The organism is Acidovorax soli (genome assembly GCF_014207955.1).
GTDB lineage: Bacteria > Pseudomonadota > Gammaproteobacteria > Burkholderiales > Burkholderiaceae_C > Acidovorax > Acidovorax soli_A.
Genome location: NZ_JACHLK010000010.1, coordinates 1 through 54,915, shown reverse-complemented (window position 1 = coordinate 54,915; position 54,915 = coordinate 1). Strand labels below are relative to the sequence as shown.

Here is a 54,915-nt window from a genome sequence, read left to right as displayed (position 1 = left end):
CGGGGCTGGCCATGCAGCGCCCGGTGGCGTTGACGATGGAGCCTTCGGCGCAATAGAACGGCCCGCCCGCGACCACGCCCGCGCCCTTGGCGAAGGTGGCCGAGTAGGCCACGTGCAGCTGCACGGCCATGAAGCCGCCGGCCGACAGGCCCGACACGGTGGTCTGCGTGGTGTCGATCTTGAGCGCGGGGAGGTTGACGGCAGCAGACGCGCCGCCTGCAGCGCACAGTGCCAAAGCAGCTCCTGCTGCGGCCGCCCGGATGAAATTGAAAGCCATGTTGTCTTGTCTCCAAATAATTTTGAAAAAGTCTGACCCAGCCCCCGTGTAGACCCGGGGGTTCATGCATCAATTCACTGGAAAAAAAGGGGCGGCCGCCCCCGCGAGGATGGATCCTGAAAAGCAGGGCTGCTGCCCCACCCGTCAGGCCACGCAAATCTAAGGCTCCGCTGAACAGGTCTCTCGCGTGTCGAGCATCCCTGCCTTGGGCGATCTGCTGAGTTGCAAATCCTCGCCATAGCACGGGCTATGGCTGCGGTTTGCGCCTTGCAGCTCATCCCAAATCAGGGCGCTCGCCATCGCTCAGACCTGTCCAGCGCAGCCTTATCGCTTGTTGCGAATCGGCACTTGCATCTCTTCAGGCTTGATCTCGCGCACCAGCTCGGGCACGCCCCAGGCGAAGGCCGGGTCCACCTTGATCTTGAAGTGGTACATGCTCTGCATGGCCTGGTGGTCTTCCTTGCGGAAGGTCATCTTGCCCTTGGGCGTCTCGAAGCTCATGCCCTCCATGGTCTTGATGAGCTTGTTGGTGTTGGTGTCGCCGTTCGTGGCCTTGAGGGCCGTGACCAGGGCCATGGCCGAGCTGAAGCCGCCCGCGGTGAAGAAGTCCGGCGGGGTCTTGAACTCCTTGTAGTGCGCGGCCACCATGGCCTCGTTCACCGGGTTCTTGGGGATGCCGAAGTAGTAGTAGGTCGCGCCTTCCATGCCCGGGAAGTTCTTGTAGCTGGCCATGGCGGGCAGGATGTTACCGCCCGTGGCGATCTCGATGCCGTAGCGCTTCAAGTCCAGGTCGGCGATCTTGAAGGGGTTGCCGGCGCCGGCCCAGATGATGAAGATGACTTTGCGGCCGGGCACGTCCTTGAGCTTGTCGATCAGGCGCTGGGCACCAGCGGTGAAGTCGGTGGTGGTGGTGGGCAGGTACTCCTCGTGCACCAGCTTGGCATTCTTGAGCGCGTCCTTGAAGGCCTTCACGCCATCGCGGCCGAAGGCATAGTCCTGCGCCAGCGTGGCCACGGTCACGCCGGCCTTATCGATGGCCACGGCGTTGGAGATGGCGTCCTGGCTGCTGTTGCGGCCGGTGCGGAAGATGTACTTGTTCCACTTGTCGCCGGTGATGGCATCGGCCACGGCGGGCTCCACCAGCAGGATCTTCTTGTACTCCTCGGCCACGGGCAGCAGGGCCAGGGCCACGCCCGAGGAGGTGGGGCCGACGGCGATGTCGGCCTTGTCGTCCGAGTAGGCTGAGGCCAGCAGGCTCTTGCCCAGGTCAGGCTTGCCCTGGTCGTCCTTTTCGATGACGACGAGCTTCTTGCCGCCCACGGTCATGCTGCCGCCGGTGGCGTAGTTCAGTCCCATGAGCAGGCCGGTCTGGGTCTGCTTGCCGTAGGCCTCCAGCGGGCCGGTCTTGCTGTAGATGTGGGCGATGCGGATCTCGCCGGACTGGGCGAACGCGGGGGCGGAAAGCGTGGCCGCGGCGGTAACGGCGGCGGTGGCGAGGGCGACCAGGGTGCGACGGTGCATGGCGATGTCTCCTTGTAGTGATGCCTGAACATTGCACAGTTCGTGCCAAGGCACAAGCTGTTGATTCGTATGGGTTTGTGAACAGCACTCAAATGGGTGTGTTCAAGTTTTATACATTCAATTTGTCTAAATTTCAGACATTTGCCTGAAATTTATTCAGGGTTTTCCAGACGTCCATACAGCGTGGCGCGCGAGATGCCCAGTTGCCGCGCCGTGGCCAGCTTGTTGCCGCCATGGGCCTTCATGGCAGCGGCGATGGCGCGGCGTTCGAGCTCGGCCACCTGCTCGGCCAGGGGGCGCAGGTAGCGCGACTCGTCCTCGGCCTCGGCCACCACCACGGCGCTCGTGTCCTGCACCGGCGCGGCGGGTTCGACACCGGCCTCGCGCAGGATGCGTTCGAGCTGCGCGGCATCAATGGACTGGCCCTCGCTGCGCATCACGGCCTGCTCGATCACGTTGCGCAGCTCGCGGATATTGCCGCGCCAGGGCTGGCCCGCCAGCAGGGCCATGGCATCGGACAGCACCTCGGGCGGCGGCGTGCCATTGCGCAGCGCCAGGTCATCGCCCAGCGACTCGACCAGCGCCGGGATGTCGCTGCGCCGCGCGCGCAGCGGCGGCACGCGCACAGGCAGCACATGCAGGCGGTAGAACAGATCTTCGCGAAACCGCCCTTCGCGCACCTGGGCCGCCAGGTCGCGCGAAGTCGCCGCGAGGATGCGCACATTGAACGGCACCAGCTTGTTCGAGCCCAGCGGCTCGATCTCGCCCTCCTGCAGTGCGCGCAGCAGTTTGGCCTGCAGGCTCTGCGGCATGTCGCCGATCTCGTCGAGGAACAGCGTGCCCCCATCGGCCAGCTTGAACTTGCCGTCACGCCCCTTGGCCGATGCGCCGGTGTAGGCGCCGGGCGCCACGCCGAAGAACTCGGCCTCCAGCAGCGTGTCGGGCACGGCCGCGATGTTCACGCTCACAAAGGGGCCGCCGGCGCGGCTCGACGCGGCGTGGATGGCATGGGCCAGCAGCTCCTTGCCCGTGCCCGTCTCGCCCAGCAGCAGCACCGGGCTGGTCGACTGCGCAGCGCGGCGCGCCTGGCGCTTGACCTCGGCCGCGGCCGGGCTCGATCCGATGAAGCTGGCGAAGGTGTACTTGGAGCGCCGCTCGCCATCGCCTGCAGCTGCCGCCACCAGGCTGCGCCGGCGCTGGCTGGCCAGTTCGCGCCGCGCATCGTCCAGGTCGCGCTGCAGCAGCGCGAACTTGCTGATCAGCGGCTGCAAGGTGGTCTCGGGGTGGTCGAAGAGCACGATGCCGATGGCCCCGATGACGCTGCCCCCATCGTCGCGCAAGGGGATACGGCTGACCACGAAGGTACCGGCCTTGTTGGTGAGCAGGTCGATCAGCACCGGGTTGCCGGTCTCCAGCACGCGGCGCATGCCGGTGTTGGGGATCACCTCTTCGACCATGCGGCCCAGGAACTGGTCCAGCGAGCTGAAACCAAGGTCCGGCAGGAAACGCTGGTAGCCCTCGTTCACCCAGACGATGCGCCCGCTCAGGTCCACCAGGAACATGCCCTGGCTGACGCTGGAGAACAGGTAGAACATGGACCGCGCCGCCAGTTCGAGGATGCCCTGGGCATCCAGCGGCAGAGCGGGGGCGTCGTCGGTGAGCGGGGGCATGGGGCGATGGTAGCAAGCCCGCTGCCCGCCGCAGATCAATCCGCCGTGGACTCCGCGGCCTGCACCCCGCTCACCGCACGCAGGCCACGCGCCATGCGCAGCACCACCACGGGCTGGGCCGCTTCGGCCGCCCCCGTGCCCAGCGGCTGGTCCACCAGGATGCAGGGCTTGCCCGTGCGGCGGCAGTGGTCCTGCACGCGCCAGTATTCGTCGTGGCTGATGCAGCCGGTCTGGCAGATCACGAGGTCGGCCGCGGCCAGGCTGGAGTCCAGCGCCGGCGATGCCGGGGCAGCGGGCTCGGACACGGCCTGCGCCGGCGCCACGGTGGCCGCCGCCACGGCCTGCAGGCGCCAGCGCAGGCACTCGCGCGAGAGGCTGGCGATGCGCTCGACCAGGGTGGCGATATGGCGTGCCATGTCGCGCCGGCGCTTGAGGCCCGGCTGCGCGGCCTGCAGTTGCTGCAGTTCGTCCTGCGCCATGGCCAGGCGCGTGTCGCGCAGCACCACGGCGCCACGCAGGCGCACCACCTCGGCCCTCAGCTGCTCCAATTCACCCGCCTGCCGGGCCAGCGCCTCGCTGCAACGTGTCTGCGCTTCGCCCAGTTGGCGGCACAGCACCAGGAACTCCTCGGACAGGGTATGCATGCACCATCCTCGATAATAAGAACGATTCGCATTCTATGGTATGATTCCCCCGTCTGAGCAAGCCGCCTGGTGGGGGGCATCCCAGGGAGGCGAGTCCCTGGTGCCTGGCTTGCGAAGTTTGCTGGGCGGGCAAGGTCGGGGCGTACCCAGGACCATCCAAGTACGCCAGGGCCTGCCCGCCACCCCTGCAAACCCTGAACGACAGCCGCACCGCGCGCGGCAGCACCCATCATGCGCGGGCCGGCGCCACCGCGTGCAAGGCCATGCAGTTGCCTTCGAGGTCCTCGACTTCCGCGACGAATCCAAAACGGCCGACCTCGGTCACCGGGTACAGCACCACGCCCCCGGCAGCCACCGCCCGCGACAGCGCGGCATGGATGTCCGGCACGCGGAAGTAGATGCGGGCGCCCGCACGGCCAGGGACATAGCTCTCCCCCTGGGCCAGCGCACCGCTCGCGCCACAGCCCTCCTCGTCAAAGGGAAAGAACGCCATCTCGTTGCCGTCGACATGGGCCTGCTCGAACCCACAGCCCAGGACCGCCCGGTAAAAGCCCATGGCCCGCGCCAGGTCATGCACCGGGATCTCGAAGTAGGACACGGGATTCGACGCGCAGTTCATCAGCCAGCTCCCTCGGTGATCGGCAAACAGCAGCAGCCCGGCGGCGCTGCGGCCAAGCCCCCTCCCTCCGAGCATAGCGCCCCAGGGTTGCAGGCTTCCCGACGGGGTTCAGGGATTTCCGCGGTTGATGAAGGGATCAGCGCTGCGGCGGCGCGGCAAGGGCAGCAGCCGGCTCGGCGCATCGTGGAACGCCACCGGCTTGCGCGCCACGATGAAGAGCCGGATGTCCTTGCCCCGGGTGCCATGCCGCTCCACGGAAACAATGTCCAGCCCCTGGCCGGCCATGGCCGCATGCAGCTCGGGGCCTTCGAAGCTCAGCACGGCGGGCGCCTTGCCGATGGCGCGCATCAGCGGCAGCGCGAGCCAGGGAATGAGCGGGTTCATCTCGGCGATGCACGGCGTCTTGGAGATCAGAAGCCCCCCGGGGCGCAGCGCCTGCACCGCCCGCTGCAGCGTATGGTCGAGGTCGCCCACCAGGTGCAGCACATTGAAGGCCAGCACCACGTCGTAGGCCTGCTCGCCAAACCCTGGCGCCTCGGCATCGGCCACCGCAAAGCGCAGCTGCGGCACCGGCTGGGCCGCCAGCTTGCCCTGGGCGATGGCGACCATGCCGGCCGAGACATCGGTCGCATGCAGGCTGCGGGTGAAGGGCGCCAGGCGCAGCGCCGTGGTCCCCGTGCCGCAGCCGATCTCCAGCACGTCCTGCTCGGGCGACAGCAGCGCCTGCACACGCTGCAGCGTGGCCTCGTAGCCCGCCATGTCGGCAATCGGGTCGGCGGCGTACTTGGGTGCAATGCGGTCCCAGAACAAGGCCTTGCGGGCCATGGCTGCGCGGGCCTGTGTGGATGGCGCGCTGTCGGCCGGTGCGGCGGCGACGGCGGTGGTGGTGGTGGTCGGCATGGGGCGAAGCAAGGTCGGTGCGATGGAAAACTGCAGGGGATGCTATCCATGCAAAGCCCTTCCAGGAACTGCCAGAATTTGCAGTGAACATATACATTGATGCATGGATAAACTCGACTGGAACCAACTCCGGGCGTTTCTGGAAACCGCCGAAACCGGCTCGCTCTCGGCCGCCGCCCGCAAGCTGGGCCTGACCCAGCCCACGCTGAGCCGCCAGGTCGCCGCCATCGAGCAGCGCATGGGCGTGACCCTGTTCGAGCGCGTGGGCAAGGCCATGGCACTCACCGCCACCGGGCTGGACCTGCTGGAGCATGCGCGCGCCATGGGCGCCGCCGCCGAAGCCCTGGGCCTGGCGGCCACGGGCCGCTCGCAGGCGGTGGGCGGGGTGGTCTCGGTCTCGGCCAGCGACGCAGTGGCCAGCTTTCTGCTGCCCCCGCTGGTGCGGCGCCTGCGCGAGCAGGAGCCAGGCATCGTGGTCGATGTGATCCCGTCCAATGCTTTCAGCGACCTGCTGCGACGCGAAGCCGACATTGCCGTGCGCCACGCCAAACCCGAGCAGCCCGAACTGATCGCCCGGCTGGTCCGCGAAGCCTCGGCCCACTTCTATGCCTCCGAAGACTGGGTGCAGGCCCACGGCCACCCGCGCCGGGCCGAGGAAGCGGCGCGCCTGCCCTTCGTGGGTTCGGACCGCGCCGGCCGGTACCTGGCCTACCTGCAGCACCACGGCCTGCCCGTGACCGAGGCGAACTTCACGGCCTACGCCGACCACACGGTGGCCCATTGGGCCCTGGTGCGCCAAGGCCTGGGCATAGGCGCCATGATGGAAGAGATCGCCCAGGACACGCCGGGCGTGGTCCGCGTGCTGGACGAGGTGCCGCCCGTGCGCTTTCCGATCTGGCTGGTCAGCCACCGCGAGCTGCGCACGGCGCGGCGCATCCGCGTGGTGTTCGAGGCGTTGGCGCAAGGCCTGCAAGCGGGCTGAGCGACCCGCACTCGCCAAGAAAAAAGGGCGGTACGGCAGAAACCTGCCATACCGCCCCAACTACCCAAAACAGTGTCGGGCCTCAGCCCGCAGCCGTGAGCCCTTCGGCCGCGGCCTTGCGCGCGGCCCAGCGGCGCGCCAGGCGCGGCAGGATCAGCACGGCCAGCACGATGACGATCAGGGTCACCGAGCCGGGACGCTCCAGGAAGATGGTCCACTTGCCTTCGCCGATGGCCACCGCGTTGCGCATCTGCGCTTCGGCCAGCGGGCCCAGGATCATGCCCACGACCACCGGAGCCGAGGGGATGTCGAAGCGGCGCATGACCACGCCCAGCAGGCCGATGGCATACAGCAGCACCAGGTCGAAGGCGCTCTGGCGCATGCCGTACACGCCCAGCGTGGCGAACACCAGGATGCCCGCGTACAGGTAGGACTTGGGGATCTTGAGCAACTTGACCCACAGGCCCACCAGCGGCAGGTTCAGGATCAGCAGCATCACGTTGCCGATGTACATCGAGGCGATCAGCGCCCAGACCAGTGCGCCGTTGCTGCTGAACAGCTGCGGGCCGGGCTGGATGCCGTAGTTCTGGAACGCGCCCAGCAAAATGGCCGTGGTGTTCGACGTGGGAATGCCCAGCGTGAGCAGCGGGATCAGCGTGGCCGTGATGGCCGCGTTGTTGGCCGCCTCGGGGCCGGCCACGCCTTCGATGGCGCCGGTGGTGCCGAACTCTTCCTTGTGCTTGCTCAGCTTCTTCTCGGCCGCGTAGCTCAGGAAGGTCGGGATCTCGCTGCCGCCCGCGGGCACGGTGCCGAAGGGGAAGCCGATGGCCGTGGCGCGCAGCCAGGCAGGCCAGGAACGGCGCCATTCCTGGCGGGTCATGTGCGTGCTGGTCAGCTTGTTCTGCGACTCTTCGGTCTTGCCCTCGTACATCACGTTGTACAAGGCCTCGCCCACGGCGAACAGGCCCACGGCGATCAGAACCACCTCGATGCCGTCCATCAGCTCGGGCACACCGAAGGTGTAGCGTGCCTGCGCGGTGAGCTGGTCGATGCCGATCAGCCCCAGGGCCAGGCCCAGGAACAGCGCCAGCATGCCGCGCAGCGTGCTCTTGCCCAGCACCGCGCTCACCGTGGTGAAGGCCAGCACCATGAGCATGAAGTATTCGGGCGGGCCCAGGCGCACGGCGTACTCGGCCACGATGGGCGCGAAGAAGGTCACCAGCACGGTGGCGATGGTGCCCGCCACGAAGGAGCCGATGGCCGCCGTGGCCAGCGCCGCACCGGCGCGGCCGTTCTTGGCCATCTTGTTGCCTTCCATGGCAGTCACCATGGAGCCGGCTTCACCGGGCGTGTTGAGCAGGATGGAGGTGGTCGAGCCCCCGTACATGGCGCCGTAGTAGATGCCCGCGAAGAAGATCATCGACGCGGTGGCTTCCACCTTGACGGTGATGGGCAGCAGCATGGCCACAGCCACGGCCGGGCCGATGCCGGGCAGCACGCCCACGGCGGTGCCGATGACACAGCCCACGAAGGCCCACATCAGGTTGATGGGGGTGGCTGCAGTGATGAAGCCCTGCAGCAGGAGGTTCCAGGTATCCATGGTATCGCGCTGGCTTTACAGCCACCCCGTGTTCGTGAGGCCGGGCAGGTTGATCGCCAGCAATTGGGTAAACATCCAGAACACCGGCGCGGCCACGGCCACACCGATGAAGAGGTCCTTGAGCCAGGCCATGGGGCGCAGGTCAAGCTTGCCTTCGGAGCTCTTGAAGCCGCGCACCGCGAGCACGAAGCACAGCGCGCAGCTCAGGATGAAGCCGATCGTGGTGATCAGCATGGCATTGAGCAGCAGACCGGCCGAGACCCAGATGAAGCCCTTCCAGTGGGCGACCTCATCGCCCGAGCCCTCTTCCAGGTCGCGAAAGCCGCCCGTGCGCGCCTGGAGGATGGCCAGCACCCCGCAGACGATGAGCACGATGGCCACCACCCAGGGGAAGAAATTGGGGCCCACGCCGCCATAGCCCGCCTCGGAGCTGATGGAGGTGGCGCCCCAGGCCAGCAGGCAGCCCAGCAGCAGCGTGCCCGCACCCACCGCCGTCTGCAAGGCCGTGGAGCGAGAGGAATGTTGTTGTGTCATGTTTTTATCCCGCGTGGAGCGCGGCGCGCAGGGCCGTGGCAGGCACTGCGCGCCGCAGGAGGGTGCGACGGTGAAGGCGGGCCAGGCCATGCGGCCCGGCCGGGGCCGGTCAGATCATCCCGGACTTGACCATCGTGGCGCGCAGGCTGGCGAACTCGGCGTCGACGAAGTTGGAGAACTCGTCGCCCGCCAGCCAGGCCGGCGTCCAGCCGTTCTTCTCCATGGCGTCCTGCCAGGACTTGTGCTTGAACGTCTTGGACAGCGCGTCGATCAGGTCCTTGCGCTGCTCGGCGGTGATGCCGGCCGCGCCGTACACACCGCGCCAGTTGCCGATCTCGACGTTGATGCCCTGCTCCTTGAGCGTGGGCACGTTCACGCCCTTCAGGCGCGTGGCCGAGGTCACGCCCACGGCGCGCATCTTGCCGGCGGCGATGTACTCGGCGAACTCGCTGTAGCCGCTGCCGCCCACGGTGACGTTGCCGCCCAGAATGGCGGCGGTGGCCTCACCGCCCCCACGGAAGGCCACGTAGTTGATCTTGGCCGGGTCCACACCCACTTCGCGGGCGATCATGGCCGCGGCGATGTGCTCGGTGGAGCCGCGCGAACCGCCGCCCCACTTCACACTGCCCGGGTCCTTCTTGAGCTGGTCGACCACGTCCTTCATGGTCTTGAAGGGCGAGTTGGCGGGCAGCACGAACACGTTGTACTCGCTGCTCAGGCGCACCAGCGGCGTCACCTTGTCCAGGCCCACCGGCGGCTTGCCGGTGATGATGCCGCCCAGCATCACGGCGCCCATGGTCATCAGCGAATTGGGGTCGCCCTTGCTGGCGTTGGCGAATTGCGCCAAGCCGATGGCACCGGCGGCACCGCCCTTGTTGTCATAGGTCACCGAGCTGGCCACGCCTGCATCCTGCATGGCCTTGCCCAGGGCACGGCCCGTGGTGTCCCAGCCACCACCAGGGTTGGCGGGGATCATCATCTTGATGGCTGCAGCGGCCTGGGCGGTCAGCGGCAAGGCACCGGCTGCCGCCATGGCGGCCAGGGACTTGAGGAAGGTATCGCGACGCATCGTTGTCTCCTTGAATGATTGGCGAACCTGTCGATGATGCGCGCCGTGCCTGTCAAACGGCTGTCCTTGAACCTAGGGAAAACCCCCTGTGCCGCTTCGCGTCTTCCCCCAAGGGGGACGCCGCCCCTGCGGCGGGGCGGCCACAGGAACCCTCCGCGCAAATCCCTGCGCCCACTGGCGGCACGGACTCGGGCGGTCCGCCGCGTTGCTTCTCTTGCCAATAGCCCAGCTATTGGCGGCGAGAAGACGCCTTGCGCCCCATCCCGATCCGCACCACCAGTGGCCGCGAGGTTTGCCCGAAGGGTTCCTGCACGGGAGCACCCAAAAGCCCGCTCGGAGTGATATGGTCCCGCGCATGAAATTGCTGCTTGTCGAAGACGATCCCACCATGCAGGCGACCCTGCACCGGGCGCTGAGCCGCCGGGGCATGGAGGTGACGCCCGTGGGCGATGGCCGCGCCGCGCTGGCGCAGTGGGCGGCCCAGCCGCCCGACGCGGTGGTGCTGGACCTCACGCTGCCCGGCCTCGATGGCCTGCAGGTGCTGCAGCAGGCGCGCACGCGCGGGCTGCGCACGCCGGTCATCATCCTCACCGCGCGCGGCACGGTGGGCGACCGCATCATGGGCCTCAACTCCGGGGCCGACGACTACCTGCCCAAGCCCTTCGACCTGGACGAGCTCGAGGCCCGCCTGCGCGCCCTGGTGCGCCGCAGCGCCGACCCGGTGGCCAGCACCGCCCTGCCCCCCAGCGTGCAGCAGATCGGCGCCATCCGCTACGACACCAATAGCGGCGCCATCTACCTGAACGGCGAAGTGATGGAGTTCACCCCGCGCGAGCTGGCGCTGATGCACGCGCTGCTGGCCCAGCCAGGCCATGCCGTGACCAAGGAGCGGCTGTACGAGCTGGTCTTCCCCGGCCAGCTCGACGTGCAGTACGAGGCCATCGAAGTGGTGGTCTACCGGCTGCGCAAGAAGCTCGCGGGCACGGGCCTCACGCTCATGACGCTGCGCGGCCTGGGCTACCTGCTCAGGACGGATGCATGACCCGAAAGCCCCCGGCCGCACCCCACACGCCGCGGCCCCACTCGCTGCGCCGCCGGCTGCTGCTGGGCATTCTGCTGCCGGTGGTGGTGTTCATCACCTACAACACCATCAGCGCCTACCAGCAGACCCTGGCCTCGCTGAACACGGCCTACGACCGCACGCTGCTGGCCTCGGCCAAGAGCATCAGCGAGCAGCTGGACGTGACGGGCTACGAGGAGGCCGCGCACCTGCGCGCCATCGTGCCCTACTCGGCGCTCGAGGCCTTCGAGGCGGACAACAAGAGCCGCATGTACTACCGCGTCTCCAACCTGCAGGGCGAGCTGATCTCGGGCTTTGACGAGCTGCCGCTGTGGAAGGGCACCATCCCCGCGCGCCCGCCCTACGCCGCGCTGGTGGACTTCTATGACGACACCTTCCGCGGCCTGCCGGTGCGCGTGGCCGTGCTGCTGCAACCCGTGGCCAGCTCCACCGGGCGCGCCATGGCCGTGATCCAGGTGGCCGAGACGCTGGAGGTGCGCGAGACCCTGGCGCTGCAGAACCTGCGCAACACCCTGCTGCGCCAGGCCCTGTTGATCGCCGTGATCGGCATCACGGTGGTGCTCGTGGTGCAGCGCGCCACCCAGCCCGTGCGCCAGCTCAGCCAGGAGCTGCAGGCCCGCCAGGAGGGTGACCTGAGCCCCATCACCGCGCCCGCTGCGCCGCGCGAGCTGCAGCCCCTGATCGAGGGCACCAACGAATTCCTGCAGCGCCTGCGCCACCTGCTGCGCCACCAGAAACGCTTCGTGCGCGATGCCTCGCACCAGCTGCGCACGCCGCTGGCGGTGCTCAAGACCCAGGTGCAGTCGGCCCTGCGTGGCGACATGCCGGCCGAGCAGGCATTGCACGAAATCCGCGACACCGTGGACCGCGCCACGCAGCTGGCCAACCAGATGCTGGCCCTGGCCAAGGTGGAGCAGCTGCGCCAGCAGAGCGCCCCGCCCGTGACGCGCTTCGACGAGATCCTGCGCGGCGTGGCGCTGGAGATCTCGCCGCTGATCGCCCAGCGCGACCTGGACTTCGGCATCCACACCGATGCCGCGCCCATCGTCGCGCATGAGTGGATGCTGCGCGAACTCACGCGCAACCTGCTGCATAACGCCGTGCGCCACGCGCCGCCCGGCAGCGAGCTGTCGGTGGAGCTGCGCGCCGATGGCCGCCACGCCGCGCTCACGGTCAGCGACCATGGGCCCGGCATCGACGACGAGCTGGCGCTGCGCCTGTTCCAGCCGTTTTCGGCCGGCGACGTGCGCACCGGCAGCGGCCTGGGCCTGGCCATCTGCCAGGAGATCGTGCAGGCGCTGGGCGGCAGCATTGCATTGACCAACCGCACCCAGGCCGGCCGCGTGCTCGGGCTCGACGCCGTGGTGCGGCTGCCACTGGCCACCTCGGCCGACGCCACCACCGGCGCTGCGGGCATGCCGGAAGGGGCACAATCGGGCGCATGACCCCCACCGAGACGATGCGCCTGGACAAGTGGCTCTGGTGCGCCCGCTTTTACAAGACCCGTGGCCTGGCCACCGAAGAGATCGGCAAGGGCCGCGTCACCGTCAACGGCCAGGCCGCAAAGCCCGCGCGCGATGTGCGCCCCGGCGACACCGTGGCCCTGCGCCAGGGCCCCGTGGCCCGCACCGTGACCGTGCGCGCCCTGAGCGGCATGCGCGGCCCCGCCCCCGTGGCCCAGTTGCTGTACGAAGAGACCGCCGAGAGCATTGCCGCCCGCGAGGCCGCGGCCGAACAACGCCGCCTGGCGCCCGAGCCGGCTGCCACGCTGCAGGAAGGCCGTCCCACCAAGCGCGACCGGCGCAACATCGAGCGTGTGAGCGCTCCGGATTGGGACAGCCGCTGGAGCGCATCGATCGACGAGTGATGCCCTACGCGGCCATCGCCTGGGCCGGCGCCAGCGCCCCCAGGTAGCTGCGCACCGCCGGGTCGCGCGCCAGGGTATCGAAGTCCGGCGCGTGGCTCACCACGCCCTTGTTCACGAAGAGGAAGCGCTCGCAGCTCTGGCGCAGGATGTCCACGTGGTAGGGCTCGTTCGGGTGCAGGCACAGAAAGACCAGCTTGCCCTTGCCGCGCAGCGTGGCGAAGAAGTCGAGCATGAAGCCGATGTAGCCGTCCTGCGTGTTGAACTGCGGCTCGTCGAACAGGTGCACCAGCGGTGCGTCGCTGGCCGCATGCTGCAGCAGAAAATTGGGCTTGCCGCGCTGGAACGAGCGCACCTGGTAGGACTGGTGGTAGTGGATGGCCAGGCGGTCGCGCTCGCGCGTGCGCACCTGGTGGATGTCCTGGCCGTTCACCAGCACCCGCCCCGCGCTGGGCAGGTTGCTGCCCGTGATCAGCTCGAACAGCGTGGTCTTGCCCGAGCCGTTGGGGCCCATCACGCCCACGACCTGCGGGCCATCGACCACGAAGTCGGCCGCCAGCGAGAAGGTGCGTTCCTTGTTCAGCAGGCCGCGCGTGTAGTGCTTGGCCAGGCGGTCCACGTGCAAAAGCGGCGCATTGGCCATGGTCATACCCCCAGGAGCTGCATGCGCAGCGTGGTGTTGTCCAGCAACTCGCTCGCCGGGCCTTCGTGCACGATGGTGCCGGCGTTCATCACATAGGCCCGGTCGGCCACCTGCAGCGCGCTCTGCACGTTCTGCTCCACCACCAGCACGGCGATGCCCTCGCGCTTGAGGCGTGCAATGGTCTTCATCACGTCCTGCACCACCTTGGGCGCCAGGCCCTGGCTGGGTTCGTCGAACAGCACCAGCCCGGGCGAGCCCAGCAGCGCGCGCGAGATGGCCACCATCTGCATCTCCCCGCCCGAGAGGTTTTCGCACTCGCGGTGCATCAGGTATTCCATGGCGCTGAAGATCTCGAAGCACTCCTTCTCGCTCCAGGCGCGAAAGCGCGTCTTCTTGCGCGCGATGGCCAGGTTGCGCGCCACGGTGAGCGTGGGGAAGATGCGCCGGTCGTCCGGCACCCAGCCGATGCCGCTCTGGGCGATCTCGTGCGTGGCCGCGCGCGTCACGTCGCGCCCGTCGAAAGCCACGCTGCCGCTCCTGGCCGGCGTGAGGCCCAGGATGGTGCGCAGCGTGGTGGTCTTGCCCGCCCCATTGGGGCCCAGCAGCGCGACGACCTCACCCGCGCCCACCTCCAGCGATACGTTGAACAGCGCCTGGGTCTCGGCGTAGAAGGTGTTCACCCCCTGCAGCGAGAGCATGGCGGGCGATGGGGCGGGTTTGGGCACCGCGCTCATGCTGCCAGCGCCCCGAGGTTGGAGCGCTGCACCCATTCGTTGTGGCGCAGCTCGGCCGGGGTGCCACGCGCGATGACCTGGCCCCAGTGGATGACCGACAGCGTGTCGGCCAGGCGAAACAGGAATTGCATGTCGTGCTCGATGATGACGATGGTGAGGTCCCGCTTGAGCCCGGCCACCAGGTCGGCCAGGCGCGCCGTGCCCTCGGCGCCCAGGCCGGCGGTGGGCTCGTCCAGAAAGAGCATGCGCGGCTCGGCCGCCAGCGCCACGCCGATCTCCAGCGCGCGGCGCTCGCCGTACGACAGGCTTTTGGCCGGCGTGCGCTCCTTGCCCTGGAGGCCCACGCGCGCCAGCACGGCCGCAGCCTGGTCCTGCGCGGCGCTGTCGCCCCCCAGGTCGCGCCAGCCATTGAAGCCCTGGCGCCGCACGCGCGGCGTGGCCACGAGCACGTTGTCCAGCGCCGAGTCGTCGTTGAACAGGTTCATGATCTGGAACGAGCGCGAGATGCCCTTCTTCGCAATCTCGCGCGGGGCCAGGCCCGTGATGTCCTCGCCCGCAAAGGTCACCCGGCCCCGGTCGGGCTTGAAGCGCCCGGTCAGCACATTGAAGCAGGTGGTCTTGCCCGCCCCGTTGGGGCCCATGATGCCGGCCAACTGGCCCTCCTGCACGCCGAGCGTGATGTCTTCGAGCACCACCTGCTCACCGAACCGCTTGGACAGCCCTTTCGCTTCGAACAACATGCTCATGCCTCCTTTTTCTGGATGGAGAGGGCCGGCGCAGCGGGCCGGGCAGCGGCTGCGGCCCGGGCCCGGCGCATGCGCCAGTCCTGCCACATGCCGGCCACGCCCTCGGGCTTGTAGAGCACCAGCACCATGAACACCAGGCCATACCAGAGCAGCCAGGTCTCGGTGTAGGCGCCCAGCAGGTCGCGCGCCAGGATGAAGACGGCTGCGCCGATCAGCGGCCCCCAGAAGCTCACCAGCCCGCCGCCGATCAGCACCATCATCACCACGAAGCCCGAGTTGTGCAGGCTCATCACATTGGGGTAGGCCGACTGCTGGGCCATGGCGAACAGGGCGCCCGCCAGGCCCGCCACCCCGGCCGACAGCGTGAACGCCAGCCATTTGTAGAGCCACACGTGGTAGCCCACGAAGGCGGCGCGCGTCTCGTTCTGGCGGATGGCGTTGAGCACCCGGCCAAAGGGCGAATGCACCAGCCGCCACAGCAGCGCCACGGTGACGGCGAACACCGCCAGGCAGAAATAGAACAGCGCCTCGTTGCTCTTGAGCGGCAGCGACGCAAAGCCCAACTCCACCGGCAGCCGCTTGATGTTGAGCAGCCCGTCCTCCCCGCCCGTCACCGTGTGCCACTTGTTGGCGATGAACCAGAACACCTGCCCGAAGGCGATGGTCAGCAACGCGTAGTAGATGCCGCGCCGGTGCGAGATGAACAGCCCCACCAGCGCACCCAGCACCGCCGCCACCAGCACCGCGCCCGCCAGGTCGAACCACAGGTTGGCCCACAGCTTGTGCTGCAGCAGCCCGAAGGCATAGGCGCCGATGCCGAAGTAGGCCCCGTGCCCGAACGACGGCAAGCCCGCCGTGCCCAGCAGCAGGTTGTACCCGAGCGCGAACAGCATCCAGATCATGATTTCCAGCGCCAGGTACTGGTACAGGCCTGCGCCCGCAATCCACAGCGGTGTGGAGAACAGCACCGCAACGGTGATGAGCAGTGGAGCAGGTAGCGGGCTGGCTCGACCCGGATTGAATTGCATGGCGGGAAAACCCTTGTTCAGAGAACCTGTTCCAAGCCTTTTTGCAGCCGCGTTGGCGTGCAATCGGGATGAGTGGATGCTTCGGATGCGCCGCATGGGCTCATGCCCATGCAAGCAGCCGGGGCGTCCAATCGCCCGATTTCACTCCAACCCTCCGGGCAAGTGCCTTTTCGGGCGGTCTGCGGCGTTGCGGCGCTTGTTGATAGCCGAGCTATCAACTGCGCACCGCGCCTTGCATCCCATCCCGAAAAGGGACTTGCGCGGCTGCAAAAAGACTTGGAACAGGTTCTAAATGTCTTGCGAAAACAGAATGTACGTTCTAATATTCGATCACACAAGAATTTTTGTTCTAGTAGTTTCCCGATACCCACCCGCCAGCACACGACGACCCATGGACAGCGCCACCACCTACGACGAGCTCAAGGACGCCATCACGCGCGCCTACCCCGACATGTCCAAGCAGCTGCAGCGCATTGCCCGCTTCGCCCTGGAAAAGCCGCAGGAGCTGGCGCTGGGCACCGTGGCCGCACTGGCCGAGGCCACCGAGGTCCAACCCTCGGCCATGATCCGCTTTGCCAATGCGCTCGGCTACAAGGGCTTTTCCGACATGCAGCAGGTGTTCCGCGGGCACCTGGTGGAGCGCTCGGCCACCTACCGCGAGCGCATCGACCAGTTGCGCCGCGAGCAGGCCACCGGCCAGCGCGCGCCCGCCGGCGTGCTGCACCAGTTGACCAGCGAGTCCATGAACGAGCTCGGCCATCTGGAAGAAGCCGTGCGCGAGGCGGACCTGCGCGCCGCCGTGAAGCTCATCGCCGCTGCGGGCCGCGTGCATGTGCTGGCCCAGCGCCGCGCCTTCCCCATCGCCTGCTACCTGAGCTATGCGCTCGGCCAGTTGGAGCTCAAGACCCACCTGCTCGACGGCGCTGGCGGCATGCTCGATGAGAACCTGCGCTCGGTGGACAGCAGCGACGTGCTGCTGGTGGCCAGCTTTCGCAGCTACTCGCCCGACGTGGTGCACGCCGCCCAGACCTGCAGCCGCCGCGGCGTGCCCGTCATCGCCATCACCGATGGCCCGCTCTCGCCGCTGGTGGAGCCGTCCCGGGTCTGCTTCGAGCTGGCCGACGACTCCTCCAAACCGTTCCGCTCCCTGGTGGCGCCGATGTGCCTGGCACAGGCACTGGTCATGAGCACCGGCCACCACCTGGCCGAAAAACCCGCGCCGCAGCCGCGCACCCCACGAAAGGCCCGACCATGAACCCTGCGCCCTCCCGCCGCTTCGACGTGATCTGCATGGGCCGCGCCGCCGTCGACCTGTACGGCGAGCAGATCGGCGGCCGGCTCGAAGACATGCAGAGCTTCAGCAAGTACCTGGGCGGCTCGCCCGCCAACACTGCCGTGGGCGTGGCGCGCCTGGGCCTCAGGCCCGCCATGCTGACCCGCGTGGGCGACGAGCACCATGGTCGCTTCGTGCGCGAGGCCCTGGCCGCCGAAGGCGTGGACACCAGCCATGTGGCCACCGACGCGCGGCGCCTCACGGGCCTGGTGTTCCTGGGCATCCAGGACCGCGAGACCTTTCCGCTGGTGTTCTACCGCGACCACTGCGCCGACATGGCGCTCTCGGCCGAGGACATCGACGGCGATTTCATCGGCTCGGCCACGGCGCTGCTGCTCTCGGGCACGCACCTGTCGCAGCCCCGGACCTTCGAGGCCTGCCGCGCCGCCATTGGGCTGGCGCGCGAGCGCGGCACCCGCATCGTGCTGGACATCGACTACCGCCCCGTGCTCTGGGGGCTGACCAGCCCGGGCATGGGTGAGCAGCGCTTCGTGGCGGACGACAAGGTCACGGCCCACCTGCAGGGCGTGATCGCCGACTGCGATCTGGTCGTGGGCACCGAGGAAGAGATCCACATCGCAGGCGGCAGCACCGACACTCTGCAGGCACTGCGCCGCCTGCGCGCGCTGACCCCGGCGCTGCTCGTGGTCAAGCGCGGCCCCATGGGCTGCGTGGCTTTCGACCGTGCCATCCCCGACAGCCTGGATGAGGGCCTGCAGGGCCCCGGCTTCCCGGTCGAGGTGTTCAACGTGCTGGGCGCAGGCGATGCCTTCATGGCGGGCTTTCTGCGCGGCTGGCTCAAGGACGAGCCCCTGTCCCAGTGCTGCGCCTGGGCCAATGCCTGCGGCGCCATCGTGGTCTCGCGCCACGGCTGCTCGCCGGCCATGGCCAGTTGGGTGGAGCTGCAGCACTTTCTGCACAACGGTTCGCCCACGCGGCGCCTGCGCGAAGACCCGGTGCTCGAACACCTGCACCGCAGCACCACACGCACGCGCCGCTGGGGCGAGCTGGTGGTGCTGGCCTTCGACCACCGCTCGCAGCTCGAAGAGATCGCCGCACGCCATGGGCAGGGTGAAGCCGCCATCCGCAGCTTCAAGCAGCTGGTGGCACAGGGCGCTCGCCACGGCGCGGGCACGCATGTGGGCGCCGGGGTGCTGCTGGACAGCCGCTTCGGCGAAGACGTGCTGCCCTCGCTCACCGGCAAGGGCTGGTGGGTGGGGCGGCCGGTGGAGCTGCCCGGCTCGCGCCCGCTGGCCTTCGAGGCCGGCGAGCACCTGGCCATCGAGATGCGCAGCTGGCCCGCCGAGCATGTGGCCAAGTGCCTGCTCTACTGGCACCCCGACGACAGCCAGGCCCTGCGCGATGCGCAGGCCGAGCGCCTGCTGCAGTTGCAGGCGGCCAGCCATGCCACGCAACACGAGTTCCTGATCGAGGTGATACCGCCGCGCGAGATGCTGCGCGACGCCACCACGCTCGCCCGCACCCTGCAGCAGATGTACGACGCCGGACTCGCCCCTGACTGGTGGAAGCTGCCCGCCGCACAGAGCGACGCCGAGTGGCAGGACATCGCCCGCACCATCGCGCGCAACGATGCGCACTGCCGCGGCGTGCTGATGCTGGGCCTGGAGGCGAGCGAAGAAACCCTGGCCCGCAGCTTCCGCATTGCCGCCGCCCACCCCGTGTGCCGGGGCTTCGCGGTGGGCCGCACGATCTTCGCCGAGGCCGCGGACCGCTGGTTCGCGGGCCAGATCAGCGATGCCGAAGTGATCACCGACATCGCCCATCGCTACGCACGCCTGGTCGTCCTGTGGGACGAAGCCCGTGCGGGCATGTCCGAGGCCGTGAGCGCCATTTTCTGAAGGAGACACCCCCATGAGCACACCGAACATCGGCTTCATCGGCATCGGCATGATGGGCCACGGCATGGCCAAGAACCTGCTGGCCAAGGGCTACGCCCTGACCCTCAAGGCCAACCGCAACCGCGCCAACCTGGCCGACCTGCTGGACGCCGGCGCCAAGGAGGCAAAGAGCAATGCCGCCTGCGCGCAGGCCAGCGACATCGTCTTCATCTGCGTCACCGGCTCGCCCCAGGTGGAAGACATCGTCTACGGCAAGGACGGCCTGCTGGAGGCAGCGCGCCCCGGCCTGCGGGTGGTGGACACCTCCACGGCCGAGCCCGAGTCGAGCGCGCGCATCCGCGCCGACCTGGCGGCACGCGGCGTGAAACTCATCGACGCGCCCCTGGCCCGCACCCCCAAGGAGGCCGAGGAAGGCCGACTGAACACCATGGTGGGCGCCGATGCCGAGGACTTCGCCACGCTGGAGCCCGTGCTGCGGGCCTTTTGCGAGAACGTCTTCCACGTGGGCCCGCCCGGCCACGGCCATGTGCTCAAGCTCGTGAACAACATGATGGCCATGAGCTTTGCCGCCTGCATCGCCGAGGCCTTCGCCGTGGCCGCCAAGTCCGGGCTGGACCTGAACAAGCTCTACAACGTGGTCTCAGCCGGCGGCGTGAACTGCGGCATCTTCCAGATGATGGCCAAGGAGACGCTGCAAAGCGGCGACGTCACGGGCTTCAAGTTCGGCATTTCCAACGCCCGCAAGGACCTGCGCTACTACACCCACCTGGCCGAGATGCTGCCCGTGGCGAGCTTCATGGGCGAGGCCGCGCACCAGAGCTTCGTGCAGGCCGTGAACCTGGGCTTTGGCGACAAGCTGATCGCTTCGCTCTTCGAGGCCCAGGAAAAGGCCAACGCCGTGGCCATCGTTCCCCGCTGATTCCCCCCCCATAGACCACAACAGGCACCCGCCCGACAAGGAGACAACCATGAGCGATTTCAAGGACAGCATTTCATCGCGCCGCGCGCTGCTCAAGCAGTCGGCCCTGGCCCTCGCGGGCGCCGGCCTGTACGGCGCGGCCCCGTTCTACGGCCCGTGGAAGCACCACCACGCCTGGGCCCAGACGGCGCAGAAGAAGCCGCTCATCATCGGCCTGACCATGGACGCCTCGGGTCTGTACGCGGCCTCGGGCGGCGAGGAGCGGCTGGGCGCGATGATGGCCATCAAGGAGTTCAACGACAAGGGCGGCGTGCTGGGCCGGCGCATCGAGGCCATCCACATGGACACCGAGACCACGCCCGCCACGGGCTCGCGCATCGCCGAGCGCATGATCACGCGCAACGACGCGGCCTTCCTCATCGGTGCGGTGCATTCGGGCGTGTCCAACGCCATCTCGCAGGTGGCGCAGAAGTACGGCACGGTGTTCCTCAACACCAACTCCAGCTCGCCCACCGAGGCCGGCAAGGACTGCCACCGCACCAAGTTCGTGTGGGACGGCAACGGCACCAATTTTTCCAACGCCATCGTCAAGAACGCCATCAAGGCCAGCGGGCGCAACTGGGTGCTGCTGACCAACGACTACGTGTGGGGCCACAGCACGGCCAAGGCCACGCGCGCCGCGGTGGAGGCCAATGGCGGGCGCATCGTCGAGGAGCTGATGGTGCCGCAGAACACGCGTGATTTCTCGGCCTACCTGCTCAAGCTGCAGCAGCTCAAGCCCCAGGTGGTGGCCACCGCGGTGGGCGGCGACGACATCAAGGCGCTGCGCCAGCAGGTGGTGCAGCTCAAGATGAACAACAGCATGGCCTGGATCAATAACCAGCAGGACTGGCCCGACGTGTACGGCCTGGGGCCGGACGCGATCTTCGGCGTGTTCGGCACCACCTGGTACTACCGGCTGAACCTGCCGGGCGTGCGCGAGTTCGTGGCGGCCTACCAGAAGCAGTTCCCGGGCATGGCGATCCGCGTGCCGGGCAACGTGTACCACAACGCCTACATGGCCACGCGCGAGCTGCTGCGCTGCGTGGAAGAAGCCGGCACCACCAACAACATCGCCATCATCAAGAAGCTCGAAGGCCGCAAGATGGCCGCGGCCGACCGGCTGCAACACTTCGACGCCTGGATGGACCCCGTCACCCACCAGTGCCAGCAGACCATCTACATGGCCAGCTACAACGAGCAGCCCACCGAGAAGGACGACATCTTCAAGATCCTCGCGCAGATCGAGCCCCAGGAAGTGGTGGACAAGGACGCGGCCGGCGCCTGCAAGCTCGAAAGCTACGAGGCCACGCCGAGCTACGAGGCCTGAGCCCGCCGCCATGAGCAGCAGCACCAGCATCAACCGGCGGCGCCTGGTCCGCGGTGCGGCAGCGGCCGTGCTCGGCGCCATGGGGCCCTGGCAGGTCCACCATGCCTGGGCCCAGGCGCGCGGCAAGAAGCCGCTGCGCATCGGCCTGACCACCGACGACACCGGCCAGTACGGCGCCAGCGGGCAGGACGAGCAGCGCGGCATTCTGATGGCGGTGCACGAGGCCAACGAACGCGGCGGCGTGCTGGGCCGCCCCATCGAGACGGTGCACGCCGACACCGGCGGCGACCCGGCCAAGGCCACGGCCGTGGCGCGCCACATGCTGGAGCAGCAGGACTGCGCCTTCCTGGTCGGGGCCGTGCATTCCGGCGCCGCCAGCGCCATCTCCACGGTGGCGCAGCGGCATGGCTGCATCTACTTCAACACCAATTCAAGCTCACCCACCGAGGCCGGCAAGGACTGCCACCGCACCAAGTTCGTCTGGGACGGCAATGGCACGAACTTCTCCACCTCCATCGTGCGCGGCGCCATGACCGGCTTCGGCCGCGAGTGGGCGCTCATCACCAGCGACTATGCCTGGGGCCGCAGCACCGCCCAGGGCATCCGTGCCATCGTCGAGGGCAACGGCGGCACCATCGTGCAGGAGATGGTGGTGCCGCAGAACACGCGCGATTTCTCGGCCCAGCTGCAGCGCATCCAGCAGATCAAGCCCGGCGTGATCGCCACCGCCGTCGGCGGCGACGACGTCAAGGCCCTGCGCGAGCAGGTGCGCGGCGCCAAAATGGACCGCATCTTCGGCTGGATCAACAACCAGCAGGACTGGCCCGATGTCTACGGTGCCGGGCCCGAGGTGCTGTTCGGCATCTTCGGCACCACCTGGTACTGGGGTCTGCGTCTGGCGGGCGTCGCCGAGTTCAATGCCCGCTATGCCAAGGCCAACCCGGGCTACCGCATCCGCAAGCCGGGCAATGTCTTCTACAACGGCTATATGGCCACGCGCGAGCTGCTGCGCGCCATCGAGCGCGTGGGCAGCACGCACAACATCCGCCTCATCAAGGAGCTGGAGGCGCTGCGCATCCCGGCGGCGCAACGCATGCAGCACCATGACGCATGGATGAACCCCGCCACGCACCAGCTGCAGCAGACCATCTACATGGCCGCTTACAACACCCAGCCGCGCGAGCCGGACGATAGCTTCCGCATCCTGGGCCAGCAGCGGCCCGACGAGGTGCAGGACCGCGACAGCCTGCGCACCTGCCAACTCGAGTCGTACGCCGCAACCCCCACCTTCGAACCCTAGGACCCCCATGGACTGGCTTTTTCAACTGCTGCCGCACCTGGTCAACGGCATCTCGCTGGGGCTGCTGTTCGCGCTGATCGCGCTGGGCTTCATGCTCATCGTCGGCGTCATGGAGACCATCAACCTCGCGCACGGCTCGCTGTTCGCCTTGGGCATGTACGTCGCGCTGTTCTTCGTCTCGCCCCAGCTGGGCTGGTTCCCGGGCCTGCAGGCCTGGTACATGGCCCTGCCCATCGAGACACGCTACCTGGTGGCGCTGCTGCTGGCGCCGGTGTTCGTGGGCCTGTTCGGCATGCTGCTGGAGCTGTGCATGCGCCGAACCTACGGGCGCGACCCGCTCTACGGCCTGCTGCTGACCTTTGGCGCGGCCCTGGTGATCGAGGAGACCATCCGCCTGGTGTGGGGCTCCAACGAGAAGCAGCTGGCACTGCCCGCGGCGATCTCGGGCGCCTTCCTGCTCGGCGATTTGATCTATTCAAAGTACCGCTTCTTCGCCAGCGGCTTCGCGGTGCTGATGATCCTGGCGCTCTGGCTGTTTCTGGAGCGCACGCCCTATGGCGCCATCATCAAGGCCGGCGCGCACGACAGCGAGATGGTGCGCGCCCTGGGCATCAACTTGAAGCGCCTGCGCCTGCTGGTGTTCGGCATCGGCGTGGGGCTGGCGGCGATTGCCGGCGTGGTGATGGCGCCCATCTGGGGCATACGCCCGCATGTGGGGGTGGATGCGGTGGTGCCCGCCTTCCTCATCATCGTGCTGGGTGGCGTGGGTTCGCTCTGGGGCGCGGTGATCGCCGGGCTCATGGTGGGCATGGTCGTGGGGCTGACCGGGGCGTATGCTTCGGAATGGTCGCTGATGTCCATGTACCTGTTGTTCATTGCCGTGGTGACCTTCCGCTCCCGCGGCCTGTTCGGAAAGAAGAGTGTGCTGGATGTCTGAACCCCTGAAAGACAAGGTGGCCATCGTCACCGGTGCTGCGGGCACCATGGGCCTGGCGGCCGTGAAGGTGTTGCTAGAAGACGGCTGCCAAGTGGCCCTGGTGGATGTGAACGGGCAGCGCACGGCCGACCTGGCCACCGCGCTGGGCCCGCGCGCCCAGCCCTTCGCCTTCGACATCAGCGACCCCGAGGCCGTGCAGGCCGGCCATGCCGCCATCGTGCGCGCCCTGGGGCCGGTGGACATCCTGCTCAACAATGCCGGCGTGCTCTCCAACAACAAGGCCGAAGCGACGAGCCCTGTCGAGTGGCGCCAGGTGCTGGGTGCCAACCTCGATGGCGCCTTCTACCTGGCGCAGTGCGTGGTGCCGTCCATGAAGGCGCGGCGCTTCGGCCGCCTCATCAACACCTGCTCGCTCGCGGCCAAAACCGGCGGGCTCACGGCGGGCACGGCGTACTCCGTTTCCAAGGGCGCCATGACCTCGCTGACCTTTTCGCTGGCGCGCGAGCTGGCGCCCTTCGGCGTCACGGCCAACGGCATCTCGCCGGCCTATGTGAAGACCCCCATGATTACCGAGCAGCTCAACGAAGAGCAGCGCCAGAAGCTGCTGCGCGACATCCCCGTGGGCCGATTCTGCGAACCCGAGGAATTCGCCCACGTGGTGCGCTTTCTTGCATCGCCGCTGGCTGGCTTCATCACCGGGGAGATCGTCGATCTCAACGGCGGCCTGCTGATGGACTGACGGCATGGCAGGCAACGACAACCCCCCTGGCCACGGCATCACACCGCGCATCGCCTTCGCGCAAGAGCTTTCGGGCCTGTTCGACCTGGCGGGCAAGGTGGCCTATGTGCCCGGTGGCTACGGCGGCATCGGCGAGGCCATCGCCTGGGCGCTGGCACTGGCGGGTGCCAAGGTCGCCGTCTCGGGCCGCGACGCGGCGCGCGCACAGGCGCTGGCGGCCGAGCTGCAGGCCGCAGGCCACGAGGCCCTGGGCCTGGCCATGGACGCGCACTCCGTGCCAAGCATCCGTGACAGCGCGGACGCAGTCGCCGCGCACTTCGGGCAGCTCGACATCCTCGCCAACTGCGTGGGCATGCAGCGCGAAGAGGCGCTGCTGGAGGTGACCGAGGAGGCCTTCGACGAGGTCATGCAGGTCAACCTCAAGTCCGCCATGTTCCTGGCCCAGGCCGTGGCGCGCCACCAGATCGCGGGCGGCCGGGGCGGTGCCCAGGTGCACCTCTCGTCGGTGCGCTCCCAGTTGGGGCTGCGCGGGCGCGGCTATTCGGCCTACTGCGCGAGCAAGGGTGCACTCACCCTGCTCATCCGCCAGCATGCGAGCGAGCTGGCGCCGCACGGCATCACCGTCAACGGCATCGCGCCCACCGTGGTGCGCACCGAGATGGCCCGCCACTGGCTGGAAAACCCCGAGACCCGCGCCCAGGTGCTGGGCCGCATCCCCCTGGGCCGCGTGGCCGACCCCAAGGACGTGGCCGGCGCCGCAGTGTTCTTCACCAGCCCCGCGGCCTCGTTCGTCACCGGGCAGGTGCTGTACATCGACGGGGGGATCACGGCGAGCCAGTAGGCGGCAGCCCCGTCTACAGGTACTTGCTGCGGACCATCTCGATGGTCTGCGAACACAGCGAGGGATCGCTGTCCGACAAGGACGGTAGCTCCACACAGGTGGACAGGGGCATGCGGAAGGGATCACTGCGGCTCTGGTCCTCCACCACCATGCGGCCGTCTTCCGTGCGCACGTGGTAGCGCGTACGGAACGACGGGGCAGGCGGCCGGTCCATCGACGAACCGGCCACCGCACCGAGTACACCCGCAAGCACCTGCACGCCGGCCGAGTAGTTGTTGCCGGGGCGAAACGCGCGGTCGATGTACGCGGCCTGGCCCAGCATGGCGCCCGTGTAAGCTCCGCCGGTGGTGCCGGGCGTGGACTCGTCCACCGTCTGGGCATCGGCAATCCATCCGTACCGACCCGCGTGCAGCAGCTCGACCCGCCACCGTGACGCAATGGCCACGCGCTCGTCCTCCGTCAGCGCGGTCCAGATGGCGGACTTGATGCGGGCGGCCGGCTTCGCGGCTGCGGGCACCGGACCGCGGTAGACCGGATCGAAGGGCTCCGCCGACACAGGCACCGTGGGCGCATAGCTGAGCGCACGCTCGGTCTGCCGCACGGACTGGTTGAGCGACTGGATCTCATGGCCCAGCGCGTCGGCATCGGCGGCCGTGGGGTCGGCTGTGAGGCGGGCCCGCAGCACTGCACGGCGGGCGACGGCATCGTCCAGCTGGATTTCCAGCCCCTCCCACATCTTCAGCGGCGGTGCAGCCCAGGCCACCGGACAGCTGCCCAGCAGCACCGCCCAGCACCAGCCCGCCATACCGAATCGCCGCATTCCGCTCCCCCGCATACCTGCCTCGCTTTGTCCTGCGCCACCCACGGCGCTGTGTTGCCCATCATACAAATCCCGGCGCAGCGCGCCCCTAGAATCCAGCGTTGGCAGGCCGGCCGCCTGGACACGCAGAACCCCAAGGACCCTCGACGCCCATGCCCCACCACGCCCTTTTGCGCAGTGCCATCCCCCTGGCCCTGGCTGCTGCCGCCGCTTTGGCCACCGCACAGCCCTCTGACCTGCTGCTGGAAGCCTACAACCGGCTGCCCGATGCAAAAAAGCGGCTGGCGTGCTTCAAGGAGGCCACCCGGCAACCGGCGGCGGTGCCCAGTTCTGTACCACCGGCGCCCGTGCCGGCCGCACCCGCTGCGCCCGCACCGGCCGCGGTGCCGCCGCCTGTGGCAGCGGTCACCAGCCAATTGCCGCCGCTGGCCCTGGCCGATGCAGTGCGGATGTGCACCCGGCTGATCACCGTCGCCCAGGGTCGCGAGGCCGAGGCGGCCGAGAGCGCCGAAGCGTCGTCACCCCGCGAAATGTCCGTGGCATGGCCCGCCCTGCCCGGCAAGCAACCGGTGTACTGCAATGTGGACCGCGCGGAGCACCGGATCACCTCCATCACCAGCAACGGCAAGGTGGCCAGCGGAGATGTGCTCGACAGCATGCATGCTCGCGCCCTGCAGCGCGAGGAAATCCAGGCGGGCAACTACACCCGCTTTCTCGCGCGCGCCAAGGAGGCCCTCAAGGCGCAGATCCCCGTGCCAGAGGCCGCCCGGTACCGCAAACTTTTCGTGAGCACCGGCCCCTTGCACGTGCTGTGTGGCGAGGTCGATGCAGGCAGCGCCTCGGGCGCGCGCGAGGGATTCCAGCGCTTCTACGTGTCTGCTGATCCGCAGTTCCTCGCCGTCGACAGCCGCAAGACCGCACGGGTGTTCGAGGCCACCTGGGCATCCGTGTGCGCGCACAAGGCAGCGGACATCCCCCACTTTTGACGCACCGCCTCAACCAGATCTCAACTCCATTCCGATGCGCGTGACGCCCTGCGCCGATGTGGCCAGCGTGCGCCCGCCATGCATGCGCGCAATCGCGTCGGTGATGGCCAGGCCCAGGCCGTGGTTGGCCTGGCTGTGGCTGCGCGCGGGGTCGGCGCGGTAGAAACGGTCGAACAGGCGCGCCAGCACCTGGGGGTCGACATCGGGCCCGCGGTTTTCCACCACCAGTTCCACGGCCCCATCGGGCCGTTGGGCCAGGCACACGCGCACCGTGCTGCCGGCCAGCGCGTAGCGCGTGGCATTGCCGATCAGGTTGGACAGGGCACGGTGCAGCAGCGGCACATCGAAGGCGCCGGCCGCATCGCCCACCACCTGCAGCACAAGGCCCGCGTCCTGCAGCGCGGCCTCGTGGTAGTCGGCCACCTGCGCGGCCACGGCCGCCAGGCTGGCCACCGGCATGCGGCGCGCGCGCGCGCCGCGATCGGCCTGGGACAGGAACAGCATGTCGTTCACGATGCCGGTCATGCGCTGCAGCTCCTCCAGGTTGGAAGCCAGCACCTCGGCCACCTCACCTGCGCCCTGGCCGCCGCGCCCCAGTGAGCGCAGCGCCAGTTCGTTGTTGGCCAGCAGCGTGGCCAGCGGCGTGCACAGCTCGTGCGCCACGTCGGCGTTGAAACCCTCCATCTGGGCATAGGCCTTCTCCAGCCGGCCCAGCAGCGCGTTGAACTGCCCGACCAGCGGCTGCAGTTCGGCCGGCTGGCCCGTGCCATCGAGCCGCTGGTGCAGGGTGCGCGCCGAGAGTTCGCGCGTCTGCGCCGCCATCTGGCGCACGGGCGCCAGGCCCAGGTGCACCAGCACAAAACCGCCCAGCGAGACCACCACCGTGCCGGCCAATGCCGCCACGGCCAGCGTGATGGCCAGGCGGCGCAGCAGCGCCTGGTCGGGCTGCACATCCATGCGCAGCCGCACCTGCAGCGGGGCTTCGGCCCCGCGCGCCACCTCGAAGCGCAGCTCGCGCGCGGCAGCCAGCGGCGCCGCCTCGGCCGCCCCCGGGTACACCCGCTGCCCGTCGCCGGTGGTGACCAGCAGGCGGAAGTTCTCGTGCCCGGCCAGGAAGTCGTCCAGCGGGTGGCGGGCCTGCGGGGTGGCAGCGGGGTGCCCTTCGCTGTCCGTGAGCAGGTGGCGCAGGATGCTTTCCTTCTGCTGCAGGGCGTCTTCCTGCCGCGCGGCAAAACCCGCCGCCGTGACCAGGTAGACCACCAGGCAGACGGCGCCCAGCCCGGCCAGGCTCTGCACCGCCAGCCACCACGACAGCCGGCTGCGCAGCGAGCGGTGTGCCAGCGCAGGCGGCGCCATCATGGCACGCGCTCCTCCAGCACATAGCCCATGCCGCGGATGGTGTGCAGCAGCGGCGCGGGAAAGGGCACATCCATCTTGCTGCGCAGCCGGCGCACGGCGACCTCGACGACATTGGTCTCGCTGTCGAAATTCATGTCCCAGACCTGCGAGGCGATCTCGGTGCGCGACAGCACCTCGCCTTGGCGGCGCATGAACAGCGTGAGCAAAAGGAACTCCTGCGCCGTGAGGTCCAGCCGCTGGCCCGCGCGCGTGGCCTTGCGGCGCAGCAGGTCCAGCTCCAGATCGGCCAGCTGCAGCACGGCCTCGGCCTGGCCCGCTTGCGCACCGGCCTGGCTGCGGCGCGTGATGGCCTCGATGCGTGCCACCAGCTCCGAAAACGCGAAGGGCTTGACCAGGTAGTCGTCGGCCCCGGTCTGCAGGCCGCGCACGCGGTCGTCCACGCCCACGCGCGCGGTGAGCATGAGCACGGGGGTCTGGCGCGTCTTGCGCAGGGCCGCCAGCAGGCTCAGGCCATCGATGCCGGGCAGCATCACGTCAAGCACCAGCACGGCGTAGTCGCCCTCGAGCGCCAGGTGCAGGCCGTCGATGCCATCGTGCGCGACATCGACCACGTGGCCCGCCTCGGTGAGTCCTTTGCGCAGGTACTGCGCGAGCTTGGCCTCGTCCTCGATGAGCAGGATTTTCATGCCCGGATTGTCGAAGAACCGGGCCCGCTCGCGGATTACAAATTCGTCATCTGCGCGTGGGGGTTTGGACGGTGGCGGCTTCCTACAGTGAGGCCATCCATCCACCCCAGCAACCCAACGAAAGGACCTTCACCATGACCACCGCACGCAACGCCCTCTTCCTGTCACTGGCCGCCCTGGCCATCGCCGCCCCGGCCCAGGCCTCGGCGGTGTACCACGCAGCCGGCGGCGAGATCGGCTACACCCAGCACCCCGACCACCAGCAGGCCAGCAGCCGCCAGCGCAGCGAGGTGCTCGGCGAGATCGAAGCCGCCCGCAAGGACGGCACCCTGGCCCTGCTCTCGCGCGGCATCGCACTGCCCGAACCCAAGACGGCCCCGGCCAAGACCCGGGCGCAGGTGCAGGACGAATACCTGGGCATGAGCGACGCCGAGAAGCGCCGCCTGCAGGAGATGCATGGCGCAGGCGGCTGAGCCCATAGGCCCGCGCCGTCCCCGGCGCGGTAAGGCGCCGGCAGGGGCATGCTCAGTGCAGCAGCAAGCGCTGCTGCCCGCTGCCCTCGATCTTGAACACCGAGACCGACCTCACCAGGTCGTCGGCCTGTGCGCGCAGGCTGGAGGCGGCCGCCGCCATCTCCTCGACCAGGGCCGCGTTCTGCTGCGTGGCCTGGTCCATCAGCGTGACCGCCTCGCCGACCTGCGACACGCCCGAGCTCTGCTCGGTGCTGGCAGAGCTGATCTCCCCCATGAGGCGGGTCACGCTCTGGATGCTGGCCACCACCTCGTCCATGGTGGTGCCAGCCTTGTCCACCAGCGCCGAGCCATGCTCCACACGGCCCACGCTCTCGGTGATGAGCTGCTTGATCTCCTTGGCCGCCTGGGCGCTGCGCTGGGCCAGCGTGCGCACCTCGCCGGCCACCACCGCAAAGCCGCGCCCCTGGTCGCCCGCGCGCGCCGCCTCCACGGCCGCATTCAGCGCCAGGATATTGGTCTGGAAGGCGATGCCGTCGATCACGCTGATGATGTCGTTGATCTTGCGGCTGGAGTCGTTGATGCCCTTCATGGTCTCCACCACCTGCGCCACCACCTCCCCGCCCTGCTGGGCAATGGTGGAGGCCGAATGCGCCAGCCGGTTGGCATTGACCGCATTGTCGGCGTTCTGGCGCACGGTGGAGCCCAGTTGCTCCATCGACGCCGCCGTCTGCTGCAGCGCACTGGCCTGCTGCTCGGTGCGGGTGGACAGATTGTGGTTGCCCTGGGCGATCTCGGAACTGGCGGTGGACACGCTCACCGAGCCCTCGCGCACACCCGCCACCAGCTCCGAAAGGCTGCGGCGCATGCCCTCCATCGCGCCGACCAGCGAGGCGATCTCGTCCTTGCCATGGGCCACCAGCGGGCGTGCCAGATTGCCATGGGCGAACTCCTGGGTCGCTGCGCCGGCCTCGCGCAGCGGCCCGACGATGGAGCGCGTGGTCAGGTAGCCGAGCACCACCGCGAACGCCACGACCACCACGCTCAGCACGATGAGCTGCATGCGCAGCGATTCGAACTGGCGCATCGACTGCTCGCTGGCCTGCTGGCTGATCCTGTCGCCCTCGGCGAGAAAGGCGTTGATATCCCCCACCAGGCGCACCAGCAGCGGGCGGCATTCGGCATTGATCTTCTTGATGGCAGCGTCCTTCTCACCCACGCTGCCCAAGCGCGTGATCTCCAGCGCAATCGGGCCGTAGGCCGCCTCGGTCGCCTGGATCTGGCCGAGCAGCTTGCGCAGCGGCTCGGCCACCTCGGGCTGGGCTGCCTTCAGGGCCTCGTCGACCTTCTGGATGCCCTTGCCCACCCCCTCATGGGCCGCGGCGATGAGCTTGACCTCGGCTGCCGCATCGGCCGGCGTGCTGGTGATCACCAGGTTGCGGGCGGCCACCGCGCGGGCGTTGGCCGCATCCAGCACGCTGCTGCCCAGGTTCTTGATCACATCCAGGTGGTTGACCTGGTTCTCCAGGTTGCCCTGGGTGATCGACTGGCCCCGTATGCCCATGACCGCGACCAGGATGAGGGCACAGGCCAGGACGGCATAGCCCATGGCCAGACGCGCCCTGATGGACAGGCTCTGCAGGAAATTCATCATCGCGAAGTTCTCCCCACGTTGGGCGCGCATGCGCAAAATCCACCGGCCAAGGCCGGTTTACCGCGTAATTTGCCCATCCCTCCGCGCCAGCCCTGCAGGCCCTTACAGCCCCGCTGCACGCGCTTTTGTGTGGATCTTGCAGCGCGCAGACACGTGGAGGAAATGCTCTCTGACGCTACCTTGCGCCTCCTGCCCCCGGCTGGCAAGTTTTTTCTTGCAACCAGGCATGCCAGCGCCGCCCCACCCGGGGCCACGCCGACCCTAGGCCCTGCGCGATGCGCCAGAGGCCGAAATGCGCGGGTAGGCCACCAACAGCGCGCCACCGAGCATGGCGGTGCCGTTCGCATAGACCCACAGCTCCCCTTCGAACAGCAGCGCGGTGAACACGGTGATCCCGAAGACGATGGCCACGATGGTGAACAAGGCCATTGCCACCTGCCGGCGGTGCGAGGGCGCCATCGCCACCCCGGCCAGCACGAACACGGCGCCCAGCATCGCGCCGGAACCCAGCTCGATGAGCAGCGTGCCCAGCACGCCATGGCCCATCTGCCAGGCACTGATGAACTTGGTCAGGCGCTGCGCCACAAAGGCGGCGGCGAAAGCGGCGGGCAACAGCAGCAGCCAGCGCATGAACTTGCTTTTCAACATTCCCTCGGGTTCCTTGTCTGTACCGCTTTCCTGCCCTGCAGGGTGCGGGTCACTGGGAAATGTACCCATTTGCCAGCAGGAACGGGCTGGCGCCCGGGGTGCGCCCACCGCCTTGGCGTGCCCCATCCCCCGAATCGGTGATGGTCAAAAACCGGCCTGCTGCCGACAATGAGGCGCGTTCAGAAAGGGGGAAACCATGCGTTGGATCGTGGTGGCCATCTGTTTCGTTCCAGCCATCGCCTTTGCGGCGATGGACATGCCACGGGCTTCCGTGGCCCTGGTCGGCGTGTTGAACCTGGCCTACCTGCTTGCATTGAGCAGCGGTGTAGGCTGGCTGGTTCAGCAGGTCGCCCAGACCTCGGGGCGCTTCACCCCGAAAGCCGAAGCCGTCCTGAGCGGCGCGTGTGCCCTGGTCGTGGGGCCGCTGCTCTGGTTTGTGCTGTTCCGGTAGAGAGACGGCCCTCGGCAGTCCTCGAAGCACAAGCTCCAAAACCCAGGATCGCCAAGTTGCACCGGCCCACACAGGGCGGATCCCATGCGCCGGATGCAAATAGTCGGCAAGATCGGCGAGCCGGGCCTTTCGGCGGATGCCTCTGCTGCAGCGCACGCACCGGCCACAAGCGGTAGCGCCCCTCCGCACGGCATCCAGGCCACGGCGCACCCTGCAGCCCGCCTTGGGGCAACCGCGAATCATCCGCCATGCCGATGGATTCCATAGGCTCCGGGCGAGCGCAGGCACCCCATCTGAACGCGCCCAGCGGGCAATTTGCATCCGGATGTACAGCCGCCGCGTATCCCTCCCAAGGAACGCCGCATACCCGGCGTCAACCAGCCCCGCCGGCTGAGAAGGCCTGGAGCACACCAGGACGACCCGGCACCCACGAATCCTCAGGAAAGCACCCCGCCAATGAGAGCGCCCATCGTTGCAGCTGCAGCCACCGTAACCGCCATGTATTTCACCACCTGCATGCCCGCGCTGGCGCAGTACAGCAAGAGCCCTCCGCCCACCACTGCACCAAGCCCCGCTGCGGGCATCATGGTCTACCCCCCTGTGGCGATCCATGGGCAATGGGTGGACACCTACTACCCCAGCCAGGCCAGTGCCTCCGGCACAAGCCAGGGCCCTTCGTGTGTTGTCGTCTACTACCATGGCGGCGGCTTCCACCTGGGCTCCCCGCGGGAGGTTGCACGTTCGGAACAGTTGCTGCTGGCCGCCGCCGTCCAGAACAGCGGCTGTGTCTTCATGATCCCTTCTTATCCCACCAACCCGGAGACCACGGCCCAGTATCCGATTCCGGCCATCATGGGCGACACGGGCCAGGCGGGCTCTGTTTTCGGCTCGTTCAACGCCCTGTACACGCAGTACATCCAGCCTTGGATGCAGTCCAACCCCCAACTCCAGCTCTGGACGGCAGGCACCTCGGCCGGCGCCATCCTGGCCCAGCGGATTGCCGTGAGCGGTCACTGGCCTGTCGCAGGCAGCTTTCTGATCGCCCCGCCCGTAAAGAATGCCCAGTACCACGGAAGCCAGACCGAAGTGGACGATGTGGCCATCCAGGATCCGCTGGGACCCAGCTGCACCGCACGCATGCGCAACGACACGGACTGCACCTACGCCCGGGGCTTGTTCGAAATCGAAGGCGGCCAGGGGTGGACCTCGAAAGGGGAACCCAACGATCTGTCCTACTACGCGGCCAGCACGCCGCCTGGCCTGCAGACCCACGTGCTCATCAACGCCTGCGACGATGTGGCCGATCTGGGCTCCTTCATGCGCGGCTACTTCAACCACCTGGATCCCTCCCGGCGCCATATCTCCATCTGGAAAGGCTTCAGCAAAGCCGAGATCGATGCCATGGGAGACGGCCCGGACACCCCCGATCACGCCTACAAGGGCGCGCAGCACGCCTTCTACGAACGCATACTCCAGGCCTACATGGGCATCGCCCCTGCCAACGGCAACTGGGCCGCATGGAACCAGGCCACGCTACCCGCCCTGGGCGGTCGCTATGCGGACTACTGCGAGGCCGGCGCCGATACAAGGCACTTCCGGGGCAACCTGATCAACTGAGCTGTCCGCCGACCCGCAACCATGGGAAGTGGACCGGCAGTGCCGACAAAGAAAAAAGCCCTGCAAGTCAAAGACTTGCAGGGCTTTATCTTGGCGGAAACGGAGGGATTCGAACCCTCGATGAGGCTCTACACCCCATACTCCCTTAGCAGGGGAGCACCTTCGGCCACTCGGTCACGTTTCCAATCCCGCTATTATGCCCCATTTTTGAGGCACTTCAGCCGAGTTGGGGTCGGATGGTGCTCAGGCCGCAGGCTGGTCCAGTTCGAACGCCTTGTGCAGCGCGCGCACGGCCAGCTCGACATACTTCTCGTCGATCACGACCGAGGTCTTGATTTCCGAGGTGGAGATCATCTGGATGTTGATGCCCTCTTCGCTCAGCACGCGGAACATCTTGCTGGCCACGCCGACGTGGCTGCGCATGCCGATGCCGACGATGGAGACCTTGCAGATCTTGGCATCGCCCACGACTTCCTGGGCACCCAGCTCGGGCACGACCTTTTCCTTGAGCAGGTCCACGGTGCGGGCATAGTCGCCGCGGTTCACGGTGAAGCTGAAGTCGGTCTTGCCGTCCTTGCTCAGGTTCTGGATGATCACGTCGACTTCGATGTTGGCATCGGCCACGGCGCCCAGGATCTGGTAGGCGATGCCTGGCTTGTCGGGCACGCCCAGCACGGAGATCTTGGCCTCGTCGCGGTTGAATGCGATGCCGGATACAACGGCTTGTTCCATTTTTTCGTCTTCCTCAAAAGTGATCAGCGTGCCGGACTTGGCTTCTTCGTTGATGTCGATGTCCCAGGGCGTGAAGCTCGACAGCACGCGCATGGGCACCTTGTACTTGCCTGCGAACTCCACGGAGCGGATCTGCAGGACCTTGCTGCCCAGGCTGGCCATTTCGAGCATTTCCTCGAAGCTGACGGTGTGCAGGCGGCGCGCTTCGGGCACGACGCGCGGGTCGGTGGTGTACACCCCGTCCACGTCGGTGTAGATCAGGCATTCATCGGCCTTCATCGCGGCGGCCACGGCCACGGCGGAGGTGTCCGATCCCCCACGGCCCAGCGTGGTGATGTTGCCTTCGTCGTCGATGCCCTGGAAACCCGTGACGATCACGACCTTGCCATTGGCCAGGTCAGCGCGCACGCGCTGGTCGTCGATGGATTCGATGCGGGCCTTGGTGTAGCTGCTGTCGGTGCGAATCGGCACCTGCCAGCCGGCGTAGCTCACCGAGCCCATGCCTTCGGTCTGCAGCGCAATCGCCAGCAGGGCCGAGGAGGCCTGCTCGCCGGTGGCAGCCAGCATGTCCAGCTCGCGGTTGTAGGCCTCGGTGGCGCGCGGGGGAGCGAGTTCCTTGGCCAGGGCGAGCAGGCGGTTGGTTTCGCCACTCATGGCGCTGGGCACGACCACCATCTGGTGGCCTGCGCGGGCCCACTTGGCCACGCGCTTGGCGACGTTGCGGATGCGCTCCGGGGAGCCCATCGACGTGCCGCCGTATTTGTGAACGATCAATGCCATTGGATTTCTGGGGTGACGAAACACTTGCCACGGCGCCGGTTGGACACTGTTTTGGCGCGCCGCTGTTTTTCGTGCAGATGGGAAAGCAGGGCCTGTTCCGTGCGATTCCTGCCAAACCGGGGCGGTTTCATCAGGGCGACACGGATCAGTCCCCAGGGACCAAAACCTGGGGATTGTACCAATCGAGCCCGGGCCCCGAGCGCACCACGTAGCCGGAACCCACCTTGATGCGGATGCGGTGCCCGCGCGTGGTGCAGGCCGCCACCTGGCCGAGCAGCTCGGCCAGTTGCGCCGCCGTGGGTGTGGTCTGGTGCACGCTGCGCAGCCAGTGGCGCAGCACATTGGCCTGACGGGCACGGGTGAGGGCCTGCAGCGCGGCCAGCTGCGGCGGCACGCCCACCTGGCCCAGGTCGGCCACGGCCACCTCGTCGAGCAGTTCACTGGCCTGCGCCGCGTTGGCCGCAGAACGGACAAAGGTATCGCGGAACGCCGGGAACGCGGCTTCGAGCACCGGCAGAACCTGTGCACGGATGCGGTTGCGCGTGTAGTGCAGATCAGCGTTGGTGGGGTCTTCCACCCAGCGCTCGCCCCGCCCCCGCAGCCAGTCGCGCACGGCCTGGCCCGGCACGCGCAGCAGCGGGCGGTGCCAGGTCAGGCCCGCACGCTGCCATTGCGCGGGCATGGAGGCCAGGCCCGCCACGCCGGCACCGCGCGACAGGGCGAGCAGCAGCGTCTCCACCTGGTCGTCGGCATGCTGGGCCAGCGCGACGGATGCCGTGCCCTGCACAGCCGGCGCCTGCAGCAGGGCCGCATCGAGAGCGGCATAGCGGCCCTGGCGCGCCGCGTCCTCGGGGCTCTGGCCGGGGGCCGGGCGGGCGTCGATGCGCTGCACGGCCAATGGCACCGCCAGGCGCGCGCACAGGTCCGCGCAGTGCGCCTCGAAGCCATCGGCCGCTGCCTGCAGGCCGTGGTGCACATGGACGGCCCGCACCTGCCCCGGCCAGCGCCGCGCACAGGCCAGCAGCAGCGCGGTGGAATCGGCCCCGCCGCTCAAACCCACGGCCAGCGGCAGCGCGGGCGCAAAGGCCGCGATGGCGGCCTCCAGCGATTGCGTCATGCGTGCACCCCTCCCACCCGGCCCGCAACTGGGGGTAGGTGGTGGATGGCGAGGTCGTGCAGGCGGCAGCGCATGGCCGCCGATTATCGCGGGCCGCTCACTGCGGGGCTGACAGCCGCGGCGCCCCGTGCGCGCCGCCGCCATCGGCCGACAGCCGGAAGGTGCCCACCACCTCCGACAGGCGCACCGACTGGTCCTTGAGGCTTTGCGCCGCGGCCGCGCTCTCTTCCACCAGCGCGGCGTTCTGCTGCGTCATCTGGTCCAGGTGCGAGACGGCCTGGCCGACTTCGTTGATGCTGGTGCTCTGCTCGTTGGTCGATGCCGTGATCTCGGCCATGATGTCGGTCACGCGCTGCACCGAGTTCACGATGTCGGTCATGGTGGCGCCGGCGTCGTGCACCAGGCGCGAGCCATTCTCCACCTGGCCGACCGAGGCGCTGATGAGCAGCTTGATCTCCTTGGCCGCCTCGGCGCTGCGCTGCGCCAGGCTGCGCACCTCGCTGGCCACCACGGCGAAGCCACGGCCCTGCTCACCGGCCCGCGCCGCCTCCACCGCGGCGTTCAGGGCCAGGATGTTGGTCTGGAAGGCAATGCCGTCGATGGTGCCGATGATGTCGCTGATCTTGCGCGACGCGGCATTGATCTCGTCCATGGTGCTCACCACATTGCCCACCACCGTGCCACCGTGCTGGGCCACGCTGGAGGCCTGGGCCACGAGCTGGTTGGCCTGGCGCGCGGCATCGGCGTTGTGGCGCACGGTCTCGGTCAGCTGCTGCATGGAGGCCGAGGTCTCCTCCAGGCTCGACGCGGTGAGCTCGGTGCGCCCGCTCAGGTCGTGGTTGCCCGTGGCGATCTCCTCGGCCGCCACGCGCACCGAGTTGCTGGCATCGCGGATCTGCGCCAGCACGCCCGAGAGCTTGCCGGCAAAGCTGTTGAAGCTGGCGGCGATCTGCGCGAGCTCGTCCTCGCCCTGGGCGTCGATGCGGCGCGACAGGTCGCCGTCGCCCGCGCCGATCTCGTGCATGGCATCGCGCACCAGGGTCAACTGGCGCAGCCGCCGCGACAGGATGCCGGCCAGCACCACCAGGGCCACCAGCAGCACCACGATGCCCGCACCCAGCGATACCCCCAGCATGGTGCGGATGGCGGCCAGCCCCTCGCCGCGGTCCAGCGCAATCGCCAGCAGCCAGGGCGTTCCGGTCACGGGCGCCACAGTGAGCAGCATGGCCCGGCCCTGCAGGTCCACGGCATTGAGGTCGGCACGCTTGGCCATGTCGGCCAGCGCCGTGGCCGTGAGCGAGGGGGCCAGGTCGGTCGCGGGCTTGAGCGCCAGCTTCACCTCGGGGTGGGCGATGATGTTGCCATCGCTCCCCACCAGGAAGGCATAGCTTGCGGGCGTGGGCTTGATCGACGCCACATTGGCCACCACCGCCGCCAGCGACACATCGCCCGCCATCACGGCCTTCACGCCCGCGCCCTCGCGCGCGGCCTTGGCAAAGGTGACCACCAGGCCGGCGCCGCCCGCATCGGGGTACGGCGCCGTGAGGATGGTGGTCTGCGCATCGGCCGCCTGCTTGTACCAGGGCCGCCCGGTGGGGTCGTAGTCGGGCGGCAGGTTCTGCTTTTCCGAGAACACCGTGCGCTTGTCGGCATAGCCGAAATAGGTGGTGAGAAAGTTGCCGGCCTTGGCCAGCATGAGCAGCGGCTTGGCGGCGTCGGCATCGTCGAGCGCGGCAGCCGCCGACTCGACCACCGTGGCCTTGCCGCGCGCCCAGTCGCGCAGGGTTTCGATGTGGCTGTGCGCCAGGGCCTGCGACTGCGCGGTGAGCGAGGCGTACGCCTGGGATCGCGCCGTGAGGTAGTTGGCCACCGTGAGGGCCAGCAGGCCCGCCACCAGGCAGGCCACCGAGACCAGCAGGATCTGGCCCTTGAGCGTCTTCAGGAACGACATGCGCAGCCCCCTTCGATCCACCCGCGCCACGGCGGGCGATCCGGCCATGCTACATCCGGTTACGGGATATGCGCTACTGCCCCTCGATCCAGAGCGCAAAAAAAACAACGGCCCTCAAGGGCCGTTGCTGTGTCTGGCAGGGCGCTCAGCGCTCGGATTTGGTGTCGCTGAAGCGGCCGTAGCTCTGCAGGCGCTCGTAGCGGCGCTCCAGCAGGTCCTTGGTTTTGAGGTCTGCCACCTGGCGGAAGGCATCGCCCAGGGCGCGCTTCAAGAAGGCGGCCATCTGCTTGTGGTCGCGGTGGCCACCGCCCACGGGTTCGTTCACGATCTTGTCCACCAGGCCCAGGGCCTTGAGGCGGTGGGCGGTGATGCCCAGGGCGTCGGCCGCTTCCTGGGCCTTCTCGCTGGTCTTCCAGAGGATGGAGGCGCAGCCCTCGGGGCTGATCACGGAGTAGATGGCGTACTGCAGCATCACCACCTGGTCGGCCACGCTGATGGCCAGCGCGCCACCCGAGCCGCCTTCGCCGATGATGGTGGTGATGATGGGCACTTCCAGCTGCGCCATCTCGAAGATGTTGCGGCCGATGGCTTCGGACTGGCCGCGCTCCTCGGCATCGATGCCGGGGTAGGCGCCGGGCGTGTCCACGAAAGTGAACACGGGCAGCTTGAACTTCTCGGCCGTCTTCATCAGGCGCAGGGCCTTGCGGTAGCCCTCAGGCTTGCTCATGCCGAAGTTGCGCATGGCGCGCTCCTTCGTGTCGCGCCCCTTCTGGTGGCCCAGCACCATGCAGGCATGGCCGTTGAAACGCGCCAGGCCGCCCACGATGGACAGGTCGTCCGCGTAGTGGCGGTCGCCGTGCAGCTCGACGAAGTCGGTGAAGATGTCGCGCACGTAGTCGAGCGTGTAGGGGCGCTCGGGGTGGCGGGCGATCTTGGTGATCTGCCAGGGAGACAGCTCGGCGTAGATGTCCTTGGTGAGCTGCTGGCTCTTCTTGCTCAGCTGGTCGATCTCTTCCGAGATGTCGACGGCGCTCTCGGTCTGCACGTAGCGCAGTTCCTCGATTTTGGTTTCGAGTTCGGCAATCGGCTGCTCGAAATCCAGAAAAGTCTTTTTCGCCAACGTAGTTCTCCTTGGGTCGCGCCCGGGGCGCGTGCCATGAATGAGGCACGCACTGTAACCGACGCGTTACGAGTTTTGCTTGACGCCTGTCTGAAAGCTCAGAACGCGACCACAGGCTGGGGGTCCATGGACCGCCAAATATACCAAGTCGCCACGCTCGCCCAGGGCCGCCAGGCCTCGGCGACTTCGCGGGCTTCGCTGCGGCTCACCGTCTCGCCCGAGAAGTAGTTGTGGCTGATGCCGCTGATCAACCCCACGTCGTCCAGGGGCAAGACATTGGGGCGCATCAGGTAGAAGATCAGGAACATCTCGGCCGTCCAGCGGCCGATGCCGCGAATGGCCACCAGCTCGGCGATGATGGCCTCGTCATCCATCGAGGCCCAGTCCTTCACGTGCAGCTTGCCGCCGTCGAAGTGCAGGGCCAGGTCCACCAGGTAGTCCACCTTGCGCGCCGACAGGCCGGCCGCGCGCATGTCGTCCACCTTGAGCTTGAGCACATTGGCCGGCTTCATGCTGCGCGGCAGCTTGGAAAAGCGCTCCCACACGGCCTGGGCGGACTGCGCCGAGACCTGCTGGCCCACGATGGAGCGAGCCAGCGTGGTGAAGGCATCGCGCCGGGTCTGCAACGCGGCATCGCCGAACTGCGGGATCAGGCGCTTCATCACCCGGTCCTTCTTCATCAGGTGCTTGCAGGCCTCGGCCCAGTAGGTGGGCGTGGACGGCACCACGACCTTGGCAGAGGCAGACGACGACTCGGCCGCGGCGGATACAGCAACGGCCGCAGCAACGGCGGCGACTTCGGGGGCCAACAGTTCTTCTTTAGCCATTTTTTTGCGTACCGCAGCCATGTTGGTTGTTCTTCTTGTTCTCGTGTGCGTTCATTCGTTCTTCGTTCGGGGGCATGCGGATCTTGGTTGTTCTATCTATCTGACTATCTGACGGGCTATCGCTATCTATCTATCTGTCTGTCTATCGCTTGGAGCGGACCACACAACTCGGCGCAGCAACGACGCCAGAAGGGTTTGTGGGCCGCTCGCTCTTACTTACTGGGCCGCCTCCCAGGTGGTGCCGGCGGCCGAATCCTTGAGCACGATGCCCTGGGACAGCAGCACCTGGCGGATGCGGTCCGCCTCGGCAAAATTCTTGGCGGCCTTGGCGGCAGCACGCGCGGCGATCTGCTCGGCGATGGCGGCCTCGTCCAGCCCGGCACCGGCCTGCAGGAAGGCCTGCGGATCGCCCTGCAGCACCCCCAGGCAGCCGCCCAGGGCCTTGAGCAGGCCGGCCAGTTCGGCCGAGCGGGTCTTGTTCACCTCGCCCGCCAACTCGAACAGCACGGCCATGGCTTCGGGCGTGCCGAAGTCCTCGTCCATCGCGGCCTTGAAGCGCGCGGCGTAGGGGTCGGCCCAGTCGATGGCGGCCACGGGGGCCGGCGCCACCAGGCTGAGCGCGGTGTACAGACGCTTCAAGGCATTGCGCGCGTCGTCCAGGTGGGCATCGCTGTAGTTCAGGGCACTGCGGTAATGGGCACGCACGATGAAGAAGCGCACCGTCTCGACGTCGTACTTCGCCAGCACCTCGCGGATGGTGAAGAAGTTGCCGAGCGACTTGCTCATCTTCTCGTTGTCCACGCGCACAAAGCCGTTGTGCACCCAGAATTTCGCCAGGGGCTTGCCGTTGGCGCCCTCGCTCTGGGCGATCTCGTTCTCGTGGTGCGGGAACTGCAGGTCCATGCCGCCGCCGTGGATGTCGAAGGTCTCGCCCAGCGTCGCGCCACACATGGCCGAGCACTCGATGTGCCAGCCGGGGCGGCCCGAGCCGAAGGGGCTGTCCCACTTGGCTTCGGGCGGCTCCTCGGGCTTGGAGGCCTTCCACAATACGAAATCAAGCGGATCTTCCTTGCCGTCGAGCACGGCCACACGCTCGCCCGCACGCAACTCGTCAATGGACTTGCCCGAGAGCTTGCCGTAGCCGTCGAACTTGCGCACCGAGTAGTTCACGTCGCCATTGCTGGCGCGGTAGGCCAGGCCCTTGCCTTCGAGCGTGCCGATGAGCGAGAGCATCTGCGGCACGTACTCGGTGGCGCGCGGCTCGATCGAGGGCGGCTCAATGCCCAGGGCCGCGATGTCGGTGTGCATGGCGGCGATCATCTCGTCCGTGAGGGCACGGATGGTGATGCCGCGCTCCAGCGCACGCTTGATGATCTTGTCGTCGATGTCCGTGATGTTGCGCACGTAGGTCACGCGCAGGCCGCTGGCACGCAGCCAGCGCTGCACCACGTCGAACGCCATCATCATGCGGGCGTGGCCGATGTGGCACAGGTCGTAAATGGTCATGCCGCACACATACATGCGCACATGGCCAGGTTCGAGCGGGGAAAAGTTCTCCAACTCACGCGACAGCGTGTTGTAGATGCGCAAGCTCATGGAATGTCAGTCTGGGGAAATCGGCAGGGGGGTGTGGGTGAAGCCTGTTCACCCGGCAGCAGCGGGAAACAGGCCCCGACAGGGGCGCGCCCAGCGTGGGCGCCCATCGAAATCACCAGCGGCAACAGCGCACCGTCATGACCACCCCCTCAGCTACAATCCGCCGCAGTATAAGCCCCGCCAGGGTCCGACGCTGTCAAACACCTTCCATACCCTCATGAAGCAACCCGTTAGCCGCACCCTCCCCCGACTCCTGCGCCTGGTGGCCCTGACCGCCCTGATCGGCTCCGGTCTCGCGCATGCGGCCGACGACTACGCGGACATCACGCAACTGCTCAAGGCCGGCAAGGCGGGCGACGCCCTGGCCAAGGCCGACCAGCGCCTGGCGGCCAACCCGCGTGACCCGCAGCTGCGCTTTCTGCGTGGCGTGGCCCAGTCCGACTCGGGCAAGCCCGCCGAGGCCATCGCCACCTTCACCAAGCTGACCGAAGAGTACCCCGAGCTGCCCGAGCCCTACAACAACCTGGCTGTGCTCTACGCCAACCAGAACCAGCTGGACAAGGCCCGCACCGCGCTGGAGATGGCCATCCGCACCAACCCCAGCTACGCCACGGCGCACGAGAACCTGGGCGATATCTACGCCAAGCTGGCCAGCCAGGCCTACAACAAGGCGCTGCAGCTCGACGCCACCAATGCCAACTCCGTCAAGCCCAAGCTGGCGCTGATCCGCGAGCTGTTCTCGGCCGACCCGGCGGGCAAGCGCCCTGCCGCCGCCGCTCCCGCGCCAGCCCCCGCCGTGGTGGCCACCCAGCGCCCGGCACCGGCGCCCGCGCCGGCAGCAACCCCGGCGGCACCCGCCCCTGCGCCTGCGGCAGCTCCCACGCCCGCCCCGGCGCCAGCCGCTGCAGCCCCGGCACCGGCAGCAGCAGCCACCCCGGCCGCTCCGGCAGCCGCAGCGGCCGCCACCCAGGACGTGACCGCCGCCGTGCAGGCCTGGGCTGCCGCCTGGGCCGCCAAGGACATGAAGGCCTACCTGGCCGCCTACGACAAGGACTTCGACCCGCCAGGCCGCCAGACCCGCGCCGCCTGGGAGAAAGAGCGCGAGGCGCGCATCGTGGGCAAGTCCAAGATCGCGGTGCAGGTCTCCGACATCACCGTGAGCGTGAGCGGCAACAAGGCCACGGCGCGCTTTCGCCAGGCCTACAGCGCCGACGCACTCAACGTGACCAGCCGCAAGACGCTGGACCTGGTGCAGAACGGCGGCCGCTGGGCCATCGTGCGGGAATCCACCGGCGGCTGATGGGCATGCACGACATGGCGACGGTGCCCACCACCGCGTGGGCTGGCCAACACACCAGCCCCTGAACGACGCACGGACATGATGGTGGAGCCGTCCCCCTGGGGCCGCCGCACGGCGGCCTTTGTCATTGCCATGGCCAGCGCTGCGCAGGCCCTGCCCGCCTTCGCGCAGAACCCGCAGGCGCGCATGCGCACGGGCGCCGCGGCCAAGCCCGCCAAGGCGCCCGAGGCGCTGCGCGACGGCCAGGCCGAAACCCGCCTGCTCGAGGTCTACCAGCTCACCGGCGAAGGCCGCGGCCGCGAGGCCCTGGCCCGCGCCGAAAGCCTGGCGCGCGACTACCCCAACTTCCAGCTGGCGCAACTGGCCCTGGGTGACCTGCTCAACGCCCGCGTGCGGCCCGTGCGCAAGCTCGGCGACGTGCCCGAAACCGACGCCGCGCGCGCCCCCGAGGCCGGCGGCATGCTCGACGAGCTGCGCACCGAGTCGCTGCAGCGCGTGCAGGCCCACAGGAACCGCCCGGGCGCAGACCGCATGCCGGCCCAGTTCCTGGAGCTCTCCTCGCGCTCGCGCCATGCGATCGCCATCGACGCCTCGCGCTCGCGCCTGTACCTGTTCGAGAACACCGACAAGGGCCTCAGGCTGGTGGCCGACTACTACGCCTCGGTCGGCAAGCTGGGCATCGAAAAGCTGGTCGAAGGCGACCAGCGCACACCGCTCGGGGTGTACTTCATCACCAGCCGCCTGGACCCCGCCACGCTCAAGGACTTCTACGGCGCCGGGGCCTTGCCCATCAACTACCCCAACCCGCTGGACCAGAGCCGCGGCAAGACCGGCAGCGGCATCTGGCTGCACGGCACGCCACCCGACCAGTTCGCGCGCGCGCCGCTGGCCACCGATGGCTGCGTGGTGCTGGCCAACCCCGACCTGGAGCGCATCCTGCGCCAGGTGGAGCCCCGCTCCACCCCCGTGGTGATCGCCCGCCAGCTGCAGTGGGTGGCCGCGCACAGTGTGCAGGCCGAGCGCAAGGCCTTCGAGGCCGTGCTCAACGCCTGGCGCAGCGCCAAATCGCAGGGCGACATGGCCAAGCTGACCAGCTTCTATGCGCCCGATTTCCAGAGCTACCGGCAAAAGCCGCTGACCGAATGGACCAGCGTGCTGCAGGCCGAGACGCGCGCCCTCAAGGGCCGCGAGATACAGCTCAAGGACAAGTCTTACCTGCGCTGGACGGACGCCGCCGACACCATGGTGGTAACGTTCGGCGAAGTCGCCGAAGGCGCACGCACCGGCCCCGTCAAGCGCCAGTACTGGAAGCGCAAGGGCCAGCAATGGCAGATATTCTTTGAAGGAGTGATTGGATGATTTCCAAGAGAAACGCGGCCCTCTCGCTGGCCAGCATCGCACTGTCCGCCCTCGTCGGCATCGCCCCGGCCCAGGCGCAGGACGCCCCCAAGGTCAAGCTCGCCACCTCCATGGGCGACATCGTGCTGCAGCTCGACCCCGCCAAGGCCCCCAAGACGGTCGAGAACTTCCTGGCCTACGTGAACGCCAAGCACTACGACGGCACCATCTTCCACCGCGTGATGGACGGCTTCATGATCCAGGGCGGCGGCTTCACGCCCGAGATGCAGCAAAAGCCCACGCGCTCGCCCATCCCGCTGGAAGCCAAGAACGGCCTGAAGAACGACCTCTACACCGTGGCCATGGCGCGCACGTCCATCCCCGATTCGGCCACCGCGCAGTTCTTCATCAACGTGAAGAACAACGACAGCCTGAACGCCCCCAGCCCCGACGGCCACGGCTATGCCGTGTTCGGCAAGGTCGTGAGCGGCACCGAAGTGGTCGACAAGATCAAGGCCGTGGCCACCGGCAACAAGGGCGGCCATGCCAACGTGCCCACCACCCCCATCGTCATCACCTCGGCCACGGTCGTGAAGTGATCGGCGACCCCTCCACCCCTTTCCTGAAGAAAGCATTGCCATGAGCAACCCCCAAGTCGAACTGCACATCGCCGGCTACGGCGTCATCACCCTCGAACTCGACGCCGCCAAGGCGCCCAAGTCGGTGGAGAACTTCCTGGCCTACGTGAACAAGGGCCACTACAACAACACCATCTTCCACCGCGTGATCCCCGGCTTCATGGTGCAAGGCGGCGGCTTCGAACCCGGCATGTCGCAAAAGGGCACCGACGCCCCGATCCAGAACGAAGCCAACAACGGCCTGAAGAACGCCAACTACACCGTGGCCATGGCCCGCACGAGCGACCCGCACTCTGCGACCGCCCAGTTCTTCATCAACGTGGCCGACAACGGCTTCCTGAACCACACCGCTCCCTCGGCCCAGGGCTGGGGCTATGCCGTGTTCGGCAAGGTGGTCTCGGGCGCCGAAGTGGTGGACAAGATCAAGGCCGTGAAGACCGGCCGCAAGGGCTTCCACGATGACGTGCCGAAGGAAGACGTGATCATTGAAAAGGCCGTAGCCCTGTAAAGCCAGAAGCAGGCCGCGTCACCCCGTGACCACGACCGTGCCCCGGTTCGAGGAGCTCATCGCTCCCTCGCACTGGCGCACGGTCGATTTCATTTCGGACCTGCACCTGCAGGCCAGCGAGCCCGCCACGGTGGCCGCGTTCCAGCACTACCTGGCCAGCACTCCGGCCGATGCGCTGTTCATCCTGGGCGACCTGTTCGAGGTGTGGGTGGGCGACGATGCCATCGACGAGCCCGGCAGTTTCGAGGCCGAGGGCTGCGCCGCACTGTTCGCCGCCTCGCAGCGCCTGCCGCTGTACTTCATGCACGGCAACCGCGACTTCCTGGCCGGCCCGGTCTTTCTGCAACGCACCGGCATGACCGGCCTGGCCGACCCCACAGTGCTGGTGTTCGGCGGCCAGCGCCTGGTGCTCAGCCACGGCGACCTGCTGTGCCTGGACGACGTGGACTACCAGCGCTTTCGCGTGCAGGCGCGCAGCAGCGCCTGGCAGCAGGCCTTTCTGGCCCAGCCCCTGGCCACACGCCGCGCCCAGGCGCGCGGCATCCGCCAGGAGAGCGAGAACAAAAAACAGTCGGGCGCCACCTACGCCGACCTGGACACCCCCGCCACCCTCGCCTGGCTGCAGGCGGCCAACGCCGACACCCTGGTGCACGGCCACACCCACCGGCCCGCAGAGCACGCCCTCGCCCCCGGCCTCACCCGCGTGGTACTCAGCGACTGGGACGCCGCCGCATTGCCCCCGCGGCTGGAAACACTGCGTTTGTCGCAGGCGGGCTTGGAACGCATCGCACTCGACCCCAAGTAAGAGGGGTCCGAATTCCAGCGGCATGTTTTTTCGGCATGCTCTGACACCATGCCCCCCATCCTGAACCGGCTCTGGCGCCGCGTGCGCACCACCGTCGCCCCCGTGCCCGACATCTCGGCCACACTGTGGCTCGAGACCTTGCAGCGCTACCCCTTCCTGGCGGCGCTGTCGCTGCACGACCAGTCCAAGCTGCGCGCGCTCAGCGCCTTGTTCCTGCACCACAAGCAATTCCATGGTGCGCACGGCATGGAGGTGACCGACGCCATGGCCATCGACATTGCCGCCCAGGCCTGCCTGCCCCTGTTGCACTGGGGCGACCCGGCCAAGGCCCTCGCCTGGTACGACGATTTCGTGGGCATCGTGCTGCACCCCGGCGAAGCCGTGGCCCGGCGCAAGACCATGGACGAAGCCGGCGTGGTGCACGAACACGACCAGGTGCTGCTGGGCGAGGCCATGGACCGCGGCCCCATCATGCTCAGCTGGGAGCACGCCTCCAACGGCCGCGAGAACACCGAGCGCGGCACCAACGTGGTGGTGCACGAGTTCGTGCACAAGCTCGACATGCGCAACAAGGGCGAGCCCAACGGCTGCCCGCCCCTGCCCGCAGGCTTCATGGGCACACGCACCGGCCGCGGCGCCTATGAAGCCTGGTGGAACGCCTGGGAGCCTGCCTACGAAGATTTTCGCGAAGCCGTCATCAAGGCCGAGCGCTTCGGCGCCGAGATGCCTTGGCTCGATGCGTATGGCGCCACCTCGCCCTCCGAATTCTTTGCCGTGGCCTGCGAAGCCTACTTCGTGAACCGCACGCGCTTCACCCAGGAGTTTCCAGGGCTGGTGCCCGTGCTGGATGCATTTTTCACACGCCCCAAAGAGGTGCGCTGAATCACAGACTTCCGAAGAACTCCCTGTTGGAATAGCGCTTGCCTCAGCGCCTGCATTCACGCAACAAAACGTTACATGAAATGCAAGGGACGCAATAAAGCGCCGCGGCCTCGCCCCGCGCAACAAGAACCGATATCCAACCTTGGGAGTATTCATGCCAGACACCGCGCTCAACGAACGACTGCAACGCACAGGCCTGCTGGCCGCTTTGGTGGTCCCCATGCTCACGGCCTGTGGAGGCGGCTCTGGCGACTCGGGTGAACCATCCGCCCCACCACCGGCACCCGCAACCGCCGTGTCACTGCTGGCCGGCAACCCGATTGCAGATGGCAACCAGGATGGCGCCAGCAAGAGCTCCGCGAGCTTCAGCACACAGGTCGCGGGCATGGCCCTGGGCCCTTCGGGCGAAGTGGTCATCGCCGACACCGGCAACAACCTGATCCGCAAGCTCAGCGCCAACCAGGAACAGGTCAGCACCCTGGCCGGCAGTACGGGGCCTGGTGCATTCAATGCCCCCACCGCGGTGGCCGTGGATGCAGCGGGCAACACCTATGTGGCAGACACCGCGAGCCACCTGGTGCGCAAGATCACCCCAGCGGGCGCTGTCACCACCTTGGCAGGCCAGGCAGGGGTCTGCGCCAACCAGGATGGTGCAGGCACCACCGCCACACTCTGCAGCCCCACCAGCATCGCCGTGGACAAGGCAGGCAGCGTGTATGTGGCGGAAGGCACCGGTCGCACTGACCGGTCGGGCACAGACCCCGCCGTGGCGGGACGGATCCGCAAGATCACGGCCAATGGCACCGTCAGCACCCTGGTCGCCCAGGCCAGCCAGAGCCCCTCGAACATGGGCTACGGCGCCACGGCCTACAAGCCCGTGCTTCTCGCGGCCGATTCTGCGGGCACCCTCCATTCGGCAGACTCCAACGACGGTGTGATCCGCAAATACATGGCGGACGGCCAGGCCACCGTGGTGTCTGGTGGCCGGTTCCGCAATATCAGGGCCATCACCTTCGACCCGGCGGATCGTCTGTTCGTTCTGGACAACGTTGTCGACAGCTCGTCGAACCCGATGTTTGGTGTCGTCAACCAACCAACTATCCACCGTGTCGGCAACGATGGCAGCGTCACGACCGTGGTCCGTGCCCAGACCGCATGCATCACCCTCGGCGTGAGTGACCTGTGCCAGCCGCTCGCCATGGTGGCCAAGGCCGACGGCCAACTGCTGGTGGCCGAGCGCAGCTCTGGCCGCGACAGGCTCAACCCCTACCTGCAGTTGCGCAGCTACACCGAGCAGGGCACGTACACGGTGGCTGCAGGCCCCGTAGCCCCCACGGGCACGAACGATGCGCAGGGCGCCGATGCACGCTTTGACAACCCCTGGTCGCTGGCCGCCAGTCCATCGGGCACGCTGTATGTGCGCGACAAGGGCAACACCACCATCCGCACGGTGCAGGCCGATGGGCAGGTACGTACCCTGGGCCAGCCGGGCGGGCAATGCGCTGCGGTCACCGGCCTCGCGAGCGAACTGCTGTCCCGCGAATCGGCCCTGGCCACCGACGGAGCCGGCAACCTGTACTCGCACATCGATTCGCGCATCCTGAAGATGGGCAACAACAAGTGCGAGGTCGTTCTCCTGGCAGACCTGAAGCCGCTGCTCAACCGCTTCCTCTCCAACGCGCTGACGGGCATTGCAGCGGACAGCGCAGGCAACGTCTATGTGTCCACCTACCTGGGTGCCATCTACAAGGTCGATACCAAAGGAACGGCCACGCTGTTTGCAGGCAGTGAGGGCACGGTGGGGCACCGGGATGGCACAGGCCAGGCCGCACAATTTGCGTGGTTGGGCCAAATGGCCACCGATGCAGCGGGCAACGTGTATGTGGTCGATGGCCTGTACTACAGCGCCAAGCTGGGCCCGACCATCCGCAAGATCACGCCTGAAGGGGTGGTCACCACGCTGGCAGGCAACCCCAACGCCGCACCCGGCCACGCCGACGGCGTTGGCGCCGCCGCACGGTTCTCGGTGGACTTGCGGGCAGAGCTCAAAACAGCCAGCCTGGCGGTGGACAAGAACGGCAACGTGTATGTCTCCGACCCCGCCAACGGCGTGATCCGCAAGATCACACCGGCCGGCCAGGTCAGCACCCCGGTGGGACAACTGGGGCGCCGGGGATTTGCCGCAGGAGACCTGCCGGGTGTCATCAACCGCCCCGGCGGCATCGCCATCCGTGATTCGGTGCTGTACGCCAGCATTGCGAATGGGGTGATCCAGGTCAAGCTGCCCTGATCGGCTCCAGGTAGCACAAGAGCCCTCGGACTCCGTGCCAAGGCACGGAGTCCGAGGGCTCTTTTTCTGAAACGCTACTTGCTCCCGACCCGCGCTGCAAGGCGTCTCAACTCGGCAACGAGATAAGGCACGTCCTGTCGGGCTGCCGCCATGAATTCGATGTCCGCGTCGGATGCACCATCGAACTCCATACCGCCCGTCGCGGTGACGATGCAGCTGGAGCCGCTGCTGTGGTCTCGCCCCTCCAGCATGGCACGCCAAGGTCCATCGGCCGCTGCTGCCGCGCGGGCTTCGATGGCGGCAAGCCGCTGCTCGTCAATCAACAAACCCAGTCTGCTCACTTCCGGGGCGTCCATCGCACCCTCCCTGGTTACTTCAGCAACCGCAAAACAGCGGCATTTGCGCGGGAATTTCTCGCATACTCAAAAGGCGAAGTGTCTCCAAAAATCTTCTCGCCTTTGGATGCCCCACTGTTCAGGAGCAGCTGGACCAGTTCTACACGCCCGGAAATGATGGCATTGAACAATGGCGTCGCACCCTGGTCGCCCTTTGCGTTGGGGTCGGCCCCAGCATCCAACAGCATTCTGGCAGCGCGCACATCGCCCCAGGTGCAGACCGTATGCAGTGGCGTATCGCCGAAATCATTGCGCTCGTTGACCGAGTTGATCTTCAACCCGAACCAGTCTGCCGTGTGTTGGCACCTATTGAAGAGGTCCTGAAGGTTGTCCATGGGTTCATCTCATCCAACAAATTGAAACTTCGGGCTTGGTCGCAAGCTTGACGGTCGCACGCACGCATTCGACGGGCCAGGTGCCTGCGATGCCAAGCCATCATAGGTCTGCCGGCCTTCCACACACGGGCCCCTTGCGCCCACCTCCGCCTTCGATCGCACCTGAACACTCCATCCAATTTTTGACAATTCATCCAATTTTGGATAAATTGTCTACATGACTGCACGCCCTTCCCTCCGCCGCGCTGCCACCAAGCCCGCGCGCACCCCCGAACAAAAAGCCCTGCTCTCTCAGATCGAGCAGGTGGCCCAGGGCCTGGCCGCGACCTTTGCGCCCTTCTGCGAGGTGGTGGTGCACGACCTGCTGGACCCGGGGCAGTCGATCCTGGCGATCCACAACAACCTCTCGGGCCGGGCCGTGGGCGAACCGACGACCGAGCTGGGCCTGGCACGCATCGCCGACCCCGACTACCCGCAGGTGATTGCCAACTACGCCAACCAGTTCGCCGATGGGCGGCAGGCCAAGAGCACCTCGGTGGGCATCAAGGACTCATCGGGCCAGTACATTGCCGCGCTGTGCCTGAATGTGGACCTCACGCAGTTCCGCAGCCTGCAGAGCATGGTGGGCCAGTTCACCGCCATCGATGGCGACACGGGGCTCACCGAATCGCTGGACCCGGCCGGGGCCGAGGCCATCCGCCAGCGCATCGACCAGTTCGCGGCGCGCCTGTCCACCGCGCCGCGCGCGCTCAAGGCGGCCGAGCGGCGTGCGCTGCTGCGCGAGCTGCGCGAGTCGGGCAGCCTGGAGGTGCGCCGCGCCATGGAGGTGGTGGCGCAGCACCTGGGCGTGTCGCGTGCCACGGTGTACGGCGACGTGGCCAAGTGAGGCGAGTTGAGCGCATGACCGCCCACCCCACCGCCACCGACCACGCGCAGGCCTCCCTGCTGCTGCTCGACACCCACCAGGTCAGCGCCCTGCTGCAGCCCCAGGATGTGCTGCGCGCCGTGCACGAGGCCTTCACCCTGCACAGCCAGCGCGCGGGCCGCGTGTTCCCCGTGGTGCGCGAGGCGCTGCCCACGGGCGGCGTGTTCGGCATCAAGTCGGGCGATGTGCCGGCGCAAGGGCTGCTGGGCTTCAAGGCCGCGGGCTTCTGGCCCGCCAACCGGGCCCAGGGCGGCGAGCCGCACCAGGCCACGGTGCTGCTGATCGACCCGGCCACGGGCCGCCCGCTGTGCATGCTGGACGGCAATGCCATCACCACCGAGCGCACGGGCGCCGCGGGTGCGCTGGGCCTGCAGCAACTGGCCCGGCCCGACAGCGCGCGCTTGTGCCTGTTCGGCACCGGCGTGCAGGCGCGCGTGCAACTGCGCTTTGCGCTGCGGGTGCTGCCCCAACTCACCAGCGTGCGCTACCTCACGCACGACGGCCGGCAGCGGCCCGATTTCGAAGCGCAGTTCAAAGACCTCTGCGAAGTCATCCACCGCACCGACGCCAACGCCGCCGTGGCCGAGAGCGACGTGCTCATCACCGCCACACCGGGCGGTGGCGCGCTGTTCGATGCCGCCGCCGTGCGGCCCGGCACCCATATCAACGCCGTAGGCACCGACACGCGCGGCAAGCGCGAACTGCCCGAAGGCCTGCTGAAGCGCGTCCGCGTGTTCGTGGACGACACGGCGCAGGCCCGCAGCCTCGGCGAAGCCCAGTGGGCTGCGCCCGACCTGCCCTGCACCGAGCTGGGCGATGTGCTCACCGGCCAGGCGCCGGTGGTGCCGCGCGGCGCGCAGGACATCACCGTCTTTGACATGACCGGTCTGGCCCTGCAGGACCTGACTGTCGCCCGCATGCTGCACACCCAGGCCCTGGCGCGCGGCCTGGGCACCGCCATCGCCTGGCCCTGGTGATGCCTGCCCCTCTTCTTCGCTTTCTTCTCCATCCACCACACCCACCACTGCCATGACCACTGCCCTCCAAACCCTTCCCACCTATGACGACGTCGTCGCCGCTGCAGGCCGCATTGCAGGCATTGCGCACCGCACGCCCGTGCTCACCTCGCGCACCGTGGATGCCGAGCTGGACGCCCAGGTGTTCTTCAAGTGCGAGAACCTGCAGCGCATGGGCGCCTTCAAGTTCCGCGGCGCCTACAACGCGCTTGCCAAGTTCGATGCCGCGCAGCGCAAGGCCGGGGTGATCGCGTTCTCGTCGGGCAACCATGCCCAGGGCATCGCCCTGGCCGCGCGCGAGCTGGGCGTGCCCGCCACCATCGTCATGCCGCAGGATGCACCCGCCGCCAAGGTGGCTGCCACGCAGGGCTATGGCGCCAACGTGGTGTTCTACGACCGCTACACGCAGGACCGCGAGCAGATCACCCGCGACCTGGCCGAGCGCAACGGCCTGACCCTGATCCCGCCGTATGACCATGCCGACGTGCTGGCCGGCCAGGGCACGGCCGCCAAGGAGTTGTTCGAGGAAGTGGGCGAGCTCGATGCCTTTTTCGTCTGCCTGGGCGGCGGCGGCCTGCTCTCGGGCTCGGCCCTGTCCACGCGCGCGCTGTCGCCGAAGTGCAAGCTCTATGGCGTGGAGCCTGAGGCCGGCAACGACGGGCAGCAGTCGTTCCGCAGCGGCGCCATCGTGCACATCGACACGCCCAAGACCATTGCCGATGGCGCGCAAACACAGCACCTGGGCAACATCACCTTCCCCATCATCCGCCGCGACGTGGACGACATCCTCACCGTGAGCGACGCCCAGTTGGTCGACGCCATGCGCTTCTTCGCCACGCGCATGAAGCTGGTGGTGGAGCCCACGGGTTGCCTGGGCTTTGCGGCTGCGCGTGCACGCGCAGCCGAGCTCAAGGGCAAGAAGGTGGGCGTGCTGATCAGCGGCGGCAACGTGGACATGGAACGCTTCTGCAGCCTGCTCGCCGGGTGAGCCATCCAGACCACGAGGGCCCTTCGCCATGCAAGAAGCATCCACCATCCCCCTGTCCCAGGTCGACACGCCCGCCGCGCTGATCGAGCTGCCGCGCATGCGGCGCAACATCGCGCGCATGCAGGAGCGCATGAACGCGCTGGGCGTGCGCTTTCGCCCGCACGCCAAGACGGCCAAGTGCCCGGCCGTGACCGATGCGCAGATCGCAGCCGGCGCGCAGGGCATCACGGTCTCCACCCTCAAGGAAGCGGCCGAGTTCTTCGCCCACGGCATCACCGACATCCTGTATGCCGTGGGCACCGTGCCGCACAAGCTGCCCCAGGTGCTGGCGCTGCGCCGCCAGGGCTGCAACCTGAAGATCATCACCGACAACCTCGCCGCGGCGCAGGCCATCGCGGCCTTCGGCCGCGAGCACGGCGAGGTGTTCGAGGTGCTGATCGAGGTGGACACCGATGGCCACCGCTCGGGCATCCGCCCCGACGAGGCCACGCTGATCGACGTGGGCCGCGCCCTGCACGAGGGCGGTATGCGCCTGGCCGGCGTGCTCACGCACGCGGGCGGCAGCTACGACCTGAACACCCCCGAGGCCCTCACCGCCCTGGCCGAGCAGGAGCGCGCCGGCTGTGTGCGCGCGGCCGAGCGCCTGCGCGCGGCAGGCCTGCCCTGCGCCGTGGTGAGCGTGGGCTCCACGCCCACGGCCCTGTCGGCCCGCGACCTCACGGGCGTGACCGAGGTGCGCGCCGGTGTGTACGTGTTCTTCGACCTGGTGATGCACAACGTGGGCGTGTGCAGCACCGACGACATCGCGCTGAGCGTGCTCACCACCGTGATCGGCCACCAGGTGGACAAGGGCTGGGCGATTGTCGACGCCGGCTGGATGGCCATGAGCCGCGACCGCGGCACGCAAAAGCAATCGCACGACTATGGCTACGGCCAGGTCTGCGATGTGGACGGCACGGTGCTCGAAGGCTATGTGCTGAGCGGTGCGAACCAGGAGCACGGCATCCTGTCGCTGGCCGCGGGCTCCGGGTCGGCGGACGCAGGCGACATTGCGCAGCGCTTTCCGGTGGGGCGGCAACTGCGGATCCTGCCCAACCATGCGTGTGCCACGGGAGCGCAGTATGGGGAGTATCGGGCGGTGGAAGGTGGGGTTGTGGTGGGGGAGTGGGGGCGGTTTGGGGGGTGGTGAGATCTGGTTGCTGCGTGCCTGCGTTGAGGTCGGAGGCCGGGATGTACGCCCGGCGGCGCAGTAACTTTCTCTTGGGCCGCCAAGAGAAAGTCACCAAAGAGAAGGCGGCCCCCAGTCTGCGTCCCCCGTTCGCCCTGTCGGGCGAACGGGGGCAGCCTGCGATGCTCGGATCTGGGGTGGGCGTCGATGAACTTATATGGACGCCTCCCGTGTGGCAAGCGGGTTTTGGAGTTTCTGACGTGGCGGGTTCATTGCGTCCTTATATCCGGCCTGTAAATGCAGC

The 54,915-nt window shown here is 67.9% G+C and carries 53 protein-coding genes and 1 tRNA gene (1 of these 54 only partly in view); 27 read left to right on the top strand and 27 right to left on the bottom strand.

The window, feature by feature from the left end:
• The 6 genes from HNP48_RS22675 to HNP48_RS22650 form a co-directional block, all read right to left on the bottom strand.
• Positions 1-277, bottom strand: partial view of a fibronectin type III domain-containing protein gene (locus tag HNP48_RS22675; protein ID WP_184861360.1) — the 5' portion only. 1,205 nt of this gene lie to the left of the window's left edge; 277 of the gene's 1,482 nt are visible here — the first part of the coding sequence; the start codon lies at positions 275-277; the stop codon falls past the left edge of the window.
• A 324-nt stretch (positions 278-601) separates the two neighbouring features.
• On the bottom strand, positions 602-1,798 hold the full coding sequence (locus tag HNP48_RS22670; protein WP_184861358.1) for a substrate-binding domain-containing protein: 1,197 nt from the start codon (positions 1,796-1,798) through the stop codon (positions 602-604).
• Positions 1,799-1,950: 152 nt separating this feature from the next.
• Positions 1,951-3,468, bottom strand: coding sequence for a sigma-54-dependent Fis family transcriptional regulator (locus HNP48_RS22665; RefSeq protein ID WP_184861356.1), 1,518 nt, complete (start codon positions 3,466-3,468; stop codon positions 1,951-1,953).
• Between the two features lie 35 nt (positions 3,469-3,503).
• Complete coding sequence (locus tag HNP48_RS22660) at positions 3,504-4,112, bottom strand: DUF2325 domain-containing protein (protein ID WP_184861354.1); 609 nt, start codon at positions 4,110-4,112, stop codon at positions 3,504-3,506.
• 229 nt (positions 4,113-4,341) lie between these two features.
• On the bottom strand, positions 4,342-4,731 hold the full coding sequence (locus HNP48_RS22655; RefSeq protein WP_184861352.1) for a VOC family protein: 390 nt from the start codon (positions 4,729-4,731) through the stop codon (positions 4,342-4,344).
• Positions 4,732-4,839: 108 nt separating this feature from the next.
• Positions 4,840-5,631 (bottom strand): class I SAM-dependent methyltransferase, encoded by a 792-nt coding sequence (locus HNP48_RS22650; RefSeq protein WP_184861350.1) that lies wholly within the window; start codon positions 5,629-5,631, stop codon positions 4,840-4,842.
• Positions 5,632-5,734: 103 nt separating this feature from the next.
• Here HNP48_RS22650 and HNP48_RS22645 point away from each other — a divergent pair, with 103 nt between their 5' ends.
• Positions 5,735-6,613 (top strand): LysR family transcriptional regulator, encoded by an 879-nt coding sequence (locus tag HNP48_RS22645; protein WP_184861348.1) that lies wholly within the window; start codon positions 5,735-5,737, stop codon positions 6,611-6,613.
• A gap of 82 nt (positions 6,614-6,695) precedes the next feature.
• On the opposite strand, the gene HNP48_RS22640 is transcribed toward HNP48_RS22645, so the two are convergent.
• From HNP48_RS22640 to HNP48_RS22630, 3 genes are all read right to left on the bottom strand, one after another.
• Complete coding sequence (locus HNP48_RS22640; protein ID WP_184861345.1) at positions 6,696-8,213, bottom strand: tripartite tricarboxylate transporter permease; 1,518 nt, start codon at positions 8,211-8,213, stop codon at positions 6,696-6,698.
• Positions 8,214-8,228: 15 nt separating this feature from the next.
• Positions 8,229-8,747, bottom strand: coding sequence for a tripartite tricarboxylate transporter TctB family protein (locus HNP48_RS22635; protein ID WP_184861343.1), 519 nt, complete (start codon positions 8,745-8,747; stop codon positions 8,229-8,231).
• Between the two features lie 109 nt (positions 8,748-8,856).
• A complete protein-coding gene (locus HNP48_RS22630; RefSeq protein WP_184861341.1) occupies positions 8,857-9,816 on the bottom strand; it encodes a tripartite tricarboxylate transporter substrate binding protein in 960 nt (319 codons plus the stop codon).
• A 343-nt stretch (positions 9,817-10,159) separates the two neighbouring features.
• On the opposite strand from HNP48_RS22630, the gene HNP48_RS22625 reads away from it, so the two are divergent.
• Genes HNP48_RS22625 through HNP48_RS22615 form a run of 3 tightly spaced genes read left to right on the top strand, consistent with a single transcriptional unit; the run spans position 10,160 to position 12,764 of the window.
• Positions 10,160-10,858 (top strand): response regulator transcription factor, encoded by a 699-nt coding sequence (locus HNP48_RS22625; RefSeq protein ID WP_184861339.1) that lies wholly within the window; start codon positions 10,160-10,162, stop codon positions 10,856-10,858.
• The gene (locus HNP48_RS22620; protein WP_184861337.1) at positions 10,855-12,342 is read left to right on the top strand and encodes a sensor histidine kinase; all 1,488 of its coding nucleotides are present in this window, start codon (positions 10,855-10,857) and stop codon (positions 12,340-12,342) included. Before HNP48_RS22625 ends, HNP48_RS22620 begins: the two co-directional genes overlap by 4 nt.
• Positions 12,339-12,764, top strand: coding sequence for an RNA-binding S4 domain-containing protein (locus HNP48_RS22615; RefSeq protein ID WP_184861335.1), 426 nt, complete (start codon positions 12,339-12,341; stop codon positions 12,762-12,764). The genes HNP48_RS22620 and HNP48_RS22615 overlap by 4 nt, the downstream gene beginning before the upstream one ends.
• A gap of 4 nt (positions 12,765-12,768) precedes the next feature.
• Here the strand turns inward: HNP48_RS22615 and HNP48_RS22610 are convergent, their stop codons facing one another.
• The 4 genes from HNP48_RS22610 to HNP48_RS22595 are packed head-to-tail and all read right to left on the bottom strand — an operon-like array spanning position 12,769 to position 15,912.
• Positions 12,769-13,410 carry an ATP-binding cassette domain-containing protein gene (locus tag HNP48_RS22610; protein WP_221480313.1) on the bottom strand — a complete coding sequence of 214 codons (642 nt, stop codon included), beginning with the start codon at positions 13,408-13,410 and terminating at the stop codon, positions 12,769-12,771.
• The gene (locus tag HNP48_RS22605; RefSeq protein WP_260420341.1) at positions 13,407-14,138 is read right to left on the bottom strand and encodes an ABC transporter ATP-binding protein; all 732 of its coding nucleotides are present in this window, start codon (positions 14,136-14,138) and stop codon (positions 13,407-13,409) included. The genes HNP48_RS22610 and HNP48_RS22605 overlap by 4 nt, the downstream gene beginning before the upstream one ends.
• Positions 14,135-14,878: an ABC transporter ATP-binding protein gene (locus tag HNP48_RS22600; protein WP_221480312.1), complete on the bottom strand. Its 744-nt coding sequence runs from the start codon at positions 14,876-14,878 to the stop codon at positions 14,135-14,137. Before HNP48_RS22600 ends, HNP48_RS22605 begins: the two co-directional genes overlap by 4 nt.
• A 2-nt stretch (positions 14,879-14,880) precedes the next feature.
• A complete protein-coding gene (locus HNP48_RS22595; protein ID WP_184861331.1) occupies positions 14,881-15,912 on the bottom strand; it encodes a branched-chain amino acid ABC transporter permease in 1,032 nt (343 codons plus the stop codon).
• A gap of 391 nt (positions 15,913-16,303) precedes the next feature.
• On the opposite strand from HNP48_RS22595, the gene HNP48_RS22590 reads away from it, so the two are divergent.
• Genes HNP48_RS22590 through HNP48_RS22555 form a run of 8 tightly spaced genes read left to right on the top strand, consistent with a single transcriptional unit; the run spans position 16,304 to position 25,209 of the window.
• Positions 16,304-17,167 carry a MurR/RpiR family transcriptional regulator gene (locus tag HNP48_RS22590; RefSeq protein ID WP_184861329.1) on the top strand — a complete coding sequence of 288 codons (864 nt, stop codon included), beginning with the start codon at positions 16,304-16,306 and terminating at the stop codon, positions 17,165-17,167.
• Positions 17,164-19,104 carry a bifunctional 5-dehydro-2-deoxygluconokinase/5-dehydro-2-deoxyphosphogluconate aldolase gene (gene iolC / locus HNP48_RS22585; protein WP_184861327.1) on the top strand — a complete coding sequence of 647 codons (1,941 nt, stop codon included), beginning with the start codon at positions 17,164-17,166 and terminating at the stop codon, positions 19,102-19,104. Before HNP48_RS22590 ends, iolC begins: the two co-directional genes overlap by 4 nt.
• 13 nt (positions 19,105-19,117) lie before the next feature.
• A complete protein-coding gene (locus HNP48_RS22580) occupies positions 19,118-20,023 on the top strand; it encodes an NAD(P)-dependent oxidoreductase (RefSeq protein ID WP_184861325.1) in 906 nt (301 codons plus the stop codon).
• Between the two features lie 49 nt (positions 20,024-20,072).
• Positions 20,073-21,392 carry an ABC transporter substrate-binding protein gene (locus HNP48_RS22575; protein WP_184861323.1) on the top strand — a complete coding sequence of 440 codons (1,320 nt, stop codon included), beginning with the start codon at positions 20,073-20,075 and terminating at the stop codon, positions 21,390-21,392.
• A 10-nt stretch (positions 21,393-21,402) separates the two neighbouring features.
• The gene (locus HNP48_RS22570; RefSeq protein ID WP_184861322.1) at positions 21,403-22,692 is read left to right on the top strand and encodes an ABC transporter substrate-binding protein; all 1,290 of its coding nucleotides are present in this window, start codon (positions 21,403-21,405) and stop codon (positions 22,690-22,692) included.
• Positions 22,693-22,699: 7 nt separating this feature from the next.
• Positions 22,700-23,629 (top strand): branched-chain amino acid ABC transporter permease, encoded by a 930-nt coding sequence (locus tag HNP48_RS22565; RefSeq protein ID WP_007856869.1) that lies wholly within the window; start codon positions 22,700-22,702, stop codon positions 23,627-23,629.
• Positions 23,622-24,368 carry an SDR family NAD(P)-dependent oxidoreductase gene (locus tag HNP48_RS22560; RefSeq protein WP_184861320.1) on the top strand — a complete coding sequence of 249 codons (747 nt, stop codon included), beginning with the start codon at positions 23,622-23,624 and terminating at the stop codon, positions 24,366-24,368. Before HNP48_RS22565 ends, HNP48_RS22560 begins: the two co-directional genes overlap by 8 nt.
• Positions 24,369-24,372: 4 nt before the next feature.
• Positions 24,373-25,209 (top strand): SDR family NAD(P)-dependent oxidoreductase, encoded by an 837-nt coding sequence (locus tag HNP48_RS22555; protein ID WP_184861318.1) that lies wholly within the window; start codon positions 24,373-24,375, stop codon positions 25,207-25,209.
• A gap of 13 nt (positions 25,210-25,222) precedes the next feature.
• Here the strand turns inward: HNP48_RS22555 and HNP48_RS22550 are convergent, their stop codons facing one another.
• Entirely contained in the window at positions 25,223-26,029 is an 807-nt protein-coding gene (locus HNP48_RS22550; RefSeq protein WP_184861316.1) for a hypothetical protein, read from the bottom strand.
• A gap of 152 nt (positions 26,030-26,181) precedes the next feature.
• Between HNP48_RS22550 and HNP48_RS22545 the strand changes: the two genes are divergently transcribed.
• Positions 26,182-27,015 (top strand): hypothetical protein, encoded by an 834-nt coding sequence (locus tag HNP48_RS22545; protein WP_184861314.1) that lies wholly within the window; start codon positions 26,182-26,184, stop codon positions 27,013-27,015.
• Positions 27,016-27,024: 9 nt separating this feature from the next.
• Here the strand turns inward: HNP48_RS22545 and HNP48_RS22540 are convergent, their stop codons facing one another.
• Both HNP48_RS22540 and HNP48_RS22535 read right to left on the bottom strand, forming a co-directional pair.
• A complete protein-coding gene (locus tag HNP48_RS22540) occupies positions 27,025-28,374 on the bottom strand; it encodes a heavy metal sensor histidine kinase (RefSeq protein ID WP_409362579.1) in 1,350 nt (449 codons plus the stop codon).
• Complete coding sequence (locus HNP48_RS22535) at positions 28,371-29,060, bottom strand: heavy metal response regulator transcription factor (protein WP_184861312.1); 690 nt, start codon at positions 29,058-29,060, stop codon at positions 28,371-28,373. The genes HNP48_RS22540 and HNP48_RS22535 overlap by 4 nt, the downstream gene beginning before the upstream one ends.
• A 134-nt stretch (positions 29,061-29,194) precedes the next feature.
• Here HNP48_RS22535 and HNP48_RS22530 point away from each other — a divergent pair, with 134 nt between their 5' ends.
• Entirely contained in the window at positions 29,195-29,533 is a 339-nt protein-coding gene (locus HNP48_RS22530) for a DUF4148 domain-containing protein (protein ID WP_184861310.1), read from the top strand.
• 52 nt (positions 29,534-29,585) lie between these two features.
• Here the strand turns inward: HNP48_RS22530 and HNP48_RS35675 are convergent, their stop codons facing one another.
• Positions 29,586-31,214: a methyl-accepting chemotaxis protein gene (locus HNP48_RS35675; protein ID WP_184861308.1), complete on the bottom strand. Its 1,629-nt coding sequence runs from the start codon at positions 31,212-31,214 to the stop codon at positions 29,586-29,588.
• A 231-nt stretch (positions 31,215-31,445) separates the two neighbouring features.
• Positions 31,446-31,832: a hypothetical protein gene (locus HNP48_RS22520; protein WP_184861306.1), complete on the bottom strand. Its 387-nt coding sequence runs from the start codon at positions 31,830-31,832 to the stop codon at positions 31,446-31,448.
• A 196-nt stretch (positions 31,833-32,028) separates the two neighbouring features.
• Here HNP48_RS22520 and HNP48_RS22515 point away from each other — a divergent pair, with 196 nt between their 5' ends.
• The gene (locus HNP48_RS22515; protein WP_184861304.1) at positions 32,029-32,283 is read left to right on the top strand and encodes a hypothetical protein; all 255 of its coding nucleotides are present in this window, start codon (positions 32,029-32,031) and stop codon (positions 32,281-32,283) included.
• Between the two features lie 498 nt (positions 32,284-32,781).
• Positions 32,782-33,900 carry an alpha/beta hydrolase fold domain-containing protein gene (locus HNP48_RS22510; protein WP_184861302.1) on the top strand — a complete coding sequence of 373 codons (1,119 nt, stop codon included), beginning with the start codon at positions 32,782-32,784 and terminating at the stop codon, positions 33,898-33,900.
• A 91-nt stretch (positions 33,901-33,991) separates the two neighbouring features.
• Here the strand turns inward: HNP48_RS22510 and HNP48_RS22505 are convergent.
• The 7 genes from HNP48_RS22505 to cysS form a co-directional block, all read right to left on the bottom strand.
• Positions 33,992-34,084, bottom strand: a tRNA-Ser gene (locus tag HNP48_RS22505).
• Between the two features lie 59 nt (positions 34,085-34,143).
• A complete protein-coding gene (locus tag HNP48_RS22500) occupies positions 34,144-35,412 on the bottom strand; it encodes an aspartate kinase (RefSeq protein ID WP_184861300.1) in 1,269 nt (422 codons plus the stop codon).
• Between the two features lie 145 nt (positions 35,413-35,557).
• Entirely contained in the window at positions 35,558-36,529 is a 972-nt protein-coding gene (tilS, locus tag HNP48_RS22495) for a tRNA lysidine(34) synthetase TilS (protein WP_184861298.1), read from the bottom strand.
• A gap of 97 nt (positions 36,530-36,626) precedes the next feature.
• Positions 36,627-38,480 carry a methyl-accepting chemotaxis protein gene (locus tag HNP48_RS22490; RefSeq protein WP_184861653.1) on the bottom strand — a complete coding sequence of 618 codons (1,854 nt, stop codon included), beginning with the start codon at positions 38,478-38,480 and terminating at the stop codon, positions 36,627-36,629.
• A 145-nt stretch (positions 38,481-38,625) separates the two neighbouring features.
• Entirely contained in the window at positions 38,626-39,600 is a 975-nt protein-coding gene (locus HNP48_RS22485; protein WP_184861296.1) for an acetyl-CoA carboxylase carboxyltransferase subunit alpha, read from the bottom strand.
• A 98-nt stretch (positions 39,601-39,698) separates the two neighbouring features.
• Positions 39,699-40,448, bottom strand: coding sequence for a DNA-3-methyladenine glycosylase family protein (locus HNP48_RS22480; RefSeq protein ID WP_409362578.1), 750 nt, complete (start codon positions 40,446-40,448; stop codon positions 39,699-39,701).
• Between the two features lie 195 nt (positions 40,449-40,643).
• Positions 40,644-42,023 carry a cysteine--tRNA ligase gene (gene cysS / locus HNP48_RS22475; protein ID WP_184861290.1) on the bottom strand — a complete coding sequence of 460 codons (1,380 nt, stop codon included), beginning with the start codon at positions 42,021-42,023 and terminating at the stop codon, positions 40,644-40,646.
• Between the two features lie 217 nt (positions 42,024-42,240).
• On the opposite strand from cysS, the gene HNP48_RS22470 reads away from it, so the two are divergent.
• From HNP48_RS22470 to HNP48_RS22440, 7 genes are all read left to right on the top strand, one after another.
• Positions 42,241-43,323 (top strand): tetratricopeptide repeat protein, encoded by a 1,083-nt coding sequence (locus tag HNP48_RS22470; RefSeq protein ID WP_184861288.1) that lies wholly within the window; start codon positions 42,241-42,243, stop codon positions 43,321-43,323.
• 78 nt (positions 43,324-43,401) lie between these two features.
• Positions 43,402-44,682, top strand: a complete 1,281-nt coding sequence (locus tag HNP48_RS22465; RefSeq protein ID WP_184861286.1) for a L,D-transpeptidase family protein — start codon at positions 43,402-43,404, stop codon at positions 44,680-44,682.
• Positions 44,679-45,260: a peptidylprolyl isomerase gene (locus tag HNP48_RS22460; RefSeq protein ID WP_184861284.1), complete on the top strand. Its 582-nt coding sequence runs from the start codon at positions 44,679-44,681 to the stop codon at positions 45,258-45,260. The genes HNP48_RS22465 and HNP48_RS22460 overlap by 4 nt, the downstream gene beginning before the upstream one ends.
• Before the next feature lie 40 nt (positions 45,261-45,300).
• Positions 45,301-45,807, top strand: coding sequence for a peptidylprolyl isomerase (locus HNP48_RS22455; RefSeq protein WP_184861282.1), 507 nt, complete (start codon positions 45,301-45,303; stop codon positions 45,805-45,807).
• Between the two features lie 25 nt (positions 45,808-45,832).
• On the top strand, positions 45,833-46,612 hold the full coding sequence (locus tag HNP48_RS22450) for a UDP-2,3-diacylglucosamine diphosphatase (RefSeq protein WP_184861280.1): 780 nt from the start codon (positions 45,833-45,835) through the stop codon (positions 46,610-46,612).
• Positions 46,613-46,660: 48 nt separating this feature from the next.
• A complete protein-coding gene (locus tag HNP48_RS22445) occupies positions 46,661-47,494 on the top strand; it encodes a zinc-dependent peptidase (RefSeq protein ID WP_184861278.1) in 834 nt (277 codons plus the stop codon).
• Between the two features lie 154 nt (positions 47,495-47,648).
• Complete coding sequence (locus HNP48_RS22440; protein WP_184861277.1) at positions 47,649-49,784, top strand: hypothetical protein; 2,136 nt, start codon at positions 47,649-47,651, stop codon at positions 49,782-49,784.
• Positions 49,785-49,858: 74 nt separating this feature from the next.
• Here the strand turns inward: HNP48_RS22440 and HNP48_RS22435 are convergent, their stop codons facing one another.
• The gene (locus HNP48_RS22435) at positions 49,859-50,140 is read right to left on the bottom strand and encodes a hypothetical protein (RefSeq protein ID WP_221480311.1); all 282 of its coding nucleotides are present in this window, start codon (positions 50,138-50,140) and stop codon (positions 49,859-49,861) included.
• A 14-nt stretch (positions 50,141-50,154) separates the two neighbouring features.
• Complete coding sequence (locus HNP48_RS22430) at positions 50,155-50,514, bottom strand: ankyrin repeat domain-containing protein (RefSeq protein ID WP_184861275.1); 360 nt, start codon at positions 50,512-50,514, stop codon at positions 50,155-50,157.
• Positions 50,515-50,731: 217 nt separating this feature from the next.
• Between HNP48_RS22430 and HNP48_RS22425 the strand changes: the two genes are divergently transcribed.
• Genes HNP48_RS22425 through HNP48_RS22410 form a run of 4 tightly spaced genes read left to right on the top strand, consistent with a single transcriptional unit; the run spans position 50,732 to position 54,632 of the window.
• A complete protein-coding gene (locus tag HNP48_RS22425) occupies positions 50,732-51,400 on the top strand; it encodes a transcriptional regulator (RefSeq protein ID WP_184861273.1) in 669 nt (222 codons plus the stop codon).
• A 14-nt stretch (positions 51,401-51,414) separates the two neighbouring features.
• On the top strand, positions 51,415-52,416 hold the full coding sequence (locus HNP48_RS22420; RefSeq protein WP_184861271.1) for an ornithine cyclodeaminase family protein: 1,002 nt from the start codon (positions 51,415-51,417) through the stop codon (positions 52,414-52,416).
• Positions 52,417-52,468: 52 nt separating this feature from the next.
• Positions 52,469-53,443, top strand: coding sequence for a threo-3-hydroxy-L-aspartate ammonia-lyase (locus tag HNP48_RS22415; RefSeq protein ID WP_184861269.1), 975 nt, complete (start codon positions 52,469-52,471; stop codon positions 53,441-53,443).
• Positions 53,444-53,471: 28 nt separating this feature from the next.
• A complete protein-coding gene (locus HNP48_RS22410; RefSeq protein WP_184861266.1) occupies positions 53,472-54,632 on the top strand; it encodes a DSD1 family PLP-dependent enzyme in 1,161 nt (386 codons plus the stop codon).
• The last annotated feature ends 283 nt before the right edge of the window (positions 54,633-54,915 follow it).

Bases quoted from the DNA above. Each gene is read 5' to 3' on its own strand.
- tilS (WP_184861298.1), bottom strand. From the start codon at position 36,529: ATGACGCAATCGCTGGAGGCCGCCATCGCGGCCTTTGCGCCCGCGCTG.
- HNP48_RS35675 (WP_184861308.1), bottom strand. From the start codon at position 31,214: ATGCGCGCCCAACGTGGGGAGAACTTCGCGATGATGAATTTCCTGCAG.
- HNP48_RS22460 (WP_184861284.1), top strand. From the start codon at position 44,679: ATGATTTCCAAGAGAAACGCGGCCCTCTCGCTGGCCAGCATCGCACTG.
- HNP48_RS22555 (WP_184861318.1), top strand. From the start codon at position 24,373: ATGGCAGGCAACGACAACCCCCCTGGCCACGGCATCACACCGCGCATC.
- HNP48_RS22430 (WP_184861275.1), bottom strand. From the start codon at position 50,514: ATGGACAACCTTCAGGACCTCTTCAATAGGTGCCAACACACGGCAGAC.
- HNP48_RS22580 (WP_184861325.1), top strand. From the start codon at position 19,118: ATGAGCACACCGAACATCGGCTTCATCGGCATCGGCATGATGGGCCAC.
- HNP48_RS22640 (WP_184861345.1), bottom strand. From the start codon at position 8,213: ATGGATACCTGGAACCTCCTGCTGCAGGGCTTCATCACTGCAGCCACC.
- HNP48_RS22545 (WP_184861314.1), top strand. From the start codon at position 26,182: ATGCCCCACCACGCCCTTTTGCGCAGTGCCATCCCCCTGGCCCTGGCT.
- HNP48_RS22425 (WP_184861273.1), top strand. From the start codon at position 50,732: ATGACTGCACGCCCTTCCCTCCGCCGCGCTGCCACCAAGCCCGCGCGC.
- HNP48_RS22540 (WP_409362579.1), bottom strand. From the start codon at position 28,374: ATGATGGCGCCGCCTGCGCTGGCACACCGCTCGCTGCGCAGCCGGCTG.
- HNP48_RS22500 (WP_184861300.1), bottom strand. From the start codon at position 35,412: ATGGCATTGATCGTTCACAAATACGGCGGCACGTCGATGGGCTCCCCG.
- HNP48_RS22650 (WP_184861350.1), bottom strand. From the start codon at position 5,631: ATGCCGACCACCACCACCACCGCCGTCGCCGCCGCACCGGCCGACAGC.
- HNP48_RS22490 (WP_184861653.1), bottom strand. From the start codon at position 38,480: ATGTCGTTCCTGAAGACGCTCAAGGGCCAGATCCTGCTGGTCTCGGTG.
- HNP48_RS22665 (WP_184861356.1), bottom strand. From the start codon at position 3,468: ATGCCCCCGCTCACCGACGACGCCCCCGCTCTGCCGCTGGATGCCCAG.
- HNP48_RS22520 (WP_184861306.1), bottom strand. From the start codon at position 31,832: ATGTTGAAAAGCAAGTTCATGCGCTGGCTGCTGCTGTTGCCCGCCGCT.
- HNP48_RS22535 (WP_184861312.1), bottom strand. From the start codon at position 29,060: ATGAAAATCCTGCTCATCGAGGACGAGGCCAAGCTCGCGCAGTACCTG.
- HNP48_RS22635 (WP_184861343.1), bottom strand. From the start codon at position 8,747: ATGACACAACAACATTCCTCTCGCTCCACGGCCTTGCAGACGGCGGTG.
- HNP48_RS22435 (WP_221480311.1), bottom strand. From the start codon at position 50,140: ATGGACGCCCCGGAAGTGAGCAGACTGGGTTTGTTGATTGACGAGCAG.
- cysS (WP_184861290.1), bottom strand. From the start codon at position 42,023: ATGAGCTTGCGCATCTACAACACGCTGTCGCGTGAGTTGGAGAACTTT.
- HNP48_RS22560 (WP_184861320.1), top strand. From the start codon at position 23,622: ATGTCTGAACCCCTGAAAGACAAGGTGGCCATCGTCACCGGTGCTGCG.
- HNP48_RS22620 (WP_184861337.1), top strand. From the start codon at position 10,855: ATGACCCGAAAGCCCCCGGCCGCACCCCACACGCCGCGGCCCCACTCG.
- HNP48_RS22415 (WP_184861269.1), top strand. From the start codon at position 52,469: ATGACCACTGCCCTCCAAACCCTTCCCACCTATGACGACGTCGTCGCC.
- HNP48_RS22655 (WP_184861352.1), bottom strand. From the start codon at position 4,731: ATGAACTGCGCGTCGAATCCCGTGTCCTACTTCGAGATCCCGGTGCAT.
- HNP48_RS22550 (WP_184861316.1), bottom strand. From the start codon at position 26,029: ATGCGGCGATTCGGTATGGCGGGCTGGTGCTGGGCGGTGCTGCTGGGC.
- HNP48_RS22605 (WP_260420341.1), bottom strand. From the start codon at position 14,138: ATGAGCGCGGTGCCCAAACCCGCCCCATCGCCCGCCATGCTCTCGCTG.
- HNP48_RS22440 (WP_184861277.1), top strand. From the start codon at position 47,649: ATGCCAGACACCGCGCTCAACGAACGACTGCAACGCACAGGCCTGCTG.
- HNP48_RS22625 (WP_184861339.1), top strand. From the start codon at position 10,160: ATGGTCCCGCGCATGAAATTGCTGCTTGTCGAAGACGATCCCACCATG.
- HNP48_RS22410 (WP_184861266.1), top strand. From the start codon at position 53,472: ATGCAAGAAGCATCCACCATCCCCCTGTCCCAGGTCGACACGCCCGCC.
- HNP48_RS22565 (WP_007856869.1), top strand. From the start codon at position 22,700: ATGGACTGGCTTTTTCAACTGCTGCCGCACCTGGTCAACGGCATCTCG.
- HNP48_RS22595 (WP_184861331.1), bottom strand. From the start codon at position 15,912: ATGCAATTCAATCCGGGTCGAGCCAGCCCGCTACCTGCTCCACTGCTC.
- HNP48_RS22570 (WP_184861322.1), top strand. From the start codon at position 21,403: ATGAGCAGCAGCACCAGCATCAACCGGCGGCGCCTGGTCCGCGGTGCG.
- HNP48_RS22455 (WP_184861282.1), top strand. From the start codon at position 45,301: ATGAGCAACCCCCAAGTCGAACTGCACATCGCCGGCTACGGCGTCATC.
- HNP48_RS22480 (WP_409362578.1), bottom strand. From the start codon at position 40,448: ATGGCTGCGGTACGCAAAAAAATGGCTAAAGAAGAACTGTTGGCCCCC.
- HNP48_RS22630 (WP_184861341.1), bottom strand. From the start codon at position 9,816: ATGCGTCGCGATACCTTCCTCAAGTCCCTGGCCGCCATGGCGGCAGCC.
- HNP48_RS22575 (WP_184861323.1), top strand. From the start codon at position 20,073: ATGAGCGATTTCAAGGACAGCATTTCATCGCGCCGCGCGCTGCTCAAG.
- HNP48_RS22470 (WP_184861288.1), top strand. From the start codon at position 42,241: ATGAAGCAACCCGTTAGCCGCACCCTCCCCCGACTCCTGCGCCTGGTG.
- HNP48_RS22660 (WP_184861354.1), bottom strand. From the start codon at position 4,112: ATGCATACCCTGTCCGAGGAGTTCCTGGTGCTGTGCCGCCAACTGGGC.
- HNP48_RS22465 (WP_184861286.1), top strand. From the start codon at position 43,402: ATGATGGTGGAGCCGTCCCCCTGGGGCCGCCGCACGGCGGCCTTTGTC.
- iolC (WP_184861327.1), top strand. From the start codon at position 17,164: ATGAACCCTGCGCCCTCCCGCCGCTTCGACGTGATCTGCATGGGCCGC.
- HNP48_RS22600 (WP_221480312.1), bottom strand. From the start codon at position 14,878: ATGTTGTTCGAAGCGAAAGGGCTGTCCAAGCGGTTCGGTGAGCAGGTG.
- HNP48_RS22590 (WP_184861329.1), top strand. From the start codon at position 16,304: ATGGACAGCGCCACCACCTACGACGAGCTCAAGGACGCCATCACGCGC.
- HNP48_RS22530 (WP_184861310.1), top strand. From the start codon at position 29,195: ATGACCACCGCACGCAACGCCCTCTTCCTGTCACTGGCCGCCCTGGCC.
- HNP48_RS22445 (WP_184861278.1), top strand. From the start codon at position 46,661: ATGCCCCCCATCCTGAACCGGCTCTGGCGCCGCGTGCGCACCACCGTC.
- HNP48_RS22645 (WP_184861348.1), top strand. From the start codon at position 5,735: ATGGATAAACTCGACTGGAACCAACTCCGGGCGTTTCTGGAAACCGCC.
- HNP48_RS22420 (WP_184861271.1), top strand. From the start codon at position 51,415: ATGACCGCCCACCCCACCGCCACCGACCACGCGCAGGCCTCCCTGCTG.
- HNP48_RS22610 (WP_221480313.1), bottom strand. From the start codon at position 13,410: ATGACCATGGCCAATGCGCCGCTTTTGCACGTGGACCGCCTGGCCAAG.
- HNP48_RS22515 (WP_184861304.1), top strand. From the start codon at position 32,029: ATGCGTTGGATCGTGGTGGCCATCTGTTTCGTTCCAGCCATCGCCTTT.
- HNP48_RS22510 (WP_184861302.1), top strand. From the start codon at position 32,782: ATGTATTTCACCACCTGCATGCCCGCGCTGGCGCAGTACAGCAAGAGC.
- HNP48_RS22615 (WP_184861335.1), top strand. From the start codon at position 12,339: ATGACCCCCACCGAGACGATGCGCCTGGACAAGTGGCTCTGGTGCGCC.
- HNP48_RS22670 (WP_184861358.1), bottom strand. From the start codon at position 1,798: ATGCACCGTCGCACCCTGGTCGCCCTCGCCACCGCCGCCGTTACCGCC.